Here is a 54461-nt window from a genome sequence, read left to right as displayed (position 1 = left end):
GCGTGGTGCCGCAAACCTGAACGTGGGCGCGCGTACCGACAGGACCCAGCTGGAACTGCGTGTAGAAGGTCGCAACCTCGAGGACGCGGATATAGGCCATGTCAAGCATGTCGGCGACCTTCTCGATCGCCGCCCGCGTGACCCAACCGTCCTGCTCCTGCGCTCGCATCAGCAGCGGAATGACCGCGGACTGCTGACGGCCTGCGGGATATTTCTGGATCGTCTTATCCGCCCAGACCGCGTTTTCGTCATTGAAGGCGAATGCGGCAGGCTGGAATTGATCTTCGGCTAGTCGACGAACGGACATTCTTCCTCACGCCTTGTCAGTTTAGGGTCCCACACCGCGAGGCCGTCAAAGACTGCATCTCACAAGCGTAGGCCGACTGGTCTTTCTGCAAAAACACTACGAATTTCTTGCCATTCGGTACCGCAGCCTTGATCTGATAGCCCTTGGAAACAAGCTCCCCGATCGTGGCCTGACCGCTTGGCGGCGTTATCTCTTCCGCACCGAGCTTCGGGCCGAATCCCTGCGTATTGTCCTGGGCGAAGGCCGAGGCGGCAACGAGGAATGCGGCGGACGAGAGCACGGTGAGCTTCATCAGCGGTCAACCTCACCGAAGACGATGTCGAGCGAACCGAGAACGGCTGCGACGTCGGCCAGCTGGTGGCCGCGGCACATGAAGTCCATCGCCTGAAGGTGGGCATAGCCCGGGGCGCGGATCTTGCAGCGGTACGGCTTATTGCTGCCATCAGACACCACGTAGACGCCGAACTCGCCCTTCGGCGCTTCGACAGCGGCGTAAACTTCGCCGGCCGGTACGTGATAGCCTTCGGTATAGAGCTTGAAGTGGTGAATCAGCGCTTCCATCGAGCGCTTCATCTGTCCACGCTTCGGCGGCACGACCTTGCCGTCAACAGACGAGAACGGACCAGTCTTCGCGTCGGAAAGCAGGCGATTGACGCACTGCTTCATGATCCGGACCGATTCACGCATTTCGATCATGCGGATCAGGTAGCGGTCGTAGCAGTCGCCGTTCTTGCCGATCGGGATATCGAATTCGAGATCGGAATAGCACTCGTAGGGCTGCGAACGGCGCAGATCCCACGCCGCACCCGAGCCGCGTACCATGACGCCGGAGAAGCCCCAGGCCCAGCAATCTTCCAGCGACACGACGCCGATATCGACGTTACGCTGCTTGAAGATGCGGTTGCCGGTGAGCAGATCATCGATGTCATCGAGCTTGCCCGGGAACTGGTCGCACCACTTGCCGATATCCTCGACGAGATCTTCCGGCAGATCCTGGTGGACGCCGCCCGGACGGAAATAGGCAGCGTGCATGCGCGCGCCGCAGGCACGCTCATAGAATACCATCAGCTTTTCGCGCTCTTCGAAACCCCAGAGCGGCGGCGTCAGCGCGCCGACGTCCATGGCCTGCGTGGTGACGTTCAGGAGATGCGAAAGGATACGGCCGATTTCCGAGTAGAGAACGCGGATCAGCTGGCCGCGGATCGGAATATCGATGCCGAGCAGCTTTTCGACGGCCAGGGCATAGGCATGCTCCTGGTTCATCGGCGCGACGTAGTCGAGGCGGTCGAAATAGGGCACGGCCTGCAGATAGGTCTTGGTCTCGATCAGCTTCTCGGTGCCGCGGTGCAGCAGGCCGATATGCGGATCAACACGCTCCACAATTTCGCCGTCAAGCTCCAGGACAAGACGAAGAACGCCGTGCGCCGCCGGATGCTGCGGTCCGAAATTGATATTGAAGTTGCGGACGTTATGTTCTGTCATGGCGATCGGGCTCGCGTTCTCAGATAATCAGCAGCTGACGGGATTGCCCACCAGCCACTATCAAAATTTACTGCTTCGCCTTCTCATCGCCCGGCAGCACATAATCCGTGCCTTCCCATGGCGACATGAAGTCGAAGTTGCGGAATTCCTGCTTCAGTTCCACCGGCTCGTAGACGACTCGCTTGGCGGCGTCGTCGTAGCGAACCTCGACGAAACCTGTCGTCGGGAAATCCTTGCGCAGCGGATGTCCTTCGAAACCGTAGTCGGTCAGGATGCGGCGCAGATCCGGATGGCCGGTGAAGAGAACGCCGTACATGTCCCAGGTCTCGCGCTCGAACCAGTCGGCGCCCGGATAAACGGCGCAGGCCGAGGGGACCGGCGTGTCTTCGTCGGTCGCGACCTTGATGCGGATGCGCAGGTTCTGCTTCGGAGACAGAAGGTGATAGACGACATCGAACCGCAGCTCGCGCTGCGGCCAGTCGACGCCGCAGATGTCGATCATGTTGACGAAGCCGCACTTGGCATCATCACGCAGGAACGTCAGCAACGCGATCAGGTTTTCACCTGTCGTCGTCAGGGTCAATTCGCCGAACTTCAGCTGCGACGCGGCAACCAGGTTGCCACGCGCTTCCGAGATATAGGACGACAGCTCAGTGAGGGCTTCGCTCATATGTCTTGTCCTTAACCCTTACCGCTCGATCGTGCCGGTGCGCCGGATCTTCTTCTGCAGCAGGAGCACGCCGTAAAGCAGAGCCTCTGCCGTGGGGGGACAGCCCGGCACGTAGATGTCGATCGGCACGACGCGGTCGCAGCCGCGAACAACCGAATAGGAATAGTGATAGTAGCCGCCGCCGTTTGCGCAGGACCCCATCGAAATGACGTAACGCGGCTCAGGCATCTGGTCATAGACCTTGCGGAGCGCAGGCGCCATCTTGTTGGTCAGCGTGCCGGCGAYGATCATGACGTCGGACTGGCGCGGTGATGCGCGCGGCGCAAAGCCGAAGCGCTCGACGTCGTAACGCGGCATCGACAGCTGCATCATTTCGACAGCGCAGCAGGCAAGACCGAAGGTCATCCACATCAGCGAGCCGGTACGGGCCCAGTTGATCAGCTCGTCGGTCGAGGTGACGAGAAAGCCCTTGTCGGCGAGCTCGTTGTTGATTTCGCCGAAGAAGGCGTCATTGGCGCCGATCGGCTTGCCGGTCGAGGGATCGATGATCCCCTTCGGGGCCTGAGAAACGAGCGGCTGATTGCCGGCTGGGGTCACTCCCATTCCAGGGCTCCCTTCTTCCATTCATAGATAAAGCCGATGGTCAGCACGAAGAGGAAGACCATCATGGACCAGAAGCCGAACCAGCCGATGGCGCCGAAGGAAACGGCCCAAGGAAAGAGGAAGGCGACTTCGAGGTCGAAGATGATGAAGAGAATCGACACGAGATAGAAGCGGATGTCGAACTTCATGCGGGCATCGTCGAAGGCATTGAAACCGCATTCGTAAGCAGAGAGCTTTTCCGAATCAGGCGCCTTGAAGGCAACGGCGAACGGCGCAATCAGAAGGGCCAGGCCGATAACGAGAGCGATACCAATGAAAATAGCGATCGGAATGTAATTACCGAGCAGTTCAGTCATCATGTTCATCCCTGCTTGCCGGCTGCGCCGGGCGGCGCAATGGGCAAATGCCCGGCAAGCGAACGTGCGTTGCAACAAGCCGTGGTTAGCGCAGGCTGAGCCACGGCGCAAGACTTTTAGAAGACCAATTCAAGCTACGATGATGCGACATTATCAAGCAGATGCAACGATGTCGCGACAAATCCGCTTAGGTTGCGGAAGGCTGCATGGCAGCCCACGAAATTCTGCATGGCTTGGAGGAGAAAATGGCGCGAGTGACGGGGCTCGAACCCGCGACCTCCGGCGTGACAGGCCGGCACTCTAACCGACTGAGCTACACCCGCGCATTGCGGAGGCGACGACCGGAATGTGCCTTTCAGCACTTGCTTTGAAATGGCGCGAGTGACGGGGCTCGAACCCGCGACCTCCGGCGTGACAGGCCGGCACTCTAACCAACTGAGCTACACCCGCATTCATTTCAAGCAATCCGGAGGCTTTCGCTTCCTTACCGAGGCGGGCTCGCCGCTTCGATGAGCGGCTAACTAAGGGGTTCGCATTTGAGTGTCAAGCAGGTTTGGAGACAAATCCATGACAGCACGGAAATTGTTTTGGATGCAGCGCGCAAGTGTCTGAAAGTTCGCGCGAAGCGGACGCCGCGCGGGGCCTTCTCGCATCGATCCTTATATAGAGATCCACCAGGCGTTACCCACCCGCGCACTCCCCTTCCCTTTTCCACAAGCCGAAAAGCCTGCGTTGCCGCGTCCTTTCCAAAAAAATCAAAAAATCTTCACAAACACTCTTGCGGTTTTTTCCCGATCCGCATAGATCACGGCCACCGACGCGGCGGGCCGAACAGGCTTCGTGACGCGAGGGCGATTAGCTCAGTTGGTAGAGCGCCTCGTTTACACCGAGGATGTCGGGAGTTCGAGTCTCTCATCGCCCACCATTCTTTTCCCGATAAAATCTCAGATATTTGATCGCGTAACGCGGCTCTGATGTTGGCGCTCCTGCGTCTTTCGGCTACTTGGCAGTCAGTGAAGTAGAATTGCCCCGGATAAGGCGAGAATCATGAAGACACGCGAAGAACGGCAGGCGCAGCGTGCGGCGATGCCGCGGACACAGCTTTTGGCCCACCATATGGAGAATGCCAGGCTTCTCCCGGATCGCGGCGAGCTGCTCTACCGGATTCCGAATGGGGGAATCGGCGTCGAGGTGGGCGTTGCCTTCGGTGAATATACCGCCGAGATCATTGAAAAGAATCGGCCGTCGCAGCTTTTCCTCATCGATCCCTGGGGGATGGACCGCTATAGCTCCGGCCTGCACGACGTCCACACGAAGTTCGAGGCCGAAATCGCCTCTGGTCAGGTCAAGCTGATGCACGGCACCTCGCTGGAGAAGCTGGCCGAATTCGAGGACGGTTTTCTCGACTGGGCCTATATCGACACCGACCATTCCTTCGAGCTCACCTGGCAGGAACTGCTGCTTTGCGAGAAGAAGGTGAAGCGGACGGGGCGGATTGCCGGGCATGATTTCTGCACCGGGAATACGGTCAAGCCGATCGTCTATGGCGTCGTCGAGGCGGTCACCAAGTTCTGCAAGGATTACGGCTGGCAGTTCGAGTTCCTGACCGTCGAATCCCATGCGCATTTTTCCTACTGCCTGAAGCGGCTCTGACGCCGCGCGGCGATCGGCAGACCGCCGATCGCCCGCTTCCGCCTAGGTCTGGCGCGAGACGGTCCAGCTCTTTCCTGCATATTGATCGTCGCTGACATGCTCCATCCAATCGACCGGGGAACCGTTCAGCGCCTCCTGGATGGCGATGTGGCTCATCGCCGTGTCGGGTGCTGCACCATGCCAATGCTTTTCGCCGGGCTCGAACCAGACGACGTCGCCAGTGCGGATTTCGCGGATGTCCTGCCCCCATACCTGTACCAGGCCTCGTCCCGAGGTCACGATCAGCGTCTGTCCGAGCGGATGTGTATGCCAAGCCGTGCGGGCGCCCGGTTCGAAGGTGACGGTGGCGGCGCGCACCCGCGCCGGATCCGGGCCTTCGACGATCGGATCGAGGCGGACGGTGCCGGTGAAATAGTCGGCGGATGGCCTGGTCGAGGGCCGTGATCCGGCCTGCTTGATGTCCATTTTGATTCTCCTGCGATTGATCCGGTGCGTCAGCCGAAACGTAGGTCAGGAACAGGCTGATTTGAAGTGGAGGAAGACCATGCGCCGCACAGGTCTCATCATTATCGCCGCCATGCTTGCGATCATCGCCCTGCCGCATCTGGCAAGCGCCCGCGATTTCGCGCTCGAGGATTTCTTTGCGGGCAGAAGCGTGGCCGAGGGCGAGTTCAAGGCGATCAACGGCGTCGATCGCAAGTTCCGCGTGGCGCTGACCGGCCGCTGGAACGGTAAGCGGCTGACGCTTCGCGAGGACTTTGTCTACGCGGATGGCGTTCGCGAACGAAAAACCTGGCGATTCGTCAAAACGGCGCCCGGCCGCTACAGCGGCACCCGCGAGGATGTCGTTGGTCCCGCGGAGGTGACCATCAATGGCGACGTGGCGCGCTACAGCTATCTCGTCGACATCGCGCCGGGGCCGAACCAGAACATCGTGCGCTTCCACGACACGATCCGGCGCCAGCCTGACGGCACGCTGTTGAATACCGCCTGGGTCAGCAAATTCGGTTTCCCGGTCGCCACTGTCCGCGTCACCTTCAAGAAGTGACGCCCTGCCCTATCTCCCTTGCGGTCGCACGCTTGCCGCCATTTGCGGCGGCTGCTAGTTGCGATGCAGTTTCATCACGAGGGAGATTTCCATGAAAGAGCATAGTTTTGGCCGCATGCCGTTTTCGGTCACCAATGTCGGCTTTGGCGCCTGGCAGATCGGCGGTTCCTGGGGCGATGTCAGCGAGGCTGACGGACGCACTGCGCTGAATGCGGCGCTCGATGCCGGCATGACCTTCATCGACACGGCGGACGTCTATGGTGACGGCCGTTCGGAAAAGATAGTCGCCGACGTCCTGAAGAGCCGCGGCGGCAAGCGGCCGATGGTTGCTACCAAGGCCGGCCGCCGCCTCAACCCGCATGTCGCCGACGGCTATACCAAGGCCAATCTCGAAGGCTTCATTGATCGCAGCCTGAAGAATCTCGAAGTCGACAGCCTCGACCTCGTGCAGTTGCACTGCCCGCCGACGGAAGTGCTCTACCGCGCCGAGGTCTTCGAAGGACTGAACGAACTGCAGAAGGCCGGCAAGATCAAGGGCTACGGCGTCAGCGTCGAGAAGGTCGAGGAAGCACTGAAGGCGATCGAATTCCCCGGCGTCGAAAGCATCCAGATCATCTACAACATCTTCCGCCAGCGTCCTGATCACCTGTTCTTCCAGGAAGCCCGCCGCAAGAATGTCGCGGTCATCGCCCGCGTACCGCTGGCCAGCGGCCTGCTGTCAGGCAAGATCACCCGCGACACCAAATTCGCCAGCGACGACCACCGCAATTTCAACCGCAACGGCGAAGCCTTCGATGTCGGTGAAACCTTCGCCGGCGTTCCCTTCGAGGTTGGCCTGCAGGCTGTGGAGGAAGTGCGCAAGCTGGTGCCCGAGGGTGCCACGATGGCGGCCTTCGCACTGCGCTGGATCCTGATGCATGAGGCAGTCACCGTAGTCATCCCCGGCGCGCGCAATGGCGAGCAGGCCAAGGCCAATGCCGAGGCTGCCAGCCTTGCGCCGATTTCGCATGACGTGATGGCGGCGACACGCGAGATCTACGAGCGGCTGATCGCACCGCATGTGCATCACCGCTGGTAGGGTTTGAGTATATTGGAATGAGAGACGGCCGGGTTATTGCCCGGCCGTTTTTGTTTGGCACTCCATCTTCCTCCCTCATTCCTGTGCTCGTCACAGGAATCCAGCCGACGCGCGTCTGCGCGGCGAGAGGAGTCCCTTCGGCCCAAGGACTTGGGCCAGCTGGATCTCTGTGACGAGCACAGAGATGAGGGCGTTTGTGGTTGCCGCCGTCTTCGCTCTCACTGCCCACACGCATGTATCAGCCCAAAGAGCAAAAAAGCCGGGCTCTCGCCCGGCCTTCCTAATCTCATCCAGCTATCGCCAGCTCAGTTCGTGCCGACCAGGTTGACCGGGAAAAACAGGGTCTCGCCGGAGGAGTCGCTGACGCCGTCGTTGTCGGTGACGGCATACGGCTTGCCCGAGGCGTCGAAGGCGAAGCCTTCGAGCTTGTCGAGGACGTAGCCGTTGGTCGCCGTCTTCAGTTCGTCGAGGAAGTCATGGGCTTCCGTCTTCTTGACGACAGGCAGCTCGCCGCCGAGCTTGGCGGGCTTCAGGTCGGAAATGGCGACCTTGTAGAGCTTCTTCAGCTTGGCAGCATCGCCGACCAAGTTGTCGCGCTCGATGATGTAGACGCTGTCGCCATGAGCGGAGATTTCCGAGAGGCCGACCCAGCCGTTTTCAGACTTGTCGAGCGGGTAGCGCACGGCGTCCCATTCCTTGCTCTTCGGATTGTAGGAAACGAGCTTGACGAAGCCCTTCTCGTCGTCCTTCCACTCGCGCTGAACAGCCATCCAAAGCGTCGCGTCGTCGCCGGAGCCGACGATCGTCACGCCTTCGAAGCCGTAGCGGATCTCGTTATCCGTCAATTCCTTCGGCAGAGCGATCTCTTCCTTGATCTCGCCCTTCGGGTTGACATGGTAGAGAGCGTGCGGCGTGAGCTTCTCGCTGTTGCCTTCGGAGGCCAGCCAGAACCAGCCCTTGGCATCGACGGCGATGCCTTCAATGTCGAGCTTCTGGGCAGCAGCACCATCGCGCTTGACGACGAGCGCGTCGGTGATGACAGCCGGCTTCTGCGTCGCGTCGATCGTGTAGATCGTCGGCTGGTTGCCGAGGACACTGTCGGAGACGGCGAAGAGCTGGCCAGCCTTTTCAGGAACAGCGGCAAGACCGGAAAGAGCTGCAAAGCCGATCGGGTTGCCGTCCTTTTCCGCCGAAACGATCTGCGGGTAGGCCTTCTCGCCTTCGGCACGCTCATAGATCATGACGTGCGAACGCGGGCCGCCATCTTCGCCGAGATCGACTTCGTTGGCGGTGGCAAACAGGTTGCGGCTCGGGATGGCGACTGCGCCCTCAGGCGAAACGCCCGACGGCAGGATCTGCAGGAGTTCCGGATCAGCGCCGGTGTCCTTGAAGACGCCGACGACGGAAGCGCGCTCGGCGAGCAGGAAGAACAGCTGGTCGTCGCCGAATTTGGCGGCTTCCAGACCTTCAGGCTCGACGCCCTTCGAGGAGGAGCGTCCCTCGGGATAGTGGCCGAGATGGGCAACGGCGCGCTCGAAGGAGGCGCCCGATTCGTAGAGGACCTTGCCCGTCTTGTCGAAGATGGTGAAGCCGCGCGAGCCGCCTTCATAGTCGCCTTCGTTGGCAACGACGAGACGGTTGTCGTCCAGCCACTTGACGGCGTCGGGCTCGCGAAGGACGCCCTTCGCTTCGCCGGTGAACTTCAGCTGGCCGTCCTTCTTGGTGTCGATACCAGAGAGATCGGTGCTGCCGGCGGTGAAATGCGTCTTCACCGTGCCGGTCTTGCCGTCGATGATGACGATTTCGTTGTTTTCCTGCAGCGTCAGGGCGATCTCGTCCTGGCTGTTGAAGGATACGAATTCGGGCTCCGGATCCTCAGGCGCAACAGCCGAGAGACCCGTCAGCGTGACGTGCTTGATGGTGCCGCAATCGACGGCGCCGGCCTTGACCTCGAAGATCACCAGGTCGCCTGCCGGCATCTGCGGGATCTTGCCGTCGTTGACGTCTTCATCACGCTCGTTTTCGATGGCGATGGTGCCGAGCGTCTTGTCCTTGTTGAGGGCGATCGAGTCCGGCTGACCGCCGAGATCACATGTGTTCTCGATCTTCTTGGTGGCAACGTCGACGATCGCCAGACGGCCCGACGGCTTCACCTTGCTCTCGCTGGTGTTGACGGCGACGAGCGCCTTGCCAGCCGTCGAAGTGACCGACGTCGGTTCACCGTCCATCATCAGCGCGCCAAGAGCCTTCGGGGCCTTGGCGTCGGTGATATCGACGAAGCCGATCGCGCCGAGCGGGCTGTCGCTGTAGACAAGCGTGTTGCCGTCATCGGTAGCGGTGATGATTTCGGCAGAGGTCGTCGAAAGCTTGTCCTTGCCTTCCGGCAGGTTCGAGGCGACCGGAAAGGATGCGATGCGGTTGAAAACAGGCTCGGCGGCTGCCGGAAAGGCAACAGAAGCCAGAAGCACGGCAGCGAGCGCTGCCTTGCGCGATGAAATAGTCATGAAATCCCCCATGCGTCGAAAAATCGAAACATGGGGGTTTTGAGGGAAGCGGATGACAGAGGGATGACAGGCGATGCGTTTTGCACCGCTTTGCATCAAGCCCCTGCCCGCTCGCGTCTGATCTCGTTGCGCATGATGAACAGCGAAGACGTCAAAATCAGCGCTGCACCCAGCCAGAGATAACCTGCCGGCGCATAACCGAAGAACAGCCAGCCCGCGAGCACATTGAGCGGCAGCTTCAGGTCGTCGAAGGGCTGAACGTAGGCGGCATCCGCCACCGTATAGGCGAGCGTCAACAGATATTGCGCGAAGACCGTCAGCAGACCTGCAAAGACGAAGAGCGCGAGGGTGAACCCCTCAGGCAACTCGAAGCCGGCGGCAGCGGCAAGCACGCCATTGATCGGTGTCAGCAGCACCAGCAGCCAGACAGTGATCGTTTCGGGCTTCTCGACGCCGGTCAGGCTCTTGGTGATCAGCGACGAGGCGCCCCAGAAGAGCGCCGAGAGGATCGGCAGCAGGGCGGCCCAGGTGAAGGCATCCGACCAGGGCTGCAGGATGATCATCGCGCCGGCGAAACCGGCGGCGGTGGCTGCCCAGCGCGCCGGGCCAACGCGCTCACCGAGAAACAGGCGGGCACCGAGGATGATGAAGAAGGGCGAGGTCATGACCAGCGCGATCGCCTGCCAGATCGGCACTGTGGCGAGGCCGGAGACCCAGGCCTCGACGCCGAGTGCGGCGAGCGCTACGCGAACGATATGGCGCGAGGGATAGGCGGTGCGCATGGCCGACAGACCAGTGCGCTTGAGAAACGGCAGCGAGAAGACCAGCGCGAAAGCATATTGCCAGAAGGCTGCAGAGGCAGCGGAAAAGCCCATCTTCATCGTCACCCATTGGGTGACGACATTCAGAATGGAAAAGGCGATGCCCGCCAGCACCATGAAGGCGGCACCGGCCATCGCACGCGACGAGGAAAAGCTGAGGGAAGTCTGATTCATGTCTTTCATCCAGAAAGGGACCAACACAAATCAGGACGCATGAGCGCAGAACGGCTGCCGGGCAGACCCTGCCCCGCATACGGCTCGCGATCATTCTCTTTCATCCGGACTATACCGTCGGCTCCGGAATCGCACCGGATCTGCTGATCCCCTGCCCGTTTCACGGACAAAGCGCTCGCGGGCTTGGGCCGAAACCCTTACCGCCGGTGGGGACTTTCACCCCGCCCTGAGAACAACCGATCCGTAGTTCAAAGGTCTTCCGCCTGCAAGCCGCCCGAAATGCAAAAAGGGTCCGGCTATCGCCGAACCCTTCAAAACTTCGCCTGCCGGTCTCGTTATCCGGCGGCCAAGCAAAACCGGATTAGCCGTTGACGGCGTCCTTCAGGCCCTTGCCGGGCGTGAACTTCGGCACGTTGCGAGCCGGAATATTGACTTCAGCGCCGGTGGACGGATTGCGGCCCTTGGTGGCAGCGCGATGAGAAACGGTGAAGCTGCCGAAGCCGGCGAGACGTACGTCACCCTTGCTCTTCAGTTCGCCCTGGACAACGTCGAAAACAGCGTCGACAGCAGAGGCAGCGTCTGCCTTGGTCAGGCCAGCTTTTTCAGCAACTGCGGACACGAGTTCATTCTTGTTCATGTTTCCACCCCTTTCAATGGTTTGAAACGACTCAATCTGTAAGCCAGGCACAGAATAGGTTTCATCAGGCCCGCCGCAACCCAAAAGCCCTGCAAATCAAGGAAAAGCAAGCACCTCCATAAGGTTTTCACAAAAAAGGCTGGCGATTTACGCCAGCCTTTTCGGGGATTTGCAGCAATTTGACATAAATGTGGCGAATGCCGCTCAATGAGCGATGCCAGCACCTGTGTCGTCAAGGCCTTCGACCGTTGCGATGACCGGCGTTTCAACCGTTCCATCCCACTCGATCGGCTCCGGCCTGCGGATCAGAGCATGCTTGATCACCTCGCCCATGCGGGATACCGGGATGATCTCCATGTTGTTCTTCACGTTATCCGGAATCTCCGCCAGATCCTTGGCGTTCTCTTCCGGAATAAGCACCTTCTTGATGCCGCCGCGAAGCGCTGCGAGCAGCTTTTCCTTCAGACCGCCGATCGGCAGGACACGGCCGCGCAGGGTGATTTCACCCGTCATCGCCACGTTCTTGTCGACCGGAATACCGGTCATGATCGAGACGATCGCGGTTGCCATCGCAACACCGGCCGACGGGCCATCCTTCGGCGTCGCACCCTCAGGCACGTGGACGTGAATGTCCGACTTGTCGAAGCGCGGGGGCTCGATGCCGAAATCGACGGCGCGTGAGCGGACGTAGGATGCAGCAGCCGAAATCGACTCCTTCATCACTTCCTTCAGATTGCCGGTGACCGTCATGCGGCCCTTGCCCGGCATCATCACGCCTTCGATCGTCAGCAGTTCGCCGCCGACCTCGGTCCATGCGAGACCGGTGACAACACCGACCTGATCTTCGCGTTCGGCTTCGCCATGGCGGAAGCGCGGAACACCCAGGTAGGTGTCGATGTTTTCAGCCGTGACATGAACCGACTTCGTCTTGCCCTTGATGATCTCGGTGACCGCCTTGCGGGCGAGCTTCATCAGTTCGCGTTCGAAGTTACGAACACCGGCTTCGCGGGTGTACTGCTGGCTGATCGCCATCAGGGCATCGTCGCTGACCGAGAATTCCTGCGGCTGCAGCGCATGTTCCTTGATGGCCTTCGGCAGCAGGTGCCGCTTGGCGATTTCGCGCTTCTCGTCTTCGGTGTATCCGGCGATACGGATGACTTCCATGCGGTCCATCAGGGGCGCAGGGATATTCAGCGTGTTCGCCGTGGTGATGAACATCACATCCGAAAGGTCGTATTCGACTTCCAGATAGTGGTCCATGAAGGTCGAGTTCTGCGCCGGATCGAGCACTTCGAGCAGAGCCGAAGACGGATCGCCGCGGAAATCCTGGCCCATCTTGTCGATTTCGTCGAGCAGGAAGAGCGGGTTGGACTTCTTCGCCTTCTTCATCGACTGGATGACCTTGCCGGGCATCGAACCGATATAGGTGCGGCGGTGACCGCGGATTTCAGCTTCGTCACGAACGCCGCCGAGCGCCATGCGGACATACTCACGACCGGTCGCCTTGGCGATCGACTGGGCGAGCGAGGTCTTGCCGACGCCCGGAGGGCCGACGAGGCACAGGATCGGGCCCTTGATCTTGGTGGCACGCGCCTGGACGGCCAGATATTCGACGATGCGTTCCTTGACCTTGTCGAGACCGAAGTGATCGGCTTCGAGGATCTTCTCGGCATTGTTGAGATCGGACTTGATCTTCGACTTCTTGCCCCAGGGAATGCCGAGCAGCCAGTCCAGATAATTGCGCACGACGGTGGCTTCGGCCGACATCGGGCTCATCTGGCGCAGCTTCTTCAGCTCGGCGTCAGCCTTTTCCTTGGCTTCCTTGGAAAGCTTGGTCTTGGAGATGCGTTCTTCCAGTTCGGCCATCTCGTCGCGGCCTTCCTCGCCGTCGCCAAGCTCCTTCTGGATCGCCTTCATCTGTTCGTTCAGATAGTATTCGCGCTGGGTCTTCTCCATCTGGCGCTTGACGCGCGAGCGGATGCGCTTCTCGACCTGGAGAACCGAAATCTCACCTTCCATGAAGCCGAGCGCCTTCTCGAGGCGAGCCTTGACGCTGGTGGTTTCCAGCATCTCCTGCTTCTCGGTGATCTTGATCGACAGATGCGATGCGACCGTATCGGCAAGCTTCGAGTAGTCGTCGATCTGGCTGGCGGCGCCAACGACTTCAGGAGAGATCTTCTTGTTGAGCTTCACGTAGCTCTCGAATTCCGAGACGACGGAGCGCGACAGCGCTTCCAGCTCGACCGGATCGTCATGCGGTTCTTCGAGCACATGGCCGAGGGCTTCGTAGAAATCTTCGCGGGCTGTATAGGCATCGATCTCGGCGCGCGCACGGCCTTCGACCAGAACCTTCACGGTGCCGTCGGGGAGCTTCAGCAACTGCAGAACATTGGCCACGGTGCCGACATTGTGGATCGCGGACGGATCCGGATCGTCGTCGCTGGCGTTGATCTGGGTTACGAGCATGATCTGCTTGTCGGAGCCCATGACTTCTTCAAGCGCACGGATCGACTTCTCGCGGCCGACGAACAGCGGCACGATCATATGTGGGAAGACTACGATGTCGCGCAGGGGCAAAACAGGATAGGCAACACTGCTCGCTACAGACGTTTTCTTCGTCATTTCTTATTCCTTTCCATCGTCCCGTTTCCGGGCTCTCTGGCGCGGCCGCTTGGGACCCGGCCGGCACTCTCACTTGGGTTACAAGTGGAGGTTCTTCTTACCCTTTTCAAGCCACGCCAACGCTCGCGCTCCCTGCTTGTGACAGACTTATTACAAAGGAACGCCCACACTATGACGCGTGTAACTGTAGTGGCGCTTACCAATTCCGAACCGGCTAAAATACTGGGCCGGAAAACACGCTACGGAATCATTCCATCATTGCCGGGGACGCCGCATTCCGCAACGTCAGGAACAGCGTTTTCAAGCTTCTTCTGCAATAATTAACAGGAGGGCTCCCGGTTCACAAAATAGAAAGGGGCTCGCCGCAGGCAAGCCCCTAAATCTAACCATGCCGTCTACGACTATCAGGCAGAAGCGTTGGCCTTCTCGTCCTGACGGTCAGCGTAGATGTAGAGCGGGCGGGCCGAGCCGCGCGCCACTTCCTCGGAGATGACCACTTCGCGGACACCTTCCAGCGCCGGCAGTTCGAACATCGTGTCGAGCAGGATCTTTTCCATGATCGAGCGAAGGCCGCGGGCGCCAGTCTTACGGACGATCGCCTTGCGGGCGATTTCGCGAAGGGCATCCTCGTGGAAGGTGAGCTCCACGTCTTCCATCTCGAACAGGCGCTGATACTGCTTGATGAGCGCGTTCTTCGGCTCCGACAGGATCTGGATCAGCGCGTCCTCGTCCAGGTCCTCAAGCGTCGCCAGAACCGGCAGACGGCCGATGAACTCGGGGATCAGGCCGAACTTGACCAGATCCTCTGGCTCGAGCTCGCGCAGCACTTCGCCGACGCGGCGGTCATCCTGCGCCTTGACACTGGCGCCGAAGCCGATCGAGGTCTTCTCGCCACGGGCGGAGATGATCTTGTCGAGGCCGGCGAAAGCGCCACCGCAGATGAACAGGATGTTCGTCGTATCGACCTGCAGGAACTCCTGCTGAGGATGCTTGCGGCCGCCCTGCGGCGGTACCGAGGCAACGGTGCCTTCCATGATCTTCAGAAGCGCCTGCTGGACGCCCTCGCCCGACACGTCGCGGGTGATCGAAGGATTGTCCGACTTGCGGGAAATCTTGTCGACTTCGTCGATATAGACGATACCGCGCTGAGCGCGCTCGACATTGTAGTCGGCAGACTGCAGCAGCTTCAGGATGATGTTTTCGACGTCTTCACCGACATAGCCGGCTTCGGTCAGCGTCGTCGCATCGGCCATCGTGAAGGGAACGTCGATGATGCGGGCGAGCGTCTGGGCAAGGTAGGTCTTGCCGCAGCCGGTCGGGCCGACCAGCATGATGTTCGACTTCGCCAGCTCGATTTCGCCGTTCTTGGTCGCATGCGCGAGGCGCTTGTAATGGTTGTGAACGGCAACCGACAGGATCTTCTTCGCCTGGCGCTGGCCGATGACGTACTCGTCGAGAACCTTGATGATGTCCTGGGGCGTCGGAACGCCGTCGCGGGACTTGACCATCGAGGACTTGTTCTCCTCGCGAATGATGTCCATGCACAATTCGACGCATTCATCGCAGATGAACACCGTCGGCCCGGCAATCAGCTTCCGGACTTCGTGCTGGCTCTTTCCGCAGAAGGAGCAGTACAGGGTATTTTTGGAGTCGCCGCCGTTGCTGCCGCTGACCTTGCTCATTTCACTTTCCTTCCAGCACGCCGCATTTCAAAGGTGAAATCGCGGTCCACTCAATGGCCCGCCAGCCCGCTCCGCCACCGGAGCATCAGCCGGCCTAGCTTCAAGGGGTAAGAACCGGAACCCAACCAAACACGCTCAAGTTCCGGCGGCAACGAATTCCCCTTCGAATGCCGAATGCTATGTCATGAAAATTCAACATAGCATTAATACTTACTCTTAGCGTGTCCGCTCCGGGATTAAACCCCTTGTTCAATCACAATTGGGATAGAACTGTGGCAGCGAAAACACCATCCCAATTAATCACTATGCCGCAGCATCGCCTTCCATCTCGGTGCGCGACGTCAGAACCTTATCGACGACGCCCCATTCGCGGGCTTCGTCGGCGGTCATGAAGTGATCGCGATCGAGCGTCTTTTCGACTTCCTCGTAGGAGCGGCCGGTATGCTTGACATAAACCTCGTTCAGGCGGCGCTTCATCTTCAGGATGTCGCGTGCATGGCGCTCGATATCCGAAGCCTGGCCTTGGAAACCGCCTGATGGCTGGTGAACCATGATGCGGGCGTTCGGCGTTGCGAAGCGCATGTCCTTGTCGCCGGCGCAGAGCAGCAACGAACCCATCGAAGCTGCCTGACCGATGCAAAGCGTCGAAACGGCAGGCTTGATGAACTGCATCGTGTCGTAGATCGCCATGCCGGCGGTGACGACGCCACCCGGGGAATTGATGTAAAGCGCAATTTCCTTCTTCGGGTTTTCGGCCTCGAGGAAGAGCAGCTGGGCGCAGACGAGCGTCGCCATGTGATCCTCGACAGGACCCGTCAGGAAGATGATGCGTTCCTTCAGCAGGCGGGAGTAGATGTCGTAGGAGCGTTCACCGCGATTGGTCTGTTCAACAACCATCGGCACGAGGGCCATAGCGGTATCGACTGGATTTCTCATGTGCGTCCTTTGTCAACGTCTTGCCGGCCGGGCCGGGAATCAAAGAAAAATGCCTTATCCCTACATAGAGTGTCCCTGCCCTCTACTTCAAGACACGCATAAGGATAACGTTAAGAAGCAAGGGGACCGGTGGAAAAGCCTTGTGCTGCGATGTAGCGTCTATCTGCGAATTGCCGCTTAACGGCGAGTGACCTGCAAGCACCCGCACAGCTTTTCTCGGCGACAGGATGAAGGGAAGCTTAATCCATCGGCAAGTGCTTTCAAACGTTTACCCTTTGCAAAGCCTAACCGCGAATATCGCGTGCCGCCGATCTCCCGATTAATCAACTGGCGAAGATTGGCGGATGAGTATGCCCCTGACTTCAAGGGGTATTGCCGTGTTTAGTGTTACGACAGGATTGGCGATCTGGTGCTCGGAGGCCATGACGCTCGCTTTGCTGCTGCTGATGGCCTGGCGCCATAATACGCGCAACAAGGCCTATCTGCTGTGGAGCTTCGGCTTTCTGCTCAGCGGCGCAGGCTTTGCCATGGTGGCGCTGCGCGGTGAAATCCCGAATATTCTTTCGATCGAAGGCGGCAATGCCGTAGCACTGGCCGGGCAGAGCGCCTGGGTCGCCGGTTTCATGGCGCTCGACCGCCGGAAGATCGAATGGTGGGCGCTGCTGCCGCCCGCGATCTGGCTGGCCGGCGTCTTCCTGCCATGGGTCGGCGGCGACTACGGCAACCGCGTGATCCTCTATAATCTGGCCTCGGCCACGGGTGCGACCGCGCTCGCCATGGCGGTTGCGACCGGCAACATGCGCCAGGAAAGAACGCGCAACAAGCTGGCAGCCGTGTTCGTCATCCAGGGCGTGTTCTGCTTTGCCGTGGCATTGATGATGGCGCTGACCTTGCCAACCGATGCTCAGGCCACCAATTACGGCGGCGTGGCAGCAATGGTGAGCGCCTTTCTGCTGACGATCGCCTTTGCATTGACCTGCCGCATGATCATGGAACGCTCTGAAAGGCATTTGCGCGTGTTGAGCCTCACGGATTCGCTGACCGGCGTCTGGAACCGCCGCGGCCTGTTTGCCCGCTTCGGCGCCATCCAGGAAAAGGCCTTCGACGAAAAGCGCCAGGTGGCCGTGCTGCTGTTCGACCTCGACCATTTCAAGCGCGTCAACGACCGCTTCGGCCATCAGGCCGGCGATGCCGTACTCTCGGCTTTCGCCCTATCCGCCCGCCAATTCGTCCCGAACCACGTCTTCGGCCGCATGGGCGGCGAGGAATTTGCCGCCTTCGCAACGGTTGCCGATCAGACGGAAGCCGAGGCGCTGGCCGAGTCGATCCGCACCGAGTTCTGCCGCCTGCCGATCTCGACCGGTGAAGCGATCGTTCCGGCGACCGTCAGCATCGGCGTAGCGATCGCCTCGCCGATCGAAGCCAATGTCGACAAGATGATCTCGGCCGCCGACCGGGCGCTCTATGCCGCCAAAGGCGCCGGACGCAATTGCAGCGTCATCTTCGGCGAGAAGGAGACGGCTGCTCCGCCGCCGGCAAAGATGGACCAGAATGCCGGTGAACTGGTTCCGACCGTCGACGATCAGGTCGAGGCGCTGCGCCGGATGGGCTCGCTTTCCCGCGCCGGTTGACGCACGTCCGTTGCTGCATCTTTTCGAGGCTTGGCAAATCCGCTAAGCCTCGAAGCCATGATGATAGCACCCTTTCTCTCGATCGATCCCGCCACCCGCCGCGTTTCTCTCGATAGCAGCGATCCGGCTTTCTATGGCAATCCGAACGCCGTCTATTCGGCGCTGCACCAGCATTGTCCGACCTTCTATTGGGAACAGCAGAAGCAGTGGTTTTTCACAGGCTACGACCATGTGAACAGCCTGTTGCGTGACCGCCGCTTCGGCCGCCAGATCCTGCACATCGCCAGCCGCGAAGAACTGGGCCTGCCGGAACCGGGCCAGCATGTCGCCAATTTCGATCTGGCTGAGCGCTATTCGCTGCTCGAACTTGAGCCGCCGGAACACACCCGTCTGCGCACGCTGGTCAACCGCGCCTTCGTCTCCCGCCATGTCGAGCGGATGAAGCCGGAGCTGGAAGAACTCGCCAACCGGCTGATCGACGGCTTCGCGGACAAGGGCGAGGTCGAGCTACTCTCGGCTTTTGCCGATATCATTCCGGTGACGATGATCGCCCGGATGATCGGCATCCCCGAGGAGATGGGACCGCAACTTCTCGACTGGTCGCATGCCTATATCCGCATGTATCTCTTCGGCCGCACCCGCGAGGACGAGGACGGTGCCGAGAAGGCCGCCAAGGAATTCTCCGACTATGTGAAGACGGTGATTGCCGAACGCCGCGCCGCGCCGCGCGACGATCTGCTCAGCCACATGATCCATACCGAGCACAAGGGCCAGTATCTGACCGAGGAGGAGCTCGTCTCGACGACGATTGTTCTACTCAATGCCGGCCACGAAGCGACGGTGCACCAGATCGGCAATTCGGTACGCGTCATCCTCGACAACGGCTGCGATCCCGCAGAACTCTTCAAGGATGAGCCGACGACGGAGCGGACGGTCGAGGAGACGCTGCGCATCTGCGCACCGGTTCACATCTTCCAACGCTGGGCGCTCGAGCCGGTCGAGATCGACGGCATCTCGTTCAAACGCGGCGACAAGGTGAGCCTCATTCTCGCAGCCGCCAATCTCGACCCGGCGAAATTCACCGATCCCCTCGCCTTCAAGCCAGACCGCAACGAAGCCCCGAACCTCTCCTTCGGCGCCGGTATCCACTTCTGCATCGGTGCGCCGCTGGCGCGTCTGGAGCTCAACGTCGTCTTGCCGATCCTCTTCAAGCGGCTGCCGGGCCTGCGGATGGCAACCACGCCCGAGGTGAAGGATGTCTATCACTTCCACGGGCTGGAGCGGCTTGGTTTAGCGTGGTGATTTCAGCGGTTTTCGGCAATCTCGCCGAAGCCGCCGATTTCGCGCAGTAGCTTGCGGTAGATGGCGCTTGGGTAGTCGGCGGCGGAGCGGACCGGCATGGCGAATGCGCCCGGGCCGCCGATGACCTCGCGGTGAAAGTAGGAAAACAGTGCTTCCGGAGAGAGGTTCGGCTCCTCATCGTCTTCGTCGCCCTGCGCGCTGATGACGAGGGCGTTGATCGTCATGCCGTCGGCGATCAGTTCCCGGCGCACCGGCGCGACCTCCCGGCCGATACTGTTGACGCCGTCGCTGGAGATGTTGACGACCAGCCGCTCGGGCGCGTAGCCGCTCTGGCGCAGCAGGGAGGCTGAATAAGAGAGCGCTTCGCTGATCGAGGTGCCGCGGCGCAGTTTGGTCGGAGAATTCTCGGCGAGCCGCAGCGAGAACATCCAGCAATCGGCCTCATCCTTGAGCAATGTCCAGGGAACCACCATCCGCTGACCGCGGTCGCCGCCCCACTCGACATAAGTCACGGCGATGCGGCCATATTTGCCGCTGCCGATCGCGTCGATGATCTCGGGCTGGCGGAGGGCGGCGACGAAGCCGTCCTGCTGCATCGCCTTCTCGCGCGGATCCATCGACGTCGAGACGTCGGCGGCGATCACCAGCGCAAGATCGATCCTCTCGCCGGCGACGGCGACCGATGACATGCATATAGCAAACAGAAGCCCCGTGATGGCTCCCTGCGGAAGCCACTGCCCAATCATTCCCGAAGACATGAAGCCCTCCCGCATCGCGCCGCTCGCGACCGGGCTCTCTTACCGGAAAGGACCGGCGCCGGTAAATTAGCGTATTCGGATACACCTAAAGGGATTGGGCAAAAGGGCTACCAGGCGTATCAGCCATAACGTCCGGTAATGTAGTCCTCGGTGCGCTTGTTCTTCGGCGCCTGGAAGATCTGCGAGGTCGGGCCGTATTCGACGAGTTCGCCGAGATACATGAAGGCGGTGTTGTCGGAGATGCGGCTCGCCTGCTGCATGTTGTGCGTGACGATGACGATGGTGAAATCGGTCTTCAGCTGCGACACGAGCTCTTCGACCTTCGCCGTCGAGATCGGGTCGAGCGCCGAGGTCGGCTCGTCGAGCAGCAACACCTCGGGACGCAGGGCCACGGCGCGGGCGATGCAGAGACGCTGCTGCTGGCCGCCGGAGAGGCCTAGGCCGCTGCCTTTCAGCTTGTCCTTGACCTCGTCCCAGAGAGCCGCCTGGCGCAGCGCCTGCTCGACGCGGACATCCATGTCGGCCTTGCCGAGGCGCTCATGGTGGCGGATGCCGTAGGCGATATTGTCATAGATCGACATCGGGAACGGCACCGGCTTCTGGAACACCATGCCGACGCGGGCGCGCAGTTCATTCATCGAATAGCGCGGGTCGAGGATGTTTTCGCCATCGAGCTTCACGGTGCCTGTCGCGCGCATCTTCGGATAGAGCATGTAGATGCGGTTGAGGATGCGCAGCAGCGTGGACTTGCCGCAGCCCGAGGGGCCGATCAGCGCCGAGACCTGGCGTTCGGGGAAATTCAGGCTGACGCCACGGATCGCATGCGCGTCGCCATAGTAGAAGTTGACATCTTCAAGGGTGAGCTTGTCGTTGGCCATCGGCATCACGGTCCTGCGGGTGTCTAATGTGGAGGAAGATTGCAGCATCATTTGCCACCTTTGCGGTTCAGAATGGCGCGGGAGCCCACGCTCAGAAGCAGCACGATTGCGGTCATGACAAAGGCGCCCGCCCAGGCGAGCACGTGCCATTCGTCATAGGGGCTCATCGCGTACTGGAAGATGACCACCGGGATGTTGGCCATCGGCTCGGACATGTCGAGGCTCCAATACTGGTTGTTCAACGCAGTGAAGAGCAGCGGCGCCGTCTCGCCGGAGATGCGGGCGACGGCGAGCAGGATGCCGGTGAGGATACCTGCCGAGGCGGCGCGGTAGAGCACGGCGACCGTGACCTTCCAGCGCGGAATGCCGAGCGAGAGGGCTGCTTCCCGCATCACGTCCGGTACAAGGCGCAACATCTCGTCGGTGGTGCGCACGACCACCGGCAGGAAGATGAAGGCGAGCGCGATGCCGCCGGCATAGCCGGAGAAATGGCCGGTCTGGCGGACGACGAGCTCATAGACGAACAGGCCGATGATGATCGATGGCGCCGACAGCAGGATGTCGTTCATGAAGCGGATGACCGCGCCGATCTTCTTGCCGCGGCTGAATTCGGCCAGGTAGGTGCCGGCCAGAATGCCGATCGGGGTACCGATGATGACCGCGAGAACGACCATCATCAGGCTGCCGGCGAAGGCATTGGCGAGGCCGCCGTCTTCGCCTGGGGGCGGCGTCATTTCGGTGACGAGCTTCAGGCTGAGCGCCGAGAGACCGTTGACCAGCGTCGTCCAGAGGATCCAGACGAGGAAGATCAGGCCAAGGCCGGTGGCGCCGGTGCAGAGCGTCAGTGCGATGCCGCTCTTGATCTGGCGGCTGCGATAGATGGAATTGGAACCGGCCATCTTATTCGCCTCTCTGCTTTGCCATGCGCAGCAGCATGAGCTTAGCGGCGGCAAGGACGATGAAGGTCACGACGAAGAGGATGAAGCCGAGCGCGATCAGCGACGACAGATAGATGTCGGTATCGGCTTCGGTGAACTCGTTGGCGATGGCGGCGGCAATCGAGTTGCCGGGCTCCATCAGCGAGACGGCGATATTGTGGGTATTCCCAAGCACGAAGGTGACGGCCATCGTTTCGCCGAGCGCACGGCCGAGGCCGAGGAAGATACCGCCAACGACGGCAGTGCGGGTATGCGGGATGACGATGTCGCGCACCACTTCCCAGCGGGTCGAACCCAGCGCATAGGCCGATTCCTTCAGCTGCGCCGGGACGACCAGGAAGACGTCGCGCATGACCGAGGAGATGTAGGGGATGATCATTATCGCCAGCACGATGCCCGAGGTCAGCATGCCGATGCCCATGGGGGCGCCTGAGAACAGCAGGCCGATGCCTGGGATCGGTCCCAGCCAGTCGATCAGCGCCGGCTGGACGTAATCCGACATGAAGGGCGCGAAAGTGAAGAGGCCCCACATGCCGTAGATGATCGAGGGAATGCCGGCCAGCAACTCGATCGCGCCGCCGATCGGTCCGCGCAGCCAGCGCGGCGCCACTTCGGTGACGAAGACGGCAATGCCGAGACTGACGGGAACGCCGATCAGCATGGCGAGCGCGGAGGTCACCAGCGTGCCGTAGATCGGCACCAGACCGGCGAAATGCTGAGCAACGGGATCCCATTCGGTGCCGGTGATGAAGCCGAAACCGAAGGTGCGGAAGGCGAGAAGACCGCCCCATGCCATGGAGATTGCCGCCGCCAGGAGTGCGGCGAGAACGAACAGGCCGCAGCCCATCACGATCCAATGGAAAATGCGGTCGCCGTTGGCGCCGTCGCGGCGCTTCACATCCGGCACGACGGCCGGCAGCGATGCCAGTGCTTCACTCATATCGATACTCGACTTGCTTTTGAGGGGGCGTCAAAGCAAACGGGGCAGAAAGCGAATGCTCCCTGCCCCGGCATTTCCAGGACTTAGCCCTTGAAGGAGGCCGTCCAGTAGTCTTCGATCTGCTTCACCAGCGTGGCCGGAAGCGGAACGTAGTCGAGGGAAGAAGCTTCCTTCTGACCGTTCTCGAGTGCCCACTTGAAGAAGGCGAAGGCAGCCTTGGAGCGCGCGGCATCCTTCGGCTCCTTGTACATGATCGCCCAGGTGGTGGCGGTGATCGGCCAGGCCTTTTCGCCCGGAGCGTTGGTCATGATCAGGTAGAAGTCCTGAGCCTTGCCCCATTCGGCGCTGGCAGCAGCAGCCGAGAAGCTATCTGCATTCGGCTTCGGATACTGACCGGAGGCGTTCTGAACGAGAACGAAGGGCAGCTTGTTCTGCAGGGCATAGGCGTATTCGACGTAACCGATCGAATCCTTGACGCGGGTGACGTAGGCAGCGACGCCTTCGTTGCCCTTGCCGCCGATGCCGACCGGCCAGTTGACGGCAGTGCCTTCACCAACCTTGGACTTCCAGTCCGGGTTGACCTTGGAGAAGAAGTTCGTCCAGTTGAACGAAGTGCCCGAACCGTCCGAGCGGTGAACGACGGCGATCTGGCTATCGGGCAGCTTGAGGCCCGGGTTCAGGTCGGCGATCGCCTTGTCGTTCCACTTGGTGATGTTGCCGAGGTAGATGTCGGCGAGAACCTTGCCGGAGAGCTTTAGCTCGCCCGATTTGATCCCCTTGACGTTGATAACGGGAACGATGCCGCCGACGACGACCGGGAACTGGCCGAAGCCGCCAGCGCTGAGGTCTTCAGGCTTCATCGGGGCGTCGGACGCGCCGAAATCGACGGTCGCAGCCTTGATCTGGGCGATACCACCGCCCGAGCCGATCGACTGGTAGTTCAGCTTGTCACCGGTCTGCTTGTTGTAGTCCGCGGACCACTTGGACAGAACCGGATAGACGAAGGTCGAACCGGCGCCGGTAATATCGGCAGCGGAAGCGGACACTGCGAGCGCAGCAACCAGGCCGGCGCCGAGGCAGGCCGAAAGAAGTGTCTTGGTGAGCATATGGTCTCTTCCCTGAATGGAACGAACAATCGACGAGACCGGCGCCATGGAGGGGGTATCCACTGGCAAAGGGCGCTGAAATTCCCGTCGCAAAGGCGGGCTAGGCGCTGCACATTACAGTTTGATGACAGTTCTGCGACAGTTCGAAGTCGGCGGCCGATGCCCCACATAGCGTGCAGGACTGTTCGTTCACTAAATCAAGGATTTAACCTGTAAGGCTCTGTAAACATTACAAAATGTTAATGTCGGACTGCGTTGGTTTGACGCAGCCCGGCAAAAACCGGAGCCTTATGCGATGCCGTAGCGGCTGGCCGGCTTGTTGTGTGAGAGGTTGGGTCCGAGCGCATAGCGGGCGGCGTTCAACGCTTCGAAATCAGCCGGATCCGGTAGCGACGGTATGGTCACGAGTTCACCCTGATCGAAACCGGCAAGGGCCGCATCTACGAGATCGGTGACGTCCATCACCATCGACGGCGGCAGCTGATCAACGGAGCCGCCAGCGCGTTCGAAGATCTCCGTTCGGGTCAGGCCCGGAAGAACAGCCTGAACCTTGACGCCCTTCGGGCTGGCTTCGGCATGGATCGACTGGGTCAGGTTGAGCACAAAGGCCTTGCTGGCATTGTAAGTGCCGTGGAAGCGTTCAGCGAGGAATGCGACCACCGAGGCAATGTTGATGATGGCGCCCTTGCCGCGCTTCGCGAAGGTCTGCGCAGCCGCAACACCCAGCCGATTGACGGCCACGACGTTGATCTCGATCATCGTTTCGAGATAGTCGATATCATCTTCGAGCAATGCGCCTTTAGGGCCGATACCGGCATTGTTGACGAGCAGCGTAATCGCCTCGTCCTCACGCAGACGCTTCTCGACCTTTCGCACGTCTTCCCTGTTCGTCAGATCCGCCTGCAGGACCTCGGCCTTGATGCCGTGAGCGGCGCTGAGCTTTTCAGCCAGGGCATTCAGACGGGCTGCATCACGGGCGACCAGCAGCAGGTCGTATCCGCGCTTTGCGAGACGATCGGCATAGGTGGCGCCGATACCCGAGGAGGCGCCGGTAACGAGAGCTGTACCAAGGGAGGAAGTTGACATCGTGAAATCCTTTTCGATGCGTTGGTAATTAGTGGCATATACCACTATATTGAGATCAACGACATCTTGCGCAAGAGCGCACCGAAGAAATTATCGAAGTCGATTGACGGCCGGCAGCAATCCGGTGACACCGGATCAGGAGAACGACGATGGACGAAAAAATACCGGGCTTCGAAAGCTGGACCGTTTGCAGCAACAGCGCGCTTCGCCGCGCCACCCGCCAGCTCGGGCAGCTCTATGAGGAGGTCTTTGCGCCAAGCGGGCTGAGAGGCACGCAGTTCGGGCTGCTGACGCAGATCCATATGAACGACAAGCCGTCGCTGAAATTCCTGGCCGACGGGCTGGTGATGGACCTCTCCGCTCTCGGGCACACGCTGAAGCCGCTGATCCGGGACGGGCTGGTGGAGTTGGTGCCCGATGAAAAGGACAAGCGCGTCAAACGGGCGACGCTGACCGGGGCCGGACGGGCAAAATGGGAAGAAGCCAACCGTCTCTGGGCCGAAGCACGCGACCGTTTCGAAAACGCCTTCGGCGCTGAAGCGTCGGAAGAATTGCGCAAAACCCTGAACCGCATTTCCTCCCCCGCTTTCGCGGAGAGTTTCAGGCGCTGAGGTTCGGCACTCAGACCCTGATCACATAATCCTTGCGAGTCGTTTCAACGACTTCCCACGTTCCGTTGAAGCCGGGTCTGAGGATCATGCGGTCGCCAGCCTTGAGATGCACCGGTTCGCCGCCGTCTTCGGTGACGATCGAATGGCCTGACAGCACGTTGAAATATTCCCACTCATCGTAGGAGATCCGCCATTTGCCGGGTGTCGCTTCCCAAATGCCGGCATAGAGGCCGCCTTCGGCTTCTTCCAGGTTCCAGGTGCGGAATTGCGGATTGCCGGAAACGATGCGGTCGGCGGCGGGCGCGCCCACTTCGGGCTCAACTGACGCCGGGTCGAATACGAGTTGATGCGGCATGCGGTCTCCTATCGAGCAGATGTCAGAAGCTTGACGCCGAATCCCATGAAAATGAGGCCGGCCATCGCGTCGATGCGTCGGCGTCCCCGCGCATAGGCGCCTGATACGGTAGGGTTTCGCAAGACCGTCAGAACGAAGGTGTACCAAAGCGAGGACACCAGAACCATCGTCACCACGGCCAGAGCGCCATGCACCCAGGAATGGTCGGCAGGCAGGGTGGCGGCAAAGAGACTGGCGACGAAGACGGCCGATTTCGGATTGGCGAGATTGGTTATCAGGCCGGAATAGAAGGCCTGCCGGCTGCTCATGGCGGGGCGGACCACAGGTTCGCCCAGCGTTGCGGACTTGCTGTAGGTCTTCCACAAAAGCTTGGCGCCGAGCCAGAGAAGATAGGCGCCACCGGCGATCTTCAGGAACAGGTAGGCAAAGGGTGCGGCTGAGAACAGGGCGCTGATGCCGAGCCAACCGGCCAGTCCCCAGCAGACCGTGCCGAGGATGACTCCGGCGATGACCGCGACCGCGGCACGCGTCGAGCCCTCCAGCGCCGTGCGCACGACGATGAAGAAATTCGGCCCCGGCGTGATGGCGGCGACCGCCCAGATTGCGGCAACGGAGAGAAGAAACATGGCTTGATGAGACTCGCGGAAATGGTTTCAGACCAGAACCTTAGAGGCTTTGGATGGCTTGGCCAAGTGGGACGGAATCACGTCAGCCCGATGCGCGTCGCGGCTTCCCGAAACAAGGCCTGATCCACCGGCACGAGATGAAAAGCGGCGAAAAAATCGGCCAGATGATAGCCGGAATATCGCTGGCGGATCGCCGCGACATGCGCCCGCCCTTCGTCGAGCCGCCCGCCAACGGCAAGGCAGAGCGCGGCGATGGCCATGATATGCACATGCGCGTTGGGGCGCATCGCGGCCTTTGCGGCCCAATCGGCAGCCTCCTCGTATCGGCCAAGGCGCACCAGGGCGATCGCCCGGCTTGCCAGCATTCCAAACAGCATCGGATCGTAGGGGCTGAGGGACTGCGACTGGTCTGCAGAAAGGATCGCGGCCTGCGGATCCCCGGACTGGCAGTGCACGAAGGCCAGTGAATAATGCGCGAAGGCAAAGCTGGGGCTGAGATCGACGGACTGGCGCAGCTCCTCGATCGACTGGTCATGCAGCTTGCGCAGCCATAGCGCCCGGCCGATCGACAAGTGGGCGGCCGGATCGCGGTCGTCGGCAAGCAATGCCTGGCTGGCCGTCCGGTAGGCCAGTTCCGCCTGTTCGTCGCGGTCGGCCCAGTGCTGGAAAGCGTTCTGGAAATGGGTGAAAGAAAGCCCGGCATGGGCGCGGGCGAAGGTGGGATCGAGGCTGATCGCCCGTTCGAAAAATTGCTGCGCCTGATCGTTGTCGGCCTTGGTGAAGCGGAACATGTGCCAGAGACCGCGGTGATGCGCCTCCCAGGCATCCAGCGAATTCGGCGGTTTGAGAAAGGCGCGGTTGCGTTCCTGCGTTTCGATCTCCCGCTCGATCGAGGCGACGACGCGGCTGCCGATTTCCTCCAGCAGCAGAAGGGTCTCTCCGGCATTCTGGTCGAACGCGTCGGACCATACGATCGTGTTGGACCGCGCCTCGATCAGTTCCAGCCGGATGATGATGCGGGTTCCGGTGCGCTCGAAGATACCGTTGACCACATAATCGACGTTGAGGGCAGCGGCGATGTCTTCGGACGAGCGCATCCGCTCCCGCAGCGCGAACATCGTTCCCTGGGCAATGACCTTCAGCGTGCGGAGCTTCGCGAGCCGGGAAATGATGTCATAGACAAGCGCATCCGACGTGCCGCCGGGTATGGCGAGCACCGACATGTCGTTGAAGGGCATGACGGCGATCGAGGCGCGGCGGCGGTTATCGGCAGGCGTTTCCGATGGCGGCGTTTCAGGTGCCGTGGATGCCACGGCGCCAGGTTTGGCAGGTTTTCTGCGAAGGTCTTCCCAGAGAGCGCGCAGAGACGCGGTCTCGATGCCCTCGGTGGCAAAGGACCGCAACGTGGCCTCAAAGTGTTCGCCTGCATCGCGAAGCCGTCCCTCGGTCGCGAGCGCCGACAGCAGTAATTCGTGAGGCCGGAGATCGAAGGGTGCCAACTCGATCCAGCGGTCGAGATAAGGCAGTCGTTCGGCACCGGCCAAAACCTCGACGATATGGGCGAGGATATCCGCCTGCATGTCGCGGAAGCGGCGGCGCTGGGAAATCAGCCATGTTTCGAAGGCCGGAAGTCTGTCGATCGCGAGGCCATCCAGGAACTCGCCCGAGGCGCGATCGGCAAGTGACGCCAGCATTGCGACCGGCACGCCGTCGAACCCGGCGCGGGCCGCCAGAGCGACCTCGACCGCATCGACGGCACAGCCGGTGAGATCAAGGGCGACCGTATCGCCCTGCACGATCACGCGCTCGCCGATCAGGGCGCGGATGCGGCTCAGGCACCAGCGCAACTCGCCGCGCGGATCGTCGGCGACATCCCAGAAGAGGTCGCAGAGCTGTGCCCTGCCCTGCGCATAGGGCGAGAGGATCAGATAGGCGAGCAAGGCGCGGACTTTTCGCGACCCCGGCAGCTTCACCTCGGCACCGTCGCGGCGGACCGCCATCGGCCCGAGAAGGCAGATTTCCAGTGGCGGCCGTTCGTGCCGCCCGGATATTTCCACGGTTGTTCCCACGCCTGGTGACACGGCGTCCCCCATGGTCACCGCCTATACCGGAAGCGTCCGGCGGCTTGATGCACGGCGGCGGTATTCACACTTCAACAATCTGATCCAGGGAGAGAAGAATGTCCACTTCCGCGGCTCTTGCCGGCACACCCGCTCAACCGATGGCCGATCTTGCGGCCCTGAAGGCCCGCCAGCAGGGCGCCTGGTCTTCGGGCGATTATGCCGTCGTCGGCACCACCCTGCAGATCGTCGGCGAAAGCCTGTGCGAGGCGCTGGATCTGCGCGCCGGGTCCACGGTTCTCGACGTCGCTGCCGGCAACGGCAACGGCTCGCTGGCCGCCGCGCGCCGCTGGTGTGCGGTGACGGCGACCGACTATGTCCCGGCTCTCCTCGAAAAGGCGAAGGAACGGGCAAAGGCCGATCGCCTGATGATGGAGTTTCAGGAGGCGGATGCCGAGAACCTGCCCTTCGCGGACCAGAGCTTCGACTATGCGATGTCGATCTTCGGGGTGATGTTCACGCCCGACCAGGAGCGCGCGGCCGCCGAACTGCTGCGAGTTTGCAAGAGCGGCGGATCGATCGGCCTTGCGAACTGGACACCCGACGGCTTCATCGGACAGCTGTTCAAGACCATCGGACGCCACGTGCCGCCACCAACAGGCGCCCGCTCGCCTGCGCTTTGGGGCACGCGTGCCCGGCTTGAGGAGCTGTTTCCATCAGGCAAGGCATCGGTCGTCGCGACGCCGCGCCAGTTCGTATTTCGCTACAAGTCCTCAGCGCATTGGCTGGATGTCTTCCGGACGTTCTACGGGCCGGTTCTCAAGGCCTTTGGCACGCTCGATGACACCGGGCAAAAGGCGCTGGCAGCCGAGTTCATGGAGCTTGCTGCCCGTTTCAACCGGGCCGAGGACGGTACCATGGTGGTTCCGAGCGAGTATCTGGAAGTGGTGATCATGAGACGCTGAGATAGGCTGCCGCGCCGATAAGCCGGCGTCACGCCGGTGTCACGCGACGGAAGAGCTAATTTATGATTAGCTCATCTTGAGGGGCTGGGGGCCGCTCGATGCGAAAAGGGGTTCGCCGTGGTAGGGCGTGGCGGGCCCCTTTCGCGTTCGTGCGCTGGAACAGCAGAAAAATCACGAGGCATGCATGTCCGGGACGAACGAGTTCATCGCGGAGGTGACGAGGGCTGCCAGCGAGGTCCAGACACTTGGGCCGGATGATGCGCGGCGCTTCATCCTTCGATCCGTAAGCACAATACGCGAAATGCGCCAGCTTGTCGGGATTCCGAGCAACGGAAGCTACGACACCGTCTTCGATCTCCTGAAGATCGCTACCTCGGCCGGCCAGCAGCCACCCAGCGACCTGGCAAGAGCACTGCTGATGGCAGCCGACATGATGCGCACGCTGCATATGGTCATCGACAGCCGCGACGCAATCTCRCTCACCGGCATCTGCCAGTCGCGATAGCGCCGCGGCAACGCGTCGTCAGATCTTGGCGAGCGACTGTTCGAGATCGGCGATGATGTCCTTGACGTCTTCGATACCGACGGAGAGACGCACGACATCAGGACCAGCACTGGCGGCGATGCGCTGTTCATCGGTCAGCTGGCGGTGCGTCGTCGAGGCCGGGTGGATCACCAGCGAGCGGGTGTCGCCGATATTGGCGAGATGCGAGAAGAGCTCCAGCCCCTCGACGAAGGTCTTGCCGGCCTCGTAGCCGCCCTTGATGCCGAAGGTGAAGACCGATCCGGCGCCCTTTGGCGAATAGCGCTGCTGCAATGCGTGGTTCGGATCATCATCGAGACCGGCATAATTGACCCAGGCCACCTTGCTGTGGGCTTTGAGCCATTTGGCGACCGCGATGGCATTGTCGCTGTGGCGCTGCATACGCAGCGGCAGCGTTTCGATGCCGGTCAGGATCAGGAATGCGTTGAAGGGCGCAATTGCCGGGCCAAGGTCGCGCAGGCCGAGTACGCGGCAGGCGATGGCGAAGGCAAAGTTGCCAAAGGTCGAGTGCAGCACGACGCCGTTATATTCCGGGCGCGGGCTGGACAGCATCGGATAATTGCCGGATTTCGACCAGTCGAACGTGCCGCCATCGACGATGATGCCGCCCATCGAATTGCCATGGCCGCCAAGGAACTTGGTGAGCGAATGAATGACGATATCGGCACCGTGTTCGATCGGGCGGATCAGATAGGGCGACGCCATCGTGTTGTCGACGATCAGCGGCAGGCCGTGCCTGTGCGCCACTTCCGCAATCGCAGCGATATCAACGAAAGTACCGCCCGGATTGGCAAGGCTCTCGATGAAGATCGCGCGGGTGTTGCCGTCGATATGCTTCTCGAAGCTCGCCGGATCCTCGACATCGCCCCAGCGGACCTGCCAGCCGAAATTATCGAAGGCATGGCCGAACTGGTTGATCGAGCCGCCATAGAGGCGTTTGGCGGCGACGAAATTGTCGCCCGGGCGCATGATCGTGTGGAAAACGATCATCTGCGCGGCGTGACCCGATGCGACGGCGAGCGCGGCGGTGCCGCCCTCAAGTGCTGCGACACGCTCTTCGAGCACCGCCTGAGTCGGGTTCATGATGCGGGTGTAAATATTGCCGAATGCCTGCAGGCCGAAGAGCGAGGCGGCGTGATCGGCGTCGTTGAAGACGTAGGCCGTGGTCTGATAGATCGGCGTGGCACGGGCGCCAGTCGCCGGATCGGGCTGCGCGCCCGCGTGGATTGCCAGTGTGTTGAAGCCTGGATTGTTCGTTGCCATGCCGTCCTCCCATTGCGTTGAATGGCGGCAGCATAGCCAAGGCGGCGCAAATGTTAATCGCCTGACGTTTCAACCGTCGGGAGAAATGTGGAAAATCCGTTCGCTATCCGGCAAGCCGCGGAATTTCGATTGCCGGGCAGCGGTCCATCACCACCTTGATGCCGCCGGCCTCGGCGCGGCGGGCTGCATCGTCGTCGCGCACGCCGAGCTGAGCCCAGATCACCCGCGGGCGGACGGCCAGCGCCAGAGTTTCGGTCACCACCTCCTGCAGATATTCGGAGGCGCGGAACACATCGACCATATCGACGGGAACAGGAATATCCTCGAGCCTGCCGTAGACCATCTGCCCATGGATCGTCTTGCCCGCCTGCCCCGGATTGACCGGGATTACCTCGTAGCCGCGTGACAGGAGATACCCCATCACGCCGTTGCTCGGGCGCGCCGGGTTCGGCGACGCGCCCGTCAGCGCAATCGTCTTCACGGAATTCAGAATTTCGGCGATGTAGGCATCGCTGTAGTGATCATGATCCATCGGCCCATCCCCCGCAGCCATTTTTTCACCCGGTTGAAACCTGCAGTTCTTTCAGGCGTATATATAGCCATACGGGTTCCAAGGAGGAATGGCCCATGAAAAAACTTGTGCTGACAATTGCGATCGTGCTGGCGGCCTCGCCTTCCTTCGCGATCTCGCGTCTCAATCCGCTATCGATGACCTGCCAGAGCGCGCGCGCCGCCATCCACAATCAGGGCGCGGTGATCTTCCGCTGGACCTCGCCGCGCGGACTGCCGCTCTATGACCGGTTCGTGCGCAACAGCCGCTTCTGCGACGCCAATGAGTATGCCGAATGGAAAAACATCCCGACGCGTGACGACCGGTCCTGCCCGGTCCTCAACTGCCAGAACATCGACAACCTGGACGGGACATTTCTTGTTCCGAACCACTCATTGTAACGTATCGATGCGTGTTGGAAACCGTTCTCACAGTGCTGAAAGGCGCATGCCTACTCGCGCCTTTCAGCATCGATTGTGCCGAAATGCACCCTATGGGCGCACAATCTACGGCATACCAAAGTAATAGAATAATCTCTATATTTCAGTAAGATAACTAAATGGTGAAATAGACCGCAAGGCGATGTTCACTTTTTGTTTTTTCTTTAAGCCAGCTTCGTTCCCGCATATATTAGAGACACCTCACAGTTGAGTGGCGGGAATAAAAATAAACGCATCGGGAGTGCACGCAGGAAGGGTCCGACGCAGCTCCAATCTCCTCGCCTGCGACACCGTTCCCGGCGATAATCATAGCGTCAGGTTGCAAAATAATCCGGGCGCATTGATTTTCGGCGTGGCGAAGCTCATACCGCTGATGTTCTCCCGCCTCCCCGCTCCGGTTTGCGATCTTGCCCCTCGACGTCATTCTTCTGGTTCTCTTCGGCGCCCTTCTCCACGCGACATGGAACGCCATCATCAAGGCAGGCACCGACAAGTCGCTCGACGCGGCATTGATCTCTGCAGGCGGCGCAGTCGCTGCACTTCCCTTCCTGGCATTTCTGCCGCTGCCGAATGCTGCGGCCTGGCCGTTCATCGGCGTCTCCGCCATCCTGCAATTTGCCTATTTCCAGCTGGTTGCCGGTGCCTACCGGGCCGGTGACATCGGGCTCGTCTATCCGCTGATGCGCGGTTGCGCACCACTGCTGATCGCCGCCACAAGCAGCTTCGTGCTCGGCGAAACGCTGTCAGGCGGCGCACTGATCGGAACGATGACGATCTGCGCCGGCATCCTGACGCTGGCCTTCGAAGCCAGACACGGCAGCCGCCACGCCATCATGCTGGCCCTTATCAATGCCTGCGTGATCGCCACTTACACCTATGTCGATGGCATCGGCGCACGGATATCCGGCAATGCGATCTCCTATACGCTGTGGATGTCGCTGCTGCCGCCGGTGCTCTTGTTTGCCTGGGCGATATCGCGGCGCGGCGCCCGCGTGGTCGCCATCCACGTGCGCGTTCACTGGTGGCGCGGCCTGATTGGCGGCTCTGGCTCGATCGCCTCCTATGGATTGGCGCTCTGGGCCATGACCAAGGCGCCCGTGGCAACGGTCGCCGCGCTGCGCGAAACCTCGATCCTCTTCGCACTGGTGATCTCGGTCGTCGTGCTAAAAGAGCGCGCCAGCCCCTGGCGCTACCTCGCCGGCGTCATCATTGCCATGGGCGGGCTGATCTTGAAGCTCGGGTAGTCACTCCTCCGGCCAGACAGGCATGCGCTTGCCGAGAAAGGCGTCGATTCCTTCTTCCGCGTCGGCCGTCAGCATGCTATCGACCATGACTTCGGCGGCGAAAGTGTAGGCTTCCTCGACCGGCATTTCGAGCTGGCGATAGAAGGCTTCCTTGCCGATGCGGATCGCTTCCGGTGACTTCGAGGCGATGACGGAGGCGTATTTCGTCACCACCTGCGTCAGGTACTGTTTCGGCACGATGCGGTTGACGAGGCCGAAGTCCTTGGCGGTCGAGGCGTCGATGGTCTCGCCGGTCAGCAGCATTTCCATCGCCTGCTTGCGATGCGCGGCCCGGGATATCGCAACCATCGGCGTCGAGCAGAACAGGCCGATATTGACGCCCGGCGTGCAGAAGGTCGCGGTGTCGGTGCAGATCGCCAGATCGCAGGACGCAACCAGCTGGCAGCCGGCGGCGGTCGCCAGACCGTCGATTTCGGCGATCACCGGTTTCGGCAGACGGGTGATTTCGAGCATCAGATCGGCGGCAAGCGCAAAGCTCTCCTCGAAGAAGGCAACGCCATCATCGGCATCGGCGCGATGCGCCGTCAGCTCCTTCAGGTCGTGCCCGGCAGAGAAGATGTTGCCGGTAGAGGCGATGATGATGACGCGCACCGACGAATCCTCGCCGGCGGCCTGCAACTCGCCCATCAGCGTTTCCATGACGGCGATCGACAACGCATTGGCCGGCGGATTGTTCAGGGTGAGCCTGAGAACCCCGTCATTCAGCTGGCGCAGCACCAGCGCAGCCCCGGCCGCCTTGTCTGGATCTTTCCGGAAGGAAACGACTTCGGCCATTGGTCTAACTCCCTGCAATCATCTTTCGTGCTAGATGTTCTGCCACAGCGCGCCGGCAATTTCGAGGTGAACAGATGCAACCGGTCATGACGATCGACGAGGTCCACCGTTTTCTGGAGACGGACTTTCCGCAGATCCATATGGACGGGCGGGTGCTCAAGGTGATCGACATCGCGCCCGGCAAGGCTTCGATGCGGCTCGACCCGGCCGAACGGCATCTGCGGCCCGGCGGCACGATTTCAGGACCGGCGCTCTTCACCCTGGCGGATGTCACCGCCTATGTAGCAGTGCTCTCGCATATCGGCCCCGTGGCGCTCGCCGTCACCACGAATCTCAACATCAATTTTTTCAGATTCCCGAAGCTGGAACCCACCTTCTGCACCTGCCGGATTCTCAAGCTCGGCAGGCGTCTGGCAGTGATCGAGGCATCGATATTTCAGCGCGATGAGAGCGAATTGATCGCGCACGCCACCGCCACTTACTCGATTCCACCCCGGGAAATATGAGGTATTACAATACCATATACCTATCGCATTGATATTGCTTGTCTATTTTTTCAGATGGCCGATTGCTCGATGTTGACCCGGGCAGGGGTTGCCTTTATACACACCGCCAGAACGCAGCCTTTCCGGGCTGCTTTCTTTTTGGCCGTCTCCGGACACCAAACCAAGCAACAAGAAACGCCCTTCGCCTTCGGGCATAAGGGATCCAAAAGAGAGTAACTACTATGGCAACTTTCTCCCAGAAGCCTGCAGAGGTGGAGAAGAAGTGGGTCATCATCGACGCCGAAGGGCTTGTCGTTGGCCGTCTCGCTTCCGTAATCGCTATGCGTCTGCGCGGCAAGCACAAGGCAACCTTCACGCCTCACGTTGACGACGGCGACAACGTCATCGTCATCAATGCAGACAAGGTCGTCTTCACCGGCAAGAAGTATTCCGACAAGGTTTACTACTGGCACACCGGCTATGCCGGCGGCATCAAGGAACGTACTGCTCGCCAGATCATCGAAGGCCGCTTCCCGGAGCGCGTTCTCGAAAAGGCTGTTGAGCGCATGGTTCCGCGCGGCCCGCTCGGTCGTCGCCAGATGAAGAACCTGCGCGTTTACGCTGGTTCCAACCATCCTCACGAAGCACAGCAGCCCGTCGTTCTCGACGTCGCCAAGCTGAACAAAAAGAATGTAAGGAGCGCCTAAGAATGGCTGACCTCTCCTCCCTGAAGGATCTCGGCACGTCTTCCGAAGCAGCTGCTCCGGTTCACGTCCGTAAGGTCGACTCGCTTGGCCGTTCCTACGCGACCGGCAAGCGCAAGAACGCTGTCGCCCGCGTATGGCTCAAGGCCGGCTCCGGCAAGATCATCGTCAACGGCAAGGAATTCACTGAATACTTTGCACGTCCGGTTCTGCAGATGATCCTGCGCCAGCCGATCTTCGCTGCTGCCCGCGATGGCCAGTTCGACATCATCGCAACGGTTGCAGGCGGCGGTCTTTCCGGCCAGGCCGGTGCCGTTCGTCACGGTCTCTCCAAGGCCCTCACCTACTTCGAGCCGGGCCTGCGTCCGGTCCTGAAGAAGGGTGGCTTCCTGACCCGCGACAGCCGCGTCGTCGAGCGTAAGAAGTACGGTAAGGCCAAGGCCCGCCGTTCGTTCCAGTTCTCGAAGCGTTAATCGCTTTTCGGACACTGCTTTGCGGAAAGGCCGGGCTTTTGCCCGGCCTTTTTGCTTTCTGCGAACCTTTTGACTTATCGGCATCGTGAATTATAATTCACAGATGATCGAGGTTCGCCAGAGTGCCATTCGCCAAATGGCTTGGCGAACTGCGCGATGCGAATGCCCGCCTTCGCGTCGTCACGGGCATCCGCCGCATGGAGCTCGGAAATCCCGGCGACGTGAAACCTGTCGGAGACGGCGTGAGCGAAATGCGCATAGCCTATGGTCCCGGCTATCGCGTCTACTTCACCAGAACGGGTGACACGATCGTCATCCTTTTATGCGGCGGGGACAAATCCTCGCAAAGCCGCGACATTGCTCTGGCGAAACAGCTGGCAAAGGAGATTTGAGATGCCCCTCGAAACCACCCGCTTCGATATCCAGGACCACCTGAAGACACCGGAAGAGCAGATCGTCTACCTCGAAGCAGCCTTTGAGGATGGTGATCCCGCGCTTATCGCCCACGCGCTCGGTGACGTCGCGCGCGCCGTCGGCATGACCTCGGTCGCGAAGGAGGCCGGTGTCACCCGCGAGGCGCTGTACAAATCCCTCAGCGAAACAGGCGACCCGCGCCTTTCGACATTCTTCGGCGTCATCAAAGCCCTTGGCCTGAAAATCTCGATCTCACCTGGCAAGGATGCCGCGTGAAATCGCGGTTCACTCCGGTTTGAAGAAGAACGCCTCGAGCCGGTAGCCATCCGGATCGATGATGAAGGCCGCGTAGTAGAACTGGCCGTAGTCCGGGCGAATCCCCGGTGTGCCGTTGTCTTCGCCGCCATTCGCCATGCCGGCGGCATAAAACGCGTTGACAGCTTCCTCGCTGGGTGCCGTGAAGCAAAAGTGCAGGCCCGAGCTGCGATCGGCGGGAACCGGGCGCGCCACCTGACTGACCCAGAAAGCAGGCTTGTCGGCGCCATAGCCCACCGTGCCATCGAAATTCGACAGCCGCTCATAGCCGAGCGGCGCCAGCAACGCATCGTAGAACTGGCGCGATCTCTCGAGATCCTTCACTCCGATCGATACGTGATCGAACATGCCCATCAGTCTCTCCTCTTCGGTTGAACCAAGCTTCTTTGAAGCGATGGATGAAGTCAACGCAGACCGAGCGTCGCAACCATGGAGGCGGCGGCAGGGCCGCCGCCTCTCACTTGCAATCGGCTGAATCCTCGCCTAGGCCTTTTGCCGAAGAGGAATTGCCATGCCGACTCCACCCTCACCCTTTGCCGAGACCCCGCAGCCGCCCTACTACGTCGTCACCTTTTCCTCGATCCGCACCGCGGGAGATCAAGGATATGAGGCGATGGCCGATCGCATGGCCGAGCTTGCGCTGCAGCAGCCGGGCTGTCTCGGGGCCGAGAGTGCGCGGGATGCGGATGGCTTCGGCATCACCAATTCCTATTGGGCCGACGAGGAAAGCCTGAAGGCGTGGAAACAGGTCGCCAGCCACCTCGCCGCGCAGCGTATCGGCCGCGATCGCTGGTACAGGCAATACAAGGTTCGCATCGCGCGCGTCGAACGCGCCTATGAATTCACCGCCCCGGAGGAAGGGAGCCCCAATGGCCAATAAGACCATCGACCACGCCTTTACCGCGACCAGCCTGACATCGGCAGCGAGCGATCCGACCTTTGCCGGCGCGCTCTCCTTCATGCGCCGCCGGTTTACCAAGGATCTTGCGGGCGTCGACGTTGCCGTCTGGGGTGTTCCCTTCGATGCCGCCGTCTCCAACCGCCCAGGCACACGCTTCGGGCCGCAGGCGATCCGCCGGGCGTCGGCCATCTTCGACAACGATCCGCAGTATCCGTTCAACCGCGACCTCTTCGCCGATATGGCCGTCGTTGATTATGGCGACTGCCTGCTCGACTACGGCAATCATCAGGAGACCCCTGCAGCGATCGAGCGTCAGGCGACCGCGATCCTCGACAGCGGCGCCTTCATGCTCACGCTCGGCGGCGATCATTACGTGACCTGGCCGATCCTCAAGGCGCATGCGGCCAAGCATGGACCGCTGGCGCTGGTCCAGTTTGACGCGCATCAGGACACCTGGCTCGACGATGCCGGGCGCATCGACCACGGCTCCTTCGTCGCCCGCGCGGTGCGCGACGGCATCATCGATCCCGACCGTTCGATCCAGGTCGGCATCCGCACCCATGCGCCTGATGATTGTGGCATCGCCATCCTCTACGGCCATCAGGTCGAGGACATGAGCGCCTCGGAGATCGCCTCGACGATCATTTCGCACACGAAGGGTGCTCCCGCCTATCTGACCTTCGATATCGATTGCCTCGATCCGGCTTTCGCACCCGGCACCGGCACGCCGGTTGCGGGTGGCCCGTCGAGCGCCAAAATCCTCTCCGTTCTACAGCGGCTGCATCAGCTCGATATTCGCGGCGCCGATGTCGTCGAGGTATCCCCGCCCTACGATCATGCCGATGTCACCGCCATTGCGGGGGCGACGGTCGCGATGTATATGCTGGGCCTTCACGCCGAGAGGCGCGCAGCCGCCAAATGACGGCTGTTATCAAACTGATTCAACTTCATGGCAAACTGATTCCGGAACAGTCCAGAACTCATTGAAAGCGCAGGATTATCATGGCAGCGAAGATATTCATCGATGGCGAAGCTGGTACGACGGGTCTGCAGATCCGCGAGCGCCTGGCTGGCCGCCGTGATATCGAACTGCTGTCGATCCCGGCCGAAAGCCGCAAGGACAAGGCTGTCCGCGCCGAGCTTCTGAACAAGGCCGATGTCGCGATCCTCTGCCTGCCTGACGATGCCGCCAAGGAAAGCGTCAGCCTGATCGAGAACGACACCACCAAGGTGATCGACGCCTCGACGGCGCATCGCGTTGCCGAAGGCTGGGCCTATGGCTTTGCGGAACTCAGCAAGGATCAAGCCGGTGTCATCGCCTCGGCCAAGCGCGTCGCAAATCCGGGCTGCTGGCCGCAGGGCCCGATCGCCATGCTGCGTCCGCTCGTCGAAGGCGGTCTCGTGCCCGCCGATTACCCTGTCACCGTCAACGGCATCTCGGGTTACAGCGGCGGCGGCCGGACGATGATCGAGGATTATGTCGCCAAGGGTGAAGACGCGCCTGAATACATGCCCTACGGCCTGAGCTTCAAGCACAAGCACCTGCCGGAGCTGCAGCGCTATGCCAAGCTCGGCCGCGTGCCGTTCTTCCAGCCGGTCGTCGGCAATTTCGCGCAGGGCATGGTCGTCACCGTGCCGCTGCAGCTGTCGCATCTGGAAAAGGTGCCGACCGGCGCTGAAATCCATGCGGCGCTCGCCGACTATTTTGCCGGTATCAAGGGTGTCGTCGAGGTGGCGTCGTTCGAGAACACCGAACGGACGCCTGATCTCAACCCCGAGATCTACAACGACACCAACCGTATGCGCCTTCATGTATTCGCCAATGATGCGAATGCACAGGCGCTGCTGGTCGCCGTCTATGACAATCTCGGCAAGGGTGCCTCGGGTGCTGCCGTGCAGAACATGGACCTGATGATCGGCGCGTGATTTGGCGGGTGGCCGCGTCTGGCGCGGCCGCCTCCCTCCGCATATGTCCAGGCCACCATGCACCTCTCCTTCGACGCTCTCTCCTCTTGGCTTTCATCCGCGCTGCCGGATCACGGCGTTCACGCGCTGATAGCGTTCGCCTTCATTGCCGGACTGGCGCGCGGCTTTTCCGGTTTCGGGGCGGCGCTGATCTTCATTCCGCTTGGCGGCGCGATCGTCGGGCCGAAGCTGATCTCGCCGGTGCTGTTGGTGATCGACGGCCTGGCGACCCTCGGCATGATCCCGGATGCCTGGCGCAATTCGAACCGGCGCGAGGTCTTCGTCATGGCGGCCGGTGCGGTACTTGGCGTTCCGGCGGGAACGGTCGTGCTGACGCTGATGGATCCGCTGGTGCTGCGCTGGATCATCTGCGGCACGGCAATCTGCCTGCTGGCGCTTCTGGTCTCCGGCTGGCGCTATCACGGCGAGCCGTCGGCACCGCTGAGTTCCGGCGTCGGCCTGCTTGCCGGGCTCTTCAGCGGTGCGGCCCAGCTCGGCGGGCCGCCCGTCGTCGCCTATTGGCTCGGGGGCAAGAGCAACTTTCAGCGCGTGCGCGCCAACGTCATCTTCTACTTCTCGATCTCCAGCATTTTCACGACGATCAGCTACTACGTAGGCGGCCTGTTCGTGCAGGCGGTGTTTGCGCTGACGATCGTCATTCTTCCGGCCTATGCGGCTGGCCTCTACGGCGGTTCGAAGCTGTTCGGCCTGGCGAAAGAAAGCACCTTCCGCCTGACCTGCTATCTGCTGATCGCCGCATCGGCGATCTTCGGCATGCCTGCGCTGGACGGCATCCTGCGCTAACGTCAGGCAGGCCTGCGCAACAGGCCAAGGTTGACGCTCAGCTTTTCGCCCGGGCCATGCGCAAAGGCAAACAGCAGCCCAGCAAGAAATGTGAAGTGATCGACGAAGAAGCCGAATTCGGCCTGGTTGCCTTCCCAGCGGTTCGGACCGTGGAACGCGAAAGCAAGGAAGATCACATAGACGCCGGCAGCAAGCGCCGCCTCGCTGAAGAAGGCGCCGCTCAGCAGCGCGACAGCAAGCCCGACTTCGAAGAAGGCGGCGATCCAGGAGAGCAACAGCGGCAGCGGAAAACCCGCGGCGGCGATATAACCGGCGGTCGCTCCCATATCCATGAATTTGAAGCTTGCCGCCATGACGAACAGGCCGCCGAAAATCAGCCGTGCCACGAGAATTGCGATTGTCTTACCCATTGTCCTACCCTCTTTTGCGGCCGCAGCCATGTGAACTATGCCACAAGGACGGATGGTGGCGAGGGTTCCCGACAATGACGCATGCGAATTTTCTGGCAAAATCGAAAAAGCCGCGGAGCATCTGCACCGCGGCTTGAAACATGCGGACACGAATAGGCGTCAGTCGCGTTCGGCGATCGTGGTCTGCCGCGAGAACTCGCCGTAATAGCCGCGCCAGTTGGCGATGGCGAAGCCGAAGACGACGAGCGCGCCGCCCTGATGCAGCAGGCCCCAATGTAGCGGCACGTGCAGCAGCAGCGTGGTGATGCCGATCGCCGCCTGGATGGTCACCAGCGCGAAGAGCACGACGGCGCGGCGCGCATGCGTCGTTGCCGGTGCGGCGCGCAGGGCGATCACCATGTTGATCAGCGTCAGCGCAAACAGCGTGTAGGCGCCGATGCGGTGGATGAACTGAACGGTCTTCGGGTTCTCGAAGAAGTTGATCCAGGCAGGCTGCTGGATCAGCAGATCGCCGGGAACGACGGAACCATCCATCAGTGGCCATGTATTGTAGGTGAAACCGGCATCGAGACCGGCGACGAGCGCGCCGAGATAGATCTGGAACAGCGCGAAAATGGCGATCACGGCCGCCCAGCGTCTGGAGCTCTGCGTCGGCGCTGCATCATCGGAATGCGGCGAGAGCCCCCGCATGATCCACATGCAGGAGGCAAAGATCAGACAGGCCATGACCAGATGGGTCGCAAGACGGTATTGGCTGACATCGGTGCGCACGGAGAGACCGGAGGACACCATCCACCAGCCGATGAAGCCCTGCAGACCGCCGAGCGCCAGAATTCCGGCGAGCGGCCAGCGCAGGCGGCGCTCCACCTTGCCGGTGATCCAGAAATAGAGAAGCGGCAGGCCGAAGATGACGCCGATGCCGCGAGCAATCAGCCGGTGTGCCCACTCCCACCAAAAGATGCCCTTGAACTCTTCGACCGTCATGTCGCTGTTCAGCTGCTGGAATTCGGGAATGCGCTGGTAGAGCTTGAATTCCTCGTCCCATTCCGTGGCATTCAGCGGCGGGATGACGCCGTGGATCGGCTTCCATTCGGTGATCGACAGGCCAGAATTGGTCAGCCGCGTGGCGCCCCCGACCAGCACCAGACAGAAGAGCGCCAGAAGCACGAAACCCAGCCAGATGCGAATGGCGCGGCGGTTGCGGTCCTGCTTGCGGACTTCGCCCCGGATTGCCTGCTCGGTGGTCATATTCGCGACGGCCATGATTGCTCCTTCGTTACGGCAGTTGATTTGCCCCAGCGGCTCATGCAAAACAAGCCCCGAACATTTGCGGCATGCCGTCGCGCTGTCCAAGCAACCCGGAAGATTGAATTGATATGCCCGTTCGCCTGCGCAAATTCATCGGCACGATCCTGATCATCGTCCTCGTGCTCGCCTATGCGCTGATCGCGAATACGATCGCCGTCGCTACGCTTGGCGAAGCGCCGTGGTGGGGCCACCTGCTCTATTTCGCGCTGACCGGCATGCTCTGGGTGCTTCCCGCTATGCTGATCATCAAGTGGATGGCCGGGCCGAGGCAGCAATAGCGCATTAACGCGCAGATAACCGTGATCGGCGGAAAAACACGCGCCACGGCCGGCGTTTAAATCCTCGATAGGCTCCGCAGCGCTATATCCTCTGGCAAGCAATCTTGACCGGAGAATTCCCGTGCGGACCCAGAAGCTAGATGCCGACCAGCAGCCGCTCGACGACGCAGACAAGGCCGATGCAGGCATTTCGCGGCTGAGGTCGCTCAGCGCCAAGCTGGCGATCGCCGAACTGGATGTAAGCGTCCACGATGCGATGGAGCCGCTGGAGCGCGATTGGCGGACGCTGGAGAAAGACCACCTCACCTCTCTGCATCAGGGCTATGAATGGTGCCGCTCCTGGGTGCGCGCCTACAAACGGCCGCTGGCAATCCTCAAGGGCAGTACGCATGGCAAGGTTGCCTTCATCCTGCCGGTCGAGATCGATAGCAGCCACGGCGTCCGGATCGCCCGCTTCATCGGCGCCGATCACAGCAATATCAACACCGGCCTGTTTTCCGAACATTTCGTGGAAGCCTTCGAGGATCTCGATCCGCAGCGCTTTGCCGAAATCCTGAAACAGGCGCTGCAGGGCAAAGCCGATCTTCTGCTGCTGCAGAACATTCCGCTAGAATGGCGCGGGCGGCGAAACCCTCTCGGCCTGCTGCCGACGGTGCAAAACCAGAACCATGCCTATCAGCTGCCGCTGCTCGACAATTTCGAGGCAACGCTGAAGCAGGTGAATGCCAAGAGCCGCCGCAAGAAGTTCCGCGTCCAGTCGAAGCGGCTGGAGGCTGTCGGCGGGTTCGACTATGTGGATGGGGGCGCGCCTGCCGAACAGCACGCGCTGCTCGACCTGTTCTTCAAGCAAAAGGCGGAACGCTTCCGCACCCTGGGCCTGCCGGACGTTTTTGCCGATGCCGAAACCAAGGCCTTCCTGCAGGGCCTTATCGATATTCGCGACGGCGGCGACTACGGCCTGGAAATGCATGCGCTGCGGCTGAAAGGCGAGCTTGCGGGCAAGATTGCCGCGGTTTCAGGCATCTCGCGCAAGGGTGATCACATTATCTGCCAGTTCGGCGCGATCGATGAGAGCCTGGTGCCGGATTCGAGCCCCGGCGAATTTCTCTATTGGCAGATGATATCGGGGCTGCAGGGCAAGGGCGTATCGCTCTTCGACTTCGGCCTTGGCGACCAGACCTACAAGCGCTCTTGGGCGCCTGTCGAAACCAGCCATTATGATGCGGTTCTGCCGCTGTCGCTGAAGGGATCGATCGCCGGCGCGGCGCATCGCGCCATCACCAGAAGCAAGGCCTTCATCAAGGCCCGGCCGGGTTTCTATCGTGCCGCCCAGCGCGTTCGCGCCAGAAGCGGTGTCTGATCGTCACGCCGCGTGGCGGGCAACATCAGGCTCGGCAGATTCCCCGCCCGACATCAGCACGACGCGCTGATAGCCGGCCTTTTCGAACTCCGTCATGGCATGGACGAACTCGTCCTCAAGCACTTCGGGCATCGACAGGATGATTTCGACATCCTTGCTGCGGGTCAGGCGCGAGACGCCGGCCACATCGGCCGCGCCGCATTCGACGACGACGATATCGTAGGCCGACATCAGCGCATCCAGTAGCAGCGAGAGCCGGTCGGCGCCGCGCATGGCCTGGCGCACATCACTGGTCCCCTGCGGAATGAGATGGGCGTCCGAGGCGCGGTCGCCGTGGATCGTATCGCCGAAAGCGGCAACGCCGCAAAGCAGATCGGTCACGCCCGGCGCTTCCAGATCTTCGGCCATCAGAACCGTCGGATAACCAGAGCCGGTCATATCGACCAGAATGGTGCGCTGGCCGGACGTCGATAGCTTGCGGGCCAGTGCGACGGTTGCCGCCGATCCATCGTCACCAACGGGTGATATGGCGATTGCCAGCGGCGCGCGGCTGCTGGTCAGGTATTCGGCAACGGAGCCGATCGAGAATTCGTTGTCGTCAGCGGGCTCTACGGTTTCTGCCGGCTCTTCGACGGCCACTTCTTCCTCGTGTGCAGACAGCATGCTCGGCGCCGCGCGCTTGGACTTGACCGGCGCAGCAACGGCGAGAGGTTCGTCTTCGGTCCGAGCGGCCGGGACGGCGGATGCACCGACGGGGCGCAGTGCGCGGCCGCTGAAAAGCTCTGCCAGCATGATGAAGATCGAGGTGAGGATCAGCGTTGCGAAAGCGGCAACGATGACGATCGGCACGACCTTCGGGAAATAGGGATCGACCGGCTGGACAGCCTTGGAAACGACGCGGGCATCGGCCGGGCTGGAATTGCTGTCGGCACGAGAGGCGGCTTCGCGGTAGCGGACGAGATAGGTCTCGAGCAGCTGGCGCTGGGCATTGGCTTCGCGCTGCAAGGCATTGAGGCCGACTTCGTCTTCACCGGCCTTGGCGCTATTCTGCTGAAGCGTAGTGGACTGGCGCTCGAGCTCGGCGGCACGAAGATCGGCGACCTTCGATTCGTTCTCGATGCTGGTGAGGATCTTCTGCGTCTCCTGGCGGATCTGCGTCTTGATGTCGGCGAGCTGTGCGCGCAGGCTGCGAAGCCGCGGGTGGTTGTTGAGCAGCGATGTGCTCAGATCGGAAATCTGCGACTGCAGGCCGGACTCAGTGCCCTTCAGCCGCTGCATCGACTGCGATGCCATGATATCCGGCAGCGTATCGGACGGTGCGCCCGACGACAGAGCATTGCGGACGGCCTGTGCGCGGGCCTCGGCATTGGCCTTCTCGCCACGGACGCGCGTCAGCTCGGCTGAAATATCGTTCAGCTGCTGGGTCGGGAAATTGCTGCCGCCATTGGTGGGCAGCAAGCCATATACCGAGCGGTATTCGGCAACCTTCTGCTCGGCATCGCTGACCTTCTGACGCAGGCTTTCGATCTCCGGCTCCAGCCAGCGGGTCGCTTCGGAGTTGGAATCGAGCTTCGCACCGCTCTGGGTGGCGAGATAGACGGAGGCCATCGCATTGGGGATGCGGGCGGCGAGCTTCGGATCCTTGGAGGTGAAGTTGATGCCGATGACACGGGAACCCGGCACCTGGAAGACCTGCAGGCGCTCGATGAACGCATCGATGACGCGCTCTTCCGGCGGGTTCTCGGCCGGGTTCTTCTTCAGATGCAGCGCAATCAGGATATCGGTCAGCGCCGAACCGTTGGCGGCCTCGTCGAATTCTGGGAGCTCGTAAAGCTTCTCGCTATTGATGACCTTCTTGATCAGATCGGCGGATTGCAGCAGCTGCACCTGGCTGGCGATGTTCAGTTCGTCCAGCAGCGGCCCGGCATTTGCGTCGGCGGACTGGGTATTGGCGAAGGCCGGTGCGCGCTGTTCGATCAGCAACCGCGTTTCGCCGCGGTATTTCGGAGCAATCATCTTGGCACCGGCAAAAGCGACCCCTGCCCCGACCAGCGTGATCGCGACGACCTTGAGCCGCCGTTCCCATACCGCACGGACAAGCTGGCCAAGATCGATATCGACATCCTGATTACCCGTTACGCCGGACATACTCGCACTCCAAGAACAAAGGTGTGGCGAAGGGTAAACGACTATAGTAACCCAAGCGTTAATTACCGGCTGGCCAAGTAAGGCGCCTAAACCTGCCGCCTTCCAAAAAATCCTGCAAATTTTTACCGGGCATTAACCCTAACGGATTGATAACGGCAGGGACCAAGTTCGTTTCCTGTGAGCACAGTCGAATGCCTTTCGCAAAGCCCAAGATGTTTCTGGCCCTGAGCCTTGCCGCGATGACCGCGGTACTGAGCGGCTGCAACACCTATAAGCCGGCGCCGAAGGCTTTCCAGCAGGCGACGATCCAGCCCTATACGCTGGATAGCGGCGACCGGCTGCGGATCACCGTCTTCGATCAGCCGAGCATGACCAACAGCTACACCGTCGACCAGGCAGGCTATGTCGCCTTCCCGCTCGTCGGTCAGGTTCCTGCCCGCGGCCGCACGCTGCAGCAGCTGTCCGGCCAGCTTGCCGCCAAGCTCAAGCAGGGTTATCTGCGCGATCCTGACGTCACCATCGATGTCGATCGCTACCGTTCGATCTACGTCATGGGTGAAGTTGGCCAGCCCGGCCAATATGCCTATGTTCCAGGCCTGACCGTGCAGAACGCCATTGCGGTGGCCGGCGGCTTCTCTTCCCGCGCCAATCAGGCCAGCGTCGACGTGACACGCAAGATCAACGGCCAGGTCATCACCGGCCGCGTCAACATCTCGTCCGCCATCATTGCCGGCGACACCATCTACGTCCGCGAACGGCTGTTCTGATCCCATATGGCAGACGAACAACGGCCTCTCCGCATCATTCACTGCTTCAGGTCACCGGTCGGTGGCATTTTTCGCCATGTCCGCGATCTCGTCGAGGAGCACAGCAAAGCGGGTCACGAGGTCGGCATTCTCTGCGACAGCTCGACCGGCGGCGAGCACGAGGACCGGCTGTTCGACGACATCCGTCCCTATCTTTCGCTGGGGCTGACGCGCGTGCCGATCCGCCGCGCGCCCGGCATCTCGGATATCCCTGTTATCTGGGATACATACAAGACGATTAAAAGTTTGCGGCCTGATGTGCTGCACGGACACGGCGCCAAAGGCGGTGTGCTCGCGCGGCTTGTTGGCTCAGCCCTGCGGGTGAACAGGTATCGCGTAGCCCGCCTCTATACCGCCCATGGCGGAAGCCTGCATTATTCCCGCACCTCGCTCCTCGGGCAATTCGTGCTCAAGATGGAGCGGCTGCAGGAATATCTGACCGACGCGCTCGTCTTCATCTGCGAATACGAGCGCGACACCTACATGAAGAAGGTCGGCAAGCCGAAGACCAAGACGCGACTGATCTATAACGGCATCGGGGAGCGCGACTTCCAGGTGATCCCGACCCGATCCGACGCCGTCCAGTTCATCTATATCGGCATGCTCAGGGACCTTAAGGGTCCCGATCTTTTTGTGGATGCCTTTGCCAGGACGGAGCGTCTGGCCGGGCGGCCGCTCTCGGCGCTGATGATCGGCGACGGCCCTGACCGCGACAAATACCGCGACATGATGGTCGAGCGCGGGCTGGGAAAACGCATCAGCATGCTGCCGGCGATGCGGGTGCAGGACGCCTTCACCATGTCCGACAATGTCGTCGTCCCCTCGCGCGCCGAAGCCATGCCCTATATTGTTCTCGAGGCACTCGGCGCCGGCAAGACCGTCATCGCCAGCCGTGTCGGCGGCATCCCGGAAGTGCTCGGCAAGGACAGCAGCGCGCTGGTGGCGCCAGGCGACGCCGGTGATCTGGCACGGGTGATGGCGGAAGCAATCGCCAAGCCCGGATGGGGGCGGCAGACCATGCCGTCGGCAGACGCCGTCAAAGCGGTTTTCTCCGCACCTGTGATGGCCAAGGATGTTCTGAAACTATACTACGAGCTCGTGGGTAGGACGCCGCAGCCGGCAAATATATAAGATCTCGTAAATCTTTCTTAGGGGCTTGGTGTTAAGCCGTTCGTATCAACGAGCGGCGGTAGCCTCATGAACAAGGCAGAAAAGAACGATCAGTTCGACGTCGATACGCTGCGAAAGCGGGTTTCGGACATCAACGTGCGTGGCGACGGCGATGAAAAGCCGGACGAGGCCGCGACCATCAACGCCTATGCGCTGCAGATCGCCGAGCAGTTCCGCGAAGGCACACATTCGCCTTCGATCATCATCGGCCAGTTCCGCCTGTTCGAATTCGCCTCGCAATTCCTGATCGGCCTGCTGGCATTCCTGATCTGGCCGGGCGACGGCAGCGAAAGTTTTGGCGCACGCGTAGCTATGTCGTTTGTGGCAGCGGCTCTTGCGGTCATCAGCCTGCAGATCAGCGACACCTATTCGATCCCGGCGCTACGCTCGCGCGTCCGGCTGCTGCCGCGGATCTTCCTGTCATGGGGCGCAGCCTTCATCGTCACGGCGCTGATCTTCGCGCTGGTGCGCGATGTATCGCTGACGCAGATCCAGATCCATCTGGCCTGGTTCTCGCTTTCCGGTCTCTTTCTCATCGGTACCCGCTTCCTCGTCGCCTACGGCATCCGCAACTGGGCGCGCAACGGCGTCATGGAACGGCGCGCCGTGATCGTCGGCGGCGGCGATCCGGCGAAAGACCTGATCCGCCTGCTCGAGCTGCAACCCGACAACGATATCCGCATCTGCGGCATCTTCGACGACCGCGGCGAAAAGCGCTCGCCGATCATGGTCGCCGGTTATCCGAAGCTCGGCACCGTCGCAGAGCTCGTCGAATTCGTCCGCCTGACGCGCATCGACATGCTGATCATCGCACTGCCGCTCAGCGCCGAGGCACGCATCCTGCAGCTGTTAAAGAAGCTCTGGGTTCTGCCTGTCGATATCCGCCTTGCTGCCCATGCCAACCGCTTGCGCTTCCGCCCGCGCGCCTATTCGCATGTCGGCACCGTGCCGATGCTCGATATCTTCAAGAAACCGATCCAGGATTGGGATTCGGTTGCCAAGCGCGGTTTCGACCTGTTCTTCGCATCGCTGGCGCTGCTCTTGCTCTGGCCGGTGATGGTCGCCACGGCGATCGCCATCAAGCTGACCTCGAAGGGCCCCGTGTTCTTCATGCAGAAGCGCCACGGCTTCAACAACGAGATCATCAACGTCTTCAAATTCCGTTCGATGTACACGCATCTGAGCGATCCGACGGCGAAGGCCGCCGTCACCAAGGGCGACCCGCGCGTCACCCCTGTCGGCCGCTTCATCCGCAAATCGTCGATCGACGAACTGCCGCAACTGTTCAACGTGCTGCGCGGCGAGTTGTCGCTGGTCGGCCCACGCCCCCACGCCGTTCTCGCCCAGGCCCGCGACCGCGCCTTCGGCGATGTCGTCGAAGGCTATTTCGCCCGCCACCGCGTCAAGCCCGGCGTCACCGGCTGGGCGCAGATCAACGGCTGGCGCGGCGAAGTCGACAACGACGACAAGATCAAGTTCCGCACGGCCTACGATCTCTACTATATCGAGAACTGGTCGCTCTGGTTCGACCTGAAGATCCTGTTCCTGACGCCGATCCGGCTGCTGAACACGGAAAACGCCTATTGAGCGCGATCGAGGCGACATACGCGCGCGTCTCCGACCCGCAGCGCGTGACGCTGCGGCTGATCGGCTCGGCGATGGTTGCCTTCGGCGTGTTCCTCTCGGGCTTCGTCATCGACGAGCCCGCGCCCTATGAGCTCTGGATGGCCGGCCTCACAGGCATCTGGTTCATCCTCGGCCTTCGCATCTCGCGCTACAGCGGTATCCTGCTTGCCCTGCTCCTCACCTTCAATGTCGGCGGCATGCTGTCGCTGACGCAGATGAAGGACATGACCGGCGGCCCGATGTATGTGGCGGTCTCCACCTTTCTGGCGCTGACCTCGGTCTTCTATGCGGCGATCATCGAGGACAATGCCAAGCGCCTTGTGCTGATCTTCAACGCTTGGGTCTTTGCCGCTGTCATCACCTCTGCGCTCGGCATTCTCGGCTATTTTAACGCCTTTCCCGGCTCCGAGGTGTTCACCCTCTACGACCGCGCCAAGGGCGCCTTCCAGGATCCGAACGTCTTCGGCCCGTTCCTCGTCGCCCCTTCCCTCTATCTTGTGCACGGGATGCTGACGCGCAGCCTCTTGAGCTCACCGATCCGCGCCTTCGCGCTGCTGATCCTGGCGCTCGGCGTCTTCCTGTCGTTCTCGCGCGCCGCCTGGGGCCTGTTCCTGCTGACGATTGTCATTTTGATCTTCGTGATGCTGCTGAAGGAGCGCACCGGCGCCTTTCGCCTGAAGATCCTGCTGATGTCGATGACCGCCGTCATCCTGATGGTCGCCGCCTTGGTGATCGCCCTGCAGATCCCGCAGGTCGCCGACCTCTTCAGCACCCGCGCGCAGCTCGTCCAGCAATATGACGGCGAATATCTCGGCCGATTCGACCGCCATCGCATCGGCTTCCAGATGATGATGGAACGGCCGTTCGGCATCGGCCCGATGGTGTTCGGCACGATCTTCCCCGAGGACGAGCACAATATCTGGCTGAAATGCCTGACGACCTATGGCTGGCTCGGCTTCGTCACCTATGTGTCGATGCTGATCTGGACCATCTATCTCGGCTTCAAGAACCTCTTGAAGGACCGCCCCTGGCAGCCGTTCCTGATGATCGCCTGGATCTGCGTCATCGGCCATGCGACGATCGGCAACGTCATCGACATTGACCACTGGCGCCACGTCTATCTGCTGTTCGGGATCGTCTGGGGATGTTCAGCTCTGGAGCACCGCTACCAGCGTGAATTGTCTGGCGATACCGCAGCCCGCGCCACTTGAGAAGCGCGCCGTCCGCGCTACAATTCCTCTGATGATCACAGGAACACAGATACGCGGCGCGCGCGCCATGGCCGGCATGAGCATCGAGGAACTGGCCGATGCCGCCGGGCTCTCGACGCAGACGGTCTCCGCTCTCGAACATGGCACCGGCACGGGTGAACCGCAGGCATTTCTCGCCGCCAAGCATGCGCTCGAGGCTGCCGGAATCGTCTTCATCGCCAGCGGCAATCATGACGAAGGCGGCCCCGGCGTGCGGCTGAAAGCCCGCCCGAACGGCGATGACGGGCTGAGGCCGGAAGAGCTTAACGCCACCAACGACGACTGAGACGGAACCAAACCGGTTCTCATGCGTTTTCCGCCGCGCAATCAACGCGTTGAGGGAAAACATCTTGAATCGTAGCAATGGACTTTATTTCGTCATCGGCGCCCTGCTGGTCGTCGTCGTCGGCCTAGGTGCCTATATTTACCGTGAAGAAAGCAAGCCTGAAGGCGTCGAGCTCAGCATCGGCCAGAACGGCATTTCCGTCGAGCAGAAGTAGTTTTCAGAGGTAGGCCTTGGTCAGGGCGGCAAGCTTTGCGCCGTCCCTGACGCCCTGACGGTAGAGCTGGATCATCACGGCGCCGAGGCGCTCGGCTTCCTGCGTGCGGCGGCCGACGCCGCGATCTTCGCAGACTTCATCCAGAACATTCGAGATCACGTCGAGATCCTCCGAAAATAACGGCAGGTCGCGCGGATGGATGGGTGTGGCGAGCATCGCAGCAGCACTTCATGAAGGCCTGATGCGGGACATCCGCAACGGCACGAATGGATCGGGAACGCGATCACTATGCGCGCCGATCTCACGCTTTGCAACTGCAGGAAATTTATCGGGAACAAAGCCAGCGGGCGGGCGTTTGCTGGCAGGTTCCGTTCAGTATCGAAGATCGTGTCATGAGTCAGAGAAATTTCCCCTCCCCCGTCCGCGTCAAATCCGCGACCGCAGACCTTATCATTTCCACCGCCTGGGAGGCTGTCGAATTCCTGAAGCGCTGGCCGGGCAAGCGCGGCCGCGAATACCGCATCGCCATGCAGCATTGCCTCGACGCGCTCGATGGGCTGATCAGCGCCGGAAAGGCTCGGCTGTCCTTCATCACCGCCGTTCGCACGGCAGGACTGCTGGAATAGCTCCGATCACACTTTAGTGTTTGCGGATCGGGATCACCTCCGCCAGACGTGGATGCAGAGCGCCATCGGTGATCGCCTTGCCGCTGATCTCGATCAGATATTCCTCGGCAAGCTCGCACAGCGCCCGCGCCACATCGCCCTCACCCCAACCGGCGCGCACCGCGGCCTCGGACAGGGCCTGAAACGCCTCGGCAAGCTGCCCGCGCGGACTGTCATCAAATCTGCGATCGGTCATGGCCGTCCCCAGCACGCCGCCATGGCGCATGGGTGAAAGAATACGGCCCGCAGCGGAGAAAAGGCGAGGACTATTCACAATTCGCCACGGCCAAATTTGGTGGGGTTGGCGCGGACGCTATAAAGAAGAATACGGCAGGCTACCCTGACGAAAGCGTCGCGCGGAAGGCAAGCCTCGCCGCCTTGATCTCGACTTGAGGCGCCAGTTGCCCATCCTATGCCCGATCCAAACACGGTATACCGATGCCTTCTCGTTAAGGCGGATGTGCCCCGGCCTTGTCGGCCGAGGCACCATTTCTTTCATCGCTTCGGCGCTATACAGCCTGGCGTCAGAGCTTCAATGCCCACCGCTGGCCGATGCATCCGTCATCTTTTCGAGCACCTGATCCAGGCTGAAGCTCGCAGATTTCTGCCGGGGCGGAAACTCTTTGAACGATGACAGGAATTCCGCCACGCCTGCCTGGGCCGGCACAAGCAGGTAGATGTGCCGGAACATCCAATCGTAGAACGTATTGGAGGTCTGTATCGCGCGTTCGTATGGATCCATCCGCAGATTGAAAATATACGGCGTGCGCAGCACGACGAACGGTTCCAGCCATATCTTGAGCGTCGTTTCGACACGCTGTTCCATGAACATCATTTTCCAGTTGTCGTATCGGAGCGCCGCGACGTCGCCGTCATCGGTGAAGTAGATGAAGCCCTTGCGCGGGCTCTCGGCCTCTTTGCCTGTCAGATAGGGAAGCAGGTTGTGACCGTCGAGATGGACCTTGAATGTCGTATTGCCGACCTTGTGGCCCTTCTTCAGCTTTTCCTTGATATCCGGCTCGCCGGCTACGGCAAGAATTGTCGGAAACCAGTCCTGGTGGCTGATGATCCCGTTCGAGACCGACCCGGCCTTGATATGGCCTGGAAAACGAACCATGCATGGAACGCGATAGGCGCCTTCCCAGCTTGTGTTCTTTTCGGACCGGAACGGAGTCATGCCCGCATCCGGCCAGGTGTTCATGTGCGGACCGTTGTCGGTGCTGTACTGCACGAAGGTATTGTCGGCAATTCCAAGTTTGTCGATGAAGTCGAGCATCTCGCCGATGCACTTGTCGTGATCGATCATCACGTCATGATATTCCGACTGCCAACGTCCGGACTGCCCGCGGCTCTCCGGTTTGACATGCGTCCAGGCATGCATGTGTGACGTGTTGAACCAGACGAAGAACGGCTCGCCGGCGTCGTGGGCAGCCTTGATGAATTTCTTGGCAGCAGCCAGGAACTCGTCGTCGCAGGTCTCCATACGCTTCTTCGTCAGCGGGCCGGTATTCTCGATCTTCTGACCGCCTTTTCCATCCGCCCAGCAATGGAGGACGCCGCGGGGGCCATATTTCTTCCTGAACTCGGGGAAGTCCTTCGCGTTCGGGTAATCGACTTCCTCAGGCTCCTCCTCGGCATTGAGGTGGTAGAGGTTGCCAAAGAACTCATCGAAGCCGTGCACCGTCGGCAGATGTTCGTCGCGGTCGCCCAGATGGTTCTTGCCGAATTGCCCGGTCCGGTAGCCGAGCGGCTTGAGGGCTTGAGCAATGGTGATGTCTTCGGCCTTGAGGCCCAGTTCAGCGCCGGGAAGGCCGACCTTAGTCAGGCCGGTCCGCAGACCGCACTGGCCGGTTATGAAGGCGGCACGGCCCGCCGTGCAACTCTGCTCCGCATAGGAGTCCGTAAAGATCATGCCTTCGCTCGCAAGGCGGTCGATGTTGGGCGTTTTGTAGCCCATCAGGCCCCTGGTGTAGCAACTGAGGTTTGACTGTCCGATATCGTCTCCCCACATGATTAGAACGTTCGGTTGTTGATTTGCGCTGAGAGCTGACCCGGGACTTCGGGTAAATATCACTGAGAATTGACCCATGTTTCAATCATCCCCTGTGGTTTCAGCGGGGGCTCTGGAGTGATCGACATGGCGTTACTGAGCGTAATCCGACGCTGGCATTTTCG

Annotated in this window: 60 protein-coding genes, 3 tRNA genes and 1 riboswitch (1 of these 64 running past the window's edge); of the genes, 29 read left to right on the top strand and 34 right to left on the bottom strand. The window is 61.0% G+C overall.

Translation table 11 applies throughout. The features are described 5' to 3' along the window. The 8 genes from AC1DJO_RS23490 to AC1DJO_RS23455 all read right to left on the bottom strand — a co-directional run. Window positions 1-307 carry the 5' end (the start) of an NADH-quinone oxidoreductase subunit E gene (locus tag AC1DJO_RS23490; protein WP_477973157.1) on the bottom strand. It extends 821 nt beyond the left edge of the window, so the window shows 307 of its 1128 coding nt (coding positions 1-307); its start codon is at window positions 305-307; its stop codon lies off the left edge, out of view. A gap of 16 nt (window positions 308-323) precedes the next feature. Further along, the gene (locus AC1DJO_RS23485; protein ID WP_112389673.1) at window positions 324-599 is read right to left on the bottom strand and encodes a hypothetical protein; all 276 of its coding nucleotides are present in this window, start codon (window positions 597-599) and stop codon (window positions 324-326) included. Then, entirely contained in the window at window positions 599-1789 is a 1191-nt protein-coding gene (locus tag AC1DJO_RS23480; protein WP_477942088.1) for an NADH-quinone oxidoreductase subunit D, read from the bottom strand. Before AC1DJO_RS23480 ends, AC1DJO_RS23485 begins: the two co-directional genes overlap by 1 nt. Before the next feature lie 67 nt (window positions 1790-1856). Further along, a complete protein-coding gene (locus AC1DJO_RS23475; protein ID WP_112389671.1) occupies window positions 1857-2459 on the bottom strand; it encodes an NADH-quinone oxidoreductase subunit C in 603 nt (200 codons plus the stop codon). Window positions 2460-2477: 18 nt separating this feature from the next. Beyond that, complete coding sequence (locus AC1DJO_RS23470; RefSeq protein ID WP_477973155.1) at window positions 2478-3062, bottom strand: NuoB/complex I 20 kDa subunit family protein; 585 nt, start codon at window positions 3060-3062, stop codon at window positions 2478-2480. Continuing rightward, window positions 3053-3418, bottom strand: coding sequence for an NADH-quinone oxidoreductase subunit A (locus tag AC1DJO_RS23465; RefSeq protein WP_112389750.1), 366 nt, complete (start codon window positions 3416-3418; stop codon window positions 3053-3055). Before AC1DJO_RS23465 ends, AC1DJO_RS23470 begins: the two co-directional genes overlap by 10 nt. A gap of 246 nt (window positions 3419-3664) precedes the next feature. Next, window positions 3665-3741 (bottom strand) — tRNA-Asp (locus AC1DJO_RS23460). Window positions 3742-3791: 50 nt separating this feature from the next. Next, a tRNA-Asp gene (locus tag AC1DJO_RS23455) sits at window positions 3792-3868 on the bottom strand. 399 nt (window positions 3869-4267) lie between these two features. On the opposite strand from AC1DJO_RS23455, the gene AC1DJO_RS23450 reads away from it, so the two are divergent. Both AC1DJO_RS23450 and AC1DJO_RS23445 read left to right on the top strand, forming a co-directional pair. Then, window positions 4268-4343 (top strand) — tRNA-Val (locus AC1DJO_RS23450). A 122-nt stretch (window positions 4344-4465) separates the two neighbouring features. After that, window positions 4466-5071 carry a class I SAM-dependent methyltransferase gene (locus tag AC1DJO_RS23445; protein ID WP_477973153.1) on the top strand — a complete coding sequence of 202 codons (606 nt, stop codon included), beginning with the start codon at window positions 4466-4468 and terminating at the stop codon, window positions 5069-5071. A gap of 42 nt (window positions 5072-5113) precedes the next feature. Here the strand turns inward: AC1DJO_RS23445 and AC1DJO_RS23440 are convergent, their stop codons facing one another. Beyond that, window positions 5114-5536: a (R)-mandelonitrile lyase gene (locus tag AC1DJO_RS23440; protein ID WP_477973151.1), complete on the bottom strand. Its 423-nt coding sequence runs from the start codon at window positions 5534-5536 to the stop codon at window positions 5114-5116. 79 nt (window positions 5537-5615) lie between these two features. On the opposite strand from AC1DJO_RS23440, the gene AC1DJO_RS23435 reads away from it, so the two are divergent. Further along, window positions 5616-6119: a DUF3833 family protein gene (locus AC1DJO_RS23435; protein WP_477973149.1), complete on the top strand. Its 504-nt coding sequence runs from the start codon at window positions 5616-5618 to the stop codon at window positions 6117-6119. Between the two features lie 91 nt (window positions 6120-6210). Further along, window positions 6211-7197, top strand: coding sequence for an aldo/keto reductase (locus AC1DJO_RS23430; protein WP_477973147.1), 987 nt, complete (start codon window positions 6211-6213; stop codon window positions 7195-7197). A gap of 305 nt (window positions 7198-7502) precedes the next feature. Here AC1DJO_RS23430 and AC1DJO_RS23425 read toward each other — a convergent pair whose 3' ends face one another. The 6 genes from AC1DJO_RS23425 to clpP all read right to left on the bottom strand — a co-directional run bounded on the left by AC1DJO_RS23425 (window position 7503) and on the right by clpP (window position 16573). Next, the gene (locus tag AC1DJO_RS23425) at window positions 7503-9713 is read right to left on the bottom strand and encodes an esterase-like activity of phytase family protein (protein ID WP_477973145.1); all 2211 of its coding nucleotides are present in this window, start codon (window positions 9711-9713) and stop codon (window positions 7503-7505) included. An 83-nt stretch (window positions 9714-9796) separates the two neighbouring features. Beyond that, window positions 9797-10705 (bottom strand): DMT family transporter, encoded by a 909-nt coding sequence (locus AC1DJO_RS23420; RefSeq protein WP_477973143.1) that lies wholly within the window; start codon window positions 10703-10705, stop codon window positions 9797-9799. Between the two features lie 79 nt (window positions 10706-10784). Then, window positions 10785-10934: riboswitch (FMN riboswitch) on the bottom strand. Between the two features lie 123 nt (window positions 10935-11057). After that, complete coding sequence (hupB, locus tag AC1DJO_RS23415) at window positions 11058-11333, bottom strand: DNA-binding protein HupB (protein WP_112389664.1); 276 nt, start codon at window positions 11331-11333, stop codon at window positions 11058-11060. A gap of 204 nt (window positions 11334-11537) precedes the next feature. Next, on the bottom strand, window positions 11538-13955 hold the full coding sequence (lon, locus tag AC1DJO_RS23410) for an endopeptidase La (protein ID WP_112389663.1): 2418 nt from the start codon (window positions 13953-13955) through the stop codon (window positions 11538-11540). A 404-nt stretch (window positions 13956-14359) separates the two neighbouring features. Beyond that, window positions 14360-15637 (bottom strand): ATP-dependent Clp protease ATP-binding subunit ClpX, encoded by a 1278-nt coding sequence (gene clpX, locus AC1DJO_RS23405; protein WP_112389662.1) that lies wholly within the window; start codon window positions 15635-15637, stop codon window positions 14360-14362. Between the two features lie 303 nt (window positions 15638-15940). Continuing rightward, window positions 15941-16573, bottom strand: a complete 633-nt coding sequence (clpP, locus tag AC1DJO_RS23400) for an ATP-dependent Clp endopeptidase proteolytic subunit ClpP (protein WP_112389661.1) — start codon at window positions 16571-16573, stop codon at window positions 15941-15943. 377 nt (window positions 16574-16950) lie between these two features. Between clpP and AC1DJO_RS23395 the strand changes: the two genes are divergently transcribed. Both AC1DJO_RS23395 and AC1DJO_RS23390 read left to right on the top strand, forming a co-directional pair. Continuing rightward, on the top strand, window positions 16951-18204 hold the full coding sequence (locus AC1DJO_RS23395; RefSeq protein ID WP_112389748.1) for a GGDEF domain-containing protein: 1254 nt from the start codon (window positions 16951-16953) through the stop codon (window positions 18202-18204). 57 nt (window positions 18205-18261) lie between these two features. Beyond that, the gene (locus AC1DJO_RS23390; protein ID WP_477973141.1) at window positions 18262-19506 is read left to right on the top strand and encodes a cytochrome P450; all 1245 of its coding nucleotides are present in this window, start codon (window positions 18262-18264) and stop codon (window positions 19504-19506) included. 2 nt (window positions 19507-19508) lie between these two features. Here AC1DJO_RS23390 and AC1DJO_RS23385 read toward each other — a convergent pair whose 3' ends face one another. From AC1DJO_RS23385 to AC1DJO_RS23360, 6 genes are all read right to left on the bottom strand, one after another. Then, complete coding sequence (locus AC1DJO_RS23385) at window positions 19509-20264, bottom strand: DUF1194 domain-containing protein (protein ID WP_477973139.1); 756 nt, start codon at window positions 20262-20264, stop codon at window positions 19509-19511. Window positions 20265-20383: 119 nt separating this feature from the next. Then, window positions 20384-21190 (bottom strand): phosphate ABC transporter ATP-binding protein PstB, encoded by an 807-nt coding sequence (gene pstB / locus AC1DJO_RS23380; RefSeq protein WP_310298407.1) that lies wholly within the window; start codon window positions 21188-21190, stop codon window positions 20384-20386. Beyond that, the gene (gene pstA, locus AC1DJO_RS23375) at window positions 21190-22041 is read right to left on the bottom strand and encodes a phosphate ABC transporter permease PstA (RefSeq protein ID WP_477973137.1); all 852 of its coding nucleotides are present in this window, start codon (window positions 22039-22041) and stop codon (window positions 21190-21192) included. The genes pstB and pstA overlap by 1 nt, the downstream gene beginning before the upstream one ends. A 1-nt stretch (window position 22042) precedes the next feature. Next, window positions 22043-23020 (bottom strand): phosphate ABC transporter permease subunit PstC, encoded by a 978-nt coding sequence (gene pstC, locus AC1DJO_RS23370; RefSeq protein ID WP_112537433.1) that lies wholly within the window; start codon window positions 23018-23020, stop codon window positions 22043-22045. An 83-nt stretch (window positions 23021-23103) separates the two neighbouring features. Then, window positions 23104-24126, bottom strand: a complete 1023-nt coding sequence (gene pstS, locus AC1DJO_RS23365) for a phosphate ABC transporter substrate-binding protein PstS (RefSeq protein WP_477973135.1) — start codon at window positions 24124-24126, stop codon at window positions 23104-23106. Between the two features lie 288 nt (window positions 24127-24414). Continuing rightward, window positions 24415-25212 (bottom strand): SDR family NAD(P)-dependent oxidoreductase, encoded by a 798-nt coding sequence (locus tag AC1DJO_RS23360; RefSeq protein WP_477973133.1) that lies wholly within the window; start codon window positions 25210-25212, stop codon window positions 24415-24417. A gap of 149 nt (window positions 25213-25361) precedes the next feature. Here AC1DJO_RS23360 and AC1DJO_RS23355 point away from each other — a divergent pair, with 149 nt between their 5' ends. Then, window positions 25362-25823 carry a MarR family winged helix-turn-helix transcriptional regulator gene (locus AC1DJO_RS23355; protein WP_477973131.1) on the top strand — a complete coding sequence of 154 codons (462 nt, stop codon included), beginning with the start codon at window positions 25362-25364 and terminating at the stop codon, window positions 25821-25823. Between the two features lie 10 nt (window positions 25824-25833). Here AC1DJO_RS23355 and AC1DJO_RS23350 read toward each other — a convergent pair whose 3' ends face one another. From AC1DJO_RS23350 to AC1DJO_RS23340, 3 genes are all read right to left on the bottom strand, one after another. After that, window positions 25834-26178 (bottom strand): cupin domain-containing protein, encoded by a 345-nt coding sequence (locus AC1DJO_RS23350; protein WP_477973130.1) that lies wholly within the window; start codon window positions 26176-26178, stop codon window positions 25834-25836. 8 nt (window positions 26179-26186) lie between these two features. Next, window positions 26187-26804, bottom strand: a complete 618-nt coding sequence (locus AC1DJO_RS23345; RefSeq protein ID WP_477973128.1) for a LysE family transporter — start codon at window positions 26802-26804, stop codon at window positions 26187-26189. Between the two features lie 77 nt (window positions 26805-26881). Next, window positions 26882-28861, bottom strand: coding sequence for a transcriptional regulator (locus tag AC1DJO_RS23340; RefSeq protein WP_477973126.1), 1980 nt, complete (start codon window positions 28859-28861; stop codon window positions 26882-26884). Window positions 28862-28983: 122 nt separating this feature from the next. Here AC1DJO_RS23340 and AC1DJO_RS23335 point away from each other — a divergent pair, with 122 nt between their 5' ends. Beyond that, window positions 28984-29829 (top strand): class I SAM-dependent methyltransferase, encoded by an 846-nt coding sequence (locus AC1DJO_RS23335; protein ID WP_477973124.1) that lies wholly within the window; start codon window positions 28984-28986, stop codon window positions 29827-29829. A gap of 184 nt (window positions 29830-30013) precedes the next feature. Further along, window positions 30014-30334, top strand: a complete 321-nt coding sequence (locus AC1DJO_RS23330) for a hypothetical protein (RefSeq protein ID WP_112389648.1) — start codon at window positions 30014-30016, stop codon at window positions 30332-30334. Window positions 30335-30352: 18 nt separating this feature from the next. Here the strand turns inward: AC1DJO_RS23330 and AC1DJO_RS23325 are convergent, their stop codons facing one another. Both AC1DJO_RS23325 and AC1DJO_RS23320 read right to left on the bottom strand, forming a co-directional pair. Next, window positions 30353-31636, bottom strand: coding sequence for an O-acetylhomoserine aminocarboxypropyltransferase (locus AC1DJO_RS23325; RefSeq protein WP_477973122.1), 1284 nt, complete (start codon window positions 31634-31636; stop codon window positions 30353-30355). A gap of 103 nt (window positions 31637-31739) precedes the next feature. Beyond that, window positions 31740-32168 carry a CoA-binding protein gene (locus tag AC1DJO_RS23320; protein ID WP_112537441.1) on the bottom strand — a complete coding sequence of 143 codons (429 nt, stop codon included), beginning with the start codon at window positions 32166-32168 and terminating at the stop codon, window positions 31740-31742. 95 nt (window positions 32169-32263) lie between these two features. Between AC1DJO_RS23320 and AC1DJO_RS23315 the strand changes: the two genes are divergently transcribed. Next, window positions 32264-32587 carry a hypothetical protein gene (locus AC1DJO_RS23315; protein ID WP_112389645.1) on the top strand — a complete coding sequence of 108 codons (324 nt, stop codon included), beginning with the start codon at window positions 32264-32266 and terminating at the stop codon, window positions 32585-32587. A 446-nt stretch (window positions 32588-33033) separates the two neighbouring features. After that, on the top strand, window positions 33034-33870 hold the full coding sequence (locus AC1DJO_RS23310) for an EamA family transporter (RefSeq protein ID WP_112389644.1): 837 nt from the start codon (window positions 33034-33036) through the stop codon (window positions 33868-33870). Here the strand turns inward: AC1DJO_RS23310 and AC1DJO_RS23305 are convergent, their stop codons facing one another. After that, window positions 33871-34704, bottom strand: coding sequence for an enoyl-CoA hydratase (locus AC1DJO_RS23305; protein WP_477973119.1), 834 nt, complete (start codon window positions 34702-34704; stop codon window positions 33871-33873). 74 nt (window positions 34705-34778) lie between these two features. On the opposite strand from AC1DJO_RS23305, the gene AC1DJO_RS23300 reads away from it, so the two are divergent. The 5 genes from AC1DJO_RS23300 (at window position 34779) to AC1DJO_RS23280 (ending at window position 37056) form a co-directional block, all read left to right on the top strand. Next, on the top strand, window positions 34779-35210 hold the full coding sequence (locus AC1DJO_RS23300) for a PaaI family thioesterase (protein WP_477973117.1): 432 nt from the start codon (window positions 34779-34781) through the stop codon (window positions 35208-35210). A 221-nt stretch (window positions 35211-35431) separates the two neighbouring features. Further along, on the top strand, window positions 35432-35896 hold the full coding sequence (gene rplM, locus AC1DJO_RS23295) for a 50S ribosomal protein L13 (protein ID WP_112389641.1): 465 nt from the start codon (window positions 35432-35434) through the stop codon (window positions 35894-35896). Window positions 35897-35898: 2 nt separating this feature from the next. After that, on the top strand, window positions 35899-36366 hold the full coding sequence (gene rpsI, locus AC1DJO_RS23290) for a 30S ribosomal protein S9 (RefSeq protein ID WP_112389640.1): 468 nt from the start codon (window positions 35899-35901) through the stop codon (window positions 36364-36366). A 122-nt stretch (window positions 36367-36488) separates the two neighbouring features. Continuing rightward, a complete protein-coding gene (locus AC1DJO_RS23285; RefSeq protein WP_477973115.1) occupies window positions 36489-36758 on the top strand; it encodes a type II toxin-antitoxin system RelE/ParE family toxin in 270 nt (89 codons plus the stop codon). A 1-nt stretch (window position 36759) separates the two neighbouring features. After that, on the top strand, window positions 36760-37056 hold the full coding sequence (locus tag AC1DJO_RS23280; protein ID WP_112516987.1) for an addiction module antidote protein: 297 nt from the start codon (window positions 36760-36762) through the stop codon (window positions 37054-37056). A gap of 9 nt (window positions 37057-37065) precedes the next feature. On the opposite strand, the gene AC1DJO_RS23275 is transcribed toward AC1DJO_RS23280, so the two are convergent. Beyond that, window positions 37066-37443 (bottom strand): VOC family protein, encoded by a 378-nt coding sequence (locus tag AC1DJO_RS23275; RefSeq protein ID WP_477973239.1) that lies wholly within the window; start codon window positions 37441-37443, stop codon window positions 37066-37068. A gap of 163 nt (window positions 37444-37606) precedes the next feature. On the opposite strand from AC1DJO_RS23275, the gene AC1DJO_RS23270 reads away from it, so the two are divergent. From AC1DJO_RS23270 to AC1DJO_RS23255, 4 genes are all read left to right on the top strand, one after another. Then, entirely contained in the window at window positions 37607-37975 is a 369-nt protein-coding gene (locus AC1DJO_RS23270; protein WP_112537446.1) for an antibiotic biosynthesis monooxygenase family protein, read from the top strand. Then, a complete protein-coding gene (gene speB, locus AC1DJO_RS23265; RefSeq protein ID WP_477973113.1) occupies window positions 37965-38918 on the top strand; it encodes an agmatinase in 954 nt (317 codons plus the stop codon). Before AC1DJO_RS23270 ends, speB begins: the two co-directional genes overlap by 11 nt. A gap of 80 nt (window positions 38919-38998) precedes the next feature. Beyond that, entirely contained in the window at window positions 38999-39922 is a 924-nt protein-coding gene (argC, locus tag AC1DJO_RS23260) for an N-acetyl-gamma-glutamyl-phosphate reductase (protein WP_477973111.1), read from the top strand. Between the two features lie 57 nt (window positions 39923-39979). After that, window positions 39980-40765, top strand: a complete 786-nt coding sequence (locus tag AC1DJO_RS23255; RefSeq protein ID WP_477973109.1) for a sulfite exporter TauE/SafE family protein — start codon at window positions 39980-39982, stop codon at window positions 40763-40765. A 2-nt stretch (window positions 40766-40767) separates the two neighbouring features. Here the strand turns inward: AC1DJO_RS23255 and AC1DJO_RS23250 are convergent, their stop codons facing one another. Beyond that, window positions 40768-41175 carry a DoxX family protein gene (locus AC1DJO_RS23250; RefSeq protein ID WP_112389635.1) on the bottom strand — a complete coding sequence of 136 codons (408 nt, stop codon included), beginning with the start codon at window positions 41173-41175 and terminating at the stop codon, window positions 40768-40770. A 159-nt stretch (window positions 41176-41334) separates the two neighbouring features. Further along, complete coding sequence (locus AC1DJO_RS23245; RefSeq protein WP_477973107.1) at window positions 41335-42438, bottom strand: COX15/CtaA family protein; 1104 nt, start codon at window positions 42436-42438, stop codon at window positions 41335-41337. Between the two features lie 113 nt (window positions 42439-42551). Here AC1DJO_RS23245 and AC1DJO_RS23240 point away from each other — a divergent pair, with 113 nt between their 5' ends. Both AC1DJO_RS23240 and AC1DJO_RS23235 read left to right on the top strand, forming a co-directional pair. Beyond that, entirely contained in the window at window positions 42552-42761 is a 210-nt protein-coding gene (locus AC1DJO_RS23240) for a DUF2842 domain-containing protein (protein ID WP_112389633.1), read from the top strand. A gap of 121 nt (window positions 42762-42882) precedes the next feature. Further along, a complete protein-coding gene (locus AC1DJO_RS23235) occupies window positions 42883-44121 on the top strand; it encodes a GNAT family N-acetyltransferase (protein WP_477973105.1) in 1239 nt (412 codons plus the stop codon). 3 nt (window positions 44122-44124) lie between these two features. On the opposite strand, the gene AC1DJO_RS23230 is transcribed toward AC1DJO_RS23235, so the two are convergent. After that, window positions 44125-46269, bottom strand: a complete 2145-nt coding sequence (locus tag AC1DJO_RS23230) for a GumC family protein (protein ID WP_477973103.1) — start codon at window positions 46267-46269, stop codon at window positions 44125-44127. Window positions 46270-46460: 191 nt separating this feature from the next. On the opposite strand from AC1DJO_RS23230, the gene AC1DJO_RS23225 reads away from it, so the two are divergent. From AC1DJO_RS23225 to AC1DJO_RS23200, 6 genes are all read left to right on the top strand, one after another. Then, the gene (locus tag AC1DJO_RS23225) at window positions 46461-47036 is read left to right on the top strand and encodes a polysaccharide biosynthesis/export family protein (RefSeq protein ID WP_112389630.1); all 576 of its coding nucleotides are present in this window, start codon (window positions 46461-46463) and stop codon (window positions 47034-47036) included. A 6-nt stretch (window positions 47037-47042) separates the two neighbouring features. Beyond that, window positions 47043-48206 carry a glycosyltransferase family 4 protein gene (locus AC1DJO_RS23220; protein ID WP_477973101.1) on the top strand — a complete coding sequence of 388 codons (1164 nt, stop codon included), beginning with the start codon at window positions 47043-47045 and terminating at the stop codon, window positions 48204-48206. Window positions 48207-48272: 66 nt separating this feature from the next. Next, a complete protein-coding gene (locus tag AC1DJO_RS23215; RefSeq protein WP_112389628.1) occupies window positions 48273-49832 on the top strand; it encodes an undecaprenyl-phosphate glucose phosphotransferase in 1560 nt (519 codons plus the stop codon). Continuing rightward, window positions 49829-51082 (top strand): O-antigen ligase family protein, encoded by a 1254-nt coding sequence (locus tag AC1DJO_RS23210; protein ID WP_477973099.1) that lies wholly within the window; start codon window positions 49829-49831, stop codon window positions 51080-51082. Before AC1DJO_RS23215 ends, AC1DJO_RS23210 begins: the two co-directional genes overlap by 4 nt. Window positions 51083-51113: 31 nt before the next feature. Next, window positions 51114-51407 carry a helix-turn-helix transcriptional regulator gene (locus AC1DJO_RS23205; RefSeq protein ID WP_477973097.1) on the top strand — a complete coding sequence of 98 codons (294 nt, stop codon included), beginning with the start codon at window positions 51114-51116 and terminating at the stop codon, window positions 51405-51407. A 64-nt stretch (window positions 51408-51471) separates the two neighbouring features. After that, on the top strand, window positions 51472-51621 hold the full coding sequence (locus AC1DJO_RS23200; RefSeq protein WP_477949755.1) for a hypothetical protein: 150 nt from the start codon (window positions 51472-51474) through the stop codon (window positions 51619-51621). A 3-nt stretch (window positions 51622-51624) separates the two neighbouring features. Here AC1DJO_RS23200 and AC1DJO_RS23195 read toward each other — a convergent pair whose 3' ends face one another. After that, window positions 51625-51837, bottom strand: coding sequence for a hypothetical protein (locus AC1DJO_RS23195; RefSeq protein WP_477328495.1), 213 nt, complete (start codon window positions 51835-51837; stop codon window positions 51625-51627). Window positions 51838-52013: 176 nt separating this feature from the next. Here AC1DJO_RS23195 and AC1DJO_RS23190 point away from each other — a divergent pair, with 176 nt between their 5' ends. After that, complete coding sequence (locus AC1DJO_RS23190) at window positions 52014-52247, top strand: DUF982 domain-containing protein (protein ID WP_112517002.1); 234 nt, start codon at window positions 52014-52016, stop codon at window positions 52245-52247. 13 nt (window positions 52248-52260) lie between these two features. Here the strand turns inward: AC1DJO_RS23190 and AC1DJO_RS23185 are convergent, their stop codons facing one another. Further along, complete coding sequence (locus AC1DJO_RS23185; RefSeq protein WP_477949756.1) at window positions 52261-52482, bottom strand: hypothetical protein; 222 nt, start codon at window positions 52480-52482, stop codon at window positions 52261-52263. Window positions 52483-52818: 336 nt separating this feature from the next. Next, window positions 52819-54375 (bottom strand): arylsulfatase, encoded by a 1557-nt coding sequence (locus AC1DJO_RS23180; protein WP_477973095.1) that lies wholly within the window; start codon window positions 54373-54375, stop codon window positions 52819-52821. Window positions 54376-54461: the final 86 nt, after the last annotated feature.

The sequence above is a fragment of the Rhizobium sp. 05N430 genome (assembly GCF_056396985.1).
Note: the sequence above shows the minus strand (reverse complement) of the source record. Positions and strands in the feature narration are given on the sequence as shown.

Excerpts from the sequence above, each read along its gene's own strand:
- AC1DJO_RS23485 (WP_112389673.1), bottom strand. The coding sequence starts at position 599 with ATGAAGCTCACCGTGCTCTCGTCCGCCGCATTCCTCGTTGCCGCCTCG.
- AC1DJO_RS23480 (WP_477942088.1), bottom strand. The coding sequence starts at position 1,789 with ATGACAGAACATAACGTCCGCAACTTCAATATCAATTTCGGACCGCAG.
- AC1DJO_RS23475 (WP_112389671.1), bottom strand. The coding sequence starts at position 2,459 with ATGAGCGAAGCCCTCACTGAGCTGTCGTCCTATATCTCGGAAGCGCGT.
- AC1DJO_RS23465 (WP_112389750.1), bottom strand. The coding sequence starts at position 3,418 with ATGACTGAACTGCTCGGTAATTACATTCCGATCGCTATTTTCATTGGT.
- AC1DJO_RS23445 (WP_477973153.1), top strand. The coding sequence starts at position 4,466 with ATGAAGACACGCGAAGAACGGCAGGCGCAGCGTGCGGCGATGCCGCGG.
- AC1DJO_RS23440 (WP_477973151.1), bottom strand. The coding sequence starts at position 5,536 with ATGGACATCAAGCAGGCCGGATCACGGCCCTCGACCAGGCCATCCGCC.
- AC1DJO_RS23435 (WP_477973149.1), top strand. The coding sequence starts at position 5,616 with ATGCGCCGCACAGGTCTCATCATTATCGCCGCCATGCTTGCGATCATC.
- AC1DJO_RS23430 (WP_477973147.1), top strand. The coding sequence starts at position 6,211 with ATGAAAGAGCATAGTTTTGGCCGCATGCCGTTTTCGGTCACCAATGTC.
- AC1DJO_RS23425 (WP_477973145.1), bottom strand. The coding sequence starts at position 9,713 with ATGGGGGATTTCATGACTATTTCATCGCGCAAGGCAGCGCTCGCTGCC.
- AC1DJO_RS23420 (WP_477973143.1), bottom strand. The coding sequence starts at position 10,705 with ATGAAAGACATGAATCAGACTTCCCTCAGCTTTTCCTCGTCGCGTGCG.
- hupB (WP_112389664.1), bottom strand. The coding sequence starts at position 11,333 with ATGAACAAGAATGAACTCGTGTCCGCAGTTGCTGAAAAAGCTGGCCTG.
- lon (WP_112389663.1), bottom strand. The coding sequence starts at position 13,955 with ATGACGAAGAAAACGTCTGTAGCGAGCAGTGTTGCCTATCCTGTTTTG.
- clpX (WP_112389662.1), bottom strand. The coding sequence starts at position 15,637 with ATGAGCAAGGTCAGCGGCAGCAACGGCGGCGACTCCAAAAATACCCTG.
- clpP (WP_112389661.1), bottom strand. The coding sequence starts at position 16,573 with ATGAGAAATCCAGTCGATACCGCTATGGCCCTCGTGCCGATGGTTGTT.
- AC1DJO_RS23390 (WP_477973141.1), top strand. The coding sequence starts at position 18,262 with ATGATGATAGCACCCTTTCTCTCGATCGATCCCGCCACCCGCCGCGTT.
- AC1DJO_RS23385 (WP_477973139.1), bottom strand. The coding sequence starts at position 20,264 with ATGTCTTCGGGAATGATTGGGCAGTGGCTTCCGCAGGGAGCCATCACG.
- pstB (WP_310298407.1), bottom strand. The coding sequence starts at position 21,190 with ATGCTGCAATCTTCCTCCACATTAGACACCCGCAGGACCGTGATGCCG.
- pstA (WP_477973137.1), bottom strand. The coding sequence starts at position 22,041 with ATGGCCGGTTCCAATTCCATCTATCGCAGCCGCCAGATCAAGAGCGGC.
- pstC (WP_112537433.1), bottom strand. The coding sequence starts at position 23,020 with ATGAGTGAAGCACTGGCATCGCTGCCGGCCGTCGTGCCGGATGTGAAG.
- pstS (WP_477973135.1), bottom strand. The coding sequence starts at position 24,126 with ATGCTCACCAAGACACTTCTTTCGGCCTGCCTCGGCGCCGGCCTGGTT.
- AC1DJO_RS23360 (WP_477973133.1), bottom strand. The coding sequence starts at position 25,212 with ATGTCAACTTCCTCCCTTGGTACAGCTCTCGTTACCGGCGCCTCCTCG.
- AC1DJO_RS23355 (WP_477973131.1), top strand. The coding sequence starts at position 25,362 with ATGGACGAAAAAATACCGGGCTTCGAAAGCTGGACCGTTTGCAGCAAC.
- AC1DJO_RS23350 (WP_477973130.1), bottom strand. The coding sequence starts at position 26,178 with ATGCCGCATCAACTCGTATTCGACCCGGCGTCAGTTGAGCCCGAAGTG.
- AC1DJO_RS23345 (WP_477973128.1), bottom strand. The coding sequence starts at position 26,804 with ATGTTTCTTCTCTCCGTTGCCGCAATCTGGGCGGTCGCCGCCATCACG.
- AC1DJO_RS23335 (WP_477973124.1), top strand. The coding sequence starts at position 28,984 with ATGTCCACTTCCGCGGCTCTTGCCGGCACACCCGCTCAACCGATGGCC.
- AC1DJO_RS23325 (WP_477973122.1), bottom strand. The coding sequence starts at position 31,636 with ATGGCAACGAACAATCCAGGCTTCAACACACTGGCAATCCACGCGGGC.
- AC1DJO_RS23320 (WP_112537441.1), bottom strand. The coding sequence starts at position 32,168 with ATGGATCATGATCACTACAGCGATGCCTACATCGCCGAAATTCTGAAT.
- AC1DJO_RS23315 (WP_112389645.1), top strand. The coding sequence starts at position 32,264 with ATGAAAAAACTTGTGCTGACAATTGCGATCGTGCTGGCGGCCTCGCCT.
- AC1DJO_RS23305 (WP_477973119.1), bottom strand. The coding sequence starts at position 34,704 with ATGGCCGAAGTCGTTTCCTTCCGGAAAGATCCAGACAAGGCGGCCGGG.
- AC1DJO_RS23300 (WP_477973117.1), top strand. The coding sequence starts at position 34,779 with ATGCAACCGGTCATGACGATCGACGAGGTCCACCGTTTTCTGGAGACG.
- rplM (WP_112389641.1), top strand. The coding sequence starts at position 35,432 with ATGGCAACTTTCTCCCAGAAGCCTGCAGAGGTGGAGAAGAAGTGGGTC.
- rpsI (WP_112389640.1), top strand. The coding sequence starts at position 35,899 with ATGGCTGACCTCTCCTCCCTGAAGGATCTCGGCACGTCTTCCGAAGCA.
- AC1DJO_RS23280 (WP_112516987.1), top strand. The coding sequence starts at position 36,760 with ATGCCCCTCGAAACCACCCGCTTCGATATCCAGGACCACCTGAAGACA.
- AC1DJO_RS23275 (WP_477973239.1), bottom strand. The coding sequence starts at position 37,443 with ATGTTCGATCACGTATCGATCGGAGTGAAGGATCTCGAGAGATCGCGC.
- AC1DJO_RS23270 (WP_112537446.1), top strand. The coding sequence starts at position 37,607 with ATGCCGACTCCACCCTCACCCTTTGCCGAGACCCCGCAGCCGCCCTAC.
- speB (WP_477973113.1), top strand. The coding sequence starts at position 37,965 with ATGGCCAATAAGACCATCGACCACGCCTTTACCGCGACCAGCCTGACA.
- argC (WP_477973111.1), top strand. The coding sequence starts at position 38,999 with ATGGCAGCGAAGATATTCATCGATGGCGAAGCTGGTACGACGGGTCTG.
- AC1DJO_RS23255 (WP_477973109.1), top strand. The coding sequence starts at position 39,980 with ATGCACCTCTCCTTCGACGCTCTCTCCTCTTGGCTTTCATCCGCGCTG.
- AC1DJO_RS23250 (WP_112389635.1), bottom strand. The coding sequence starts at position 41,175 with ATGGGTAAGACAATCGCAATTCTCGTGGCACGGCTGATTTTCGGCGGC.
- AC1DJO_RS23245 (WP_477973107.1), bottom strand. The coding sequence starts at position 42,438 with ATGGCCGTCGCGAATATGACCACCGAGCAGGCAATCCGGGGCGAAGTC.
- AC1DJO_RS23240 (WP_112389633.1), top strand. The coding sequence starts at position 42,552 with ATGCCCGTTCGCCTGCGCAAATTCATCGGCACGATCCTGATCATCGTC.
- AC1DJO_RS23230 (WP_477973103.1), bottom strand. The coding sequence starts at position 46,269 with ATGTCCGGCGTAACGGGTAATCAGGATGTCGATATCGATCTTGGCCAG.
- AC1DJO_RS23225 (WP_112389630.1), top strand. The coding sequence starts at position 46,461 with ATGCCTTTCGCAAAGCCCAAGATGTTTCTGGCCCTGAGCCTTGCCGCG.
- AC1DJO_RS23220 (WP_477973101.1), top strand. The coding sequence starts at position 47,043 with ATGGCAGACGAACAACGGCCTCTCCGCATCATTCACTGCTTCAGGTCA.
- AC1DJO_RS23215 (WP_112389628.1), top strand. The coding sequence starts at position 48,273 with ATGAACAAGGCAGAAAAGAACGATCAGTTCGACGTCGATACGCTGCGA.
- AC1DJO_RS23205 (WP_477973097.1), top strand. The coding sequence starts at position 51,114 with ATGATCACAGGAACACAGATACGCGGCGCGCGCGCCATGGCCGGCATG.
- AC1DJO_RS23195 (WP_477328495.1), bottom strand. The coding sequence starts at position 51,837 with ATGCTCGCCACACCCATCCATCCGCGCGACCTGCCGTTATTTTCGGAG.
- AC1DJO_RS23190 (WP_112517002.1), top strand. The coding sequence starts at position 52,014 with ATGAGTCAGAGAAATTTCCCCTCCCCCGTCCGCGTCAAATCCGCGACC.
- AC1DJO_RS23185 (WP_477949756.1), bottom strand. The coding sequence starts at position 52,482 with ATGACCGATCGCAGATTTGATGACAGTCCGCGCGGGCAGCTTGCCGAG.
- AC1DJO_RS23180 (WP_477973095.1), bottom strand. The coding sequence starts at position 54,375 with ATGGGTCAATTCTCAGTGATATTTACCCGAAGTCCCGGGTCAGCTCTC.